Origin of the sequence: Nocardia sienata NBRC 100364 (assembly GCF_001613205.1) — a bacterium.
Taxonomy (GTDB): Bacteria; Actinomycetota; Actinomycetes; order Mycobacteriales; family Mycobacteriaceae; genus Nocardia; species Nocardia sienata.
Map to the genome: position 1 here is coordinate 1 of NZ_BDBX01000057.1, position 48,834 is coordinate 48,834.

General features: G+C 68.2%; 46 protein-coding genes. 24 read left to right on the forward strand and 22 right to left on the reverse strand.

The features are described 5' to 3' along the window. On the forward strand, nucleotides 1-305 hold a 305-nt coding region (locus NS4_RS26860; RefSeq protein ID WP_218020418.1), incomplete at its 5' end, for a hypothetical protein. A gap of 273 nt (nucleotides 306-578) precedes the next feature. Here the strand turns inward: NS4_RS26860 and NS4_RS26865 are convergent. From NS4_RS26865 to NS4_RS26875, 3 genes are read right to left on the reverse strand one after another with little or no spacing between them, the layout of a single operon-like run. Then, a complete protein-coding gene (locus NS4_RS26865) occupies nucleotides 579-932 on the reverse strand; it encodes an SCO6045 C-terminal-like domain-containing protein (protein WP_084487764.1) in 354 nt (117 codons plus the stop codon). Then, nucleotides 929-1,789 (reverse strand): MbnB/TglH/ChrH family RiPP precursor modification enzyme, encoded by an 861-nt coding sequence (locus NS4_RS26870; protein WP_063062285.1) that lies wholly within the window; start codon nucleotides 1,787-1,789, stop codon nucleotides 929-931. The genes NS4_RS26865 and NS4_RS26870 overlap by 4 nt, the downstream gene beginning before the upstream one ends. A 3-nt stretch (nucleotides 1,790-1,792) precedes the next feature. Then, complete coding sequence (locus tag NS4_RS26875; protein ID WP_063062286.1) at nucleotides 1,793-2,707, reverse strand: TIGR04222 domain-containing membrane protein; 915 nt, start codon at nucleotides 2,705-2,707, stop codon at nucleotides 1,793-1,795. Nucleotides 2,708-3,129: 422 nt separating this feature from the next. Here NS4_RS26875 and NS4_RS26880 point away from each other — a divergent pair, with 422 nt between their 5' ends. Then, entirely contained in the window at nucleotides 3,130-3,816 is a 687-nt protein-coding gene (locus NS4_RS26880; RefSeq protein WP_245665761.1) for a glycoside hydrolase family 25 protein, read from the forward strand. Nucleotides 3,817-3,836: 20 nt separating this feature from the next. Here NS4_RS26880 and NS4_RS26885 read toward each other — a convergent pair whose 3' ends face one another. After that, on the reverse strand, nucleotides 3,837-5,876 hold the full coding sequence (locus NS4_RS26885) for a PhoX family protein (protein WP_084487773.1): 2,040 nt from the start codon (nucleotides 5,874-5,876) through the stop codon (nucleotides 3,837-3,839). Between the two features lie 130 nt (nucleotides 5,877-6,006). Then, nucleotides 6,007-8,901 (reverse strand): leucine--tRNA ligase, encoded by a 2,895-nt coding sequence (gene leuS / locus NS4_RS26890; protein ID WP_063062288.1) that lies wholly within the window; start codon nucleotides 8,899-8,901, stop codon nucleotides 6,007-6,009. Between the two features lie 413 nt (nucleotides 8,902-9,314). Here leuS and NS4_RS26895 point away from each other — a divergent pair, with 413 nt between their 5' ends. After that, complete coding sequence (locus NS4_RS26895; protein ID WP_063062289.1) at nucleotides 9,315-9,740, forward strand: SdpI family protein; 426 nt, start codon at nucleotides 9,315-9,317, stop codon at nucleotides 9,738-9,740. 5 nt (nucleotides 9,741-9,745) lie between these two features. On the opposite strand, the gene ggh is transcribed toward NS4_RS26895, so the two are convergent. Next, a complete protein-coding gene (gene ggh, locus NS4_RS26900; protein WP_063062290.1) occupies nucleotides 9,746-11,083 on the reverse strand; it encodes a glucosylglycerate hydrolase in 1,338 nt (445 codons plus the stop codon). A 236-nt stretch (nucleotides 11,084-11,319) separates the two neighbouring features. On the opposite strand from ggh, the gene NS4_RS26905 reads away from it, so the two are divergent. After that, a complete protein-coding gene (locus NS4_RS26905; protein ID WP_063062291.1) occupies nucleotides 11,320-12,021 on the forward strand; it encodes an SDR family oxidoreductase in 702 nt (233 codons plus the stop codon). 195 nt (nucleotides 12,022-12,216) lie between these two features. Here the strand turns inward: NS4_RS26905 and NS4_RS26910 are convergent, their stop codons facing one another. Further along, nucleotides 12,217-12,513: a hypothetical protein gene (locus NS4_RS26910; RefSeq protein WP_063062292.1), complete on the reverse strand. Its 297-nt coding sequence runs from the start codon at nucleotides 12,511-12,513 to the stop codon at nucleotides 12,217-12,219. Between the two features lie 379 nt (nucleotides 12,514-12,892). Here NS4_RS26910 and NS4_RS26915 point away from each other — a divergent pair, with 379 nt between their 5' ends. Beyond that, entirely contained in the window at nucleotides 12,893-13,540 is a 648-nt protein-coding gene (locus NS4_RS26915; protein WP_063062293.1) for a DUF8020 domain-containing protein, read from the forward strand. A 110-nt stretch (nucleotides 13,541-13,650) separates the two neighbouring features. On the opposite strand, the gene NS4_RS26920 is transcribed toward NS4_RS26915, so the two are convergent. After that, on the reverse strand, nucleotides 13,651-14,445 hold the full coding sequence (locus NS4_RS26920) for an LLM class F420-dependent oxidoreductase (protein WP_063062294.1): 795 nt from the start codon (nucleotides 14,443-14,445) through the stop codon (nucleotides 13,651-13,653). Between the two features lie 261 nt (nucleotides 14,446-14,706). Between NS4_RS26920 and NS4_RS26925 the strand changes: the two genes are divergently transcribed. After that, nucleotides 14,707-15,534 (forward strand): alpha/beta fold hydrolase, encoded by an 828-nt coding sequence (locus NS4_RS26925; RefSeq protein ID WP_063062295.1) that lies wholly within the window; start codon nucleotides 14,707-14,709, stop codon nucleotides 15,532-15,534. A gap of 219 nt (nucleotides 15,535-15,753) precedes the next feature. On the opposite strand, the gene NS4_RS26930 is transcribed toward NS4_RS26925, so the two are convergent. The 4 genes from NS4_RS26930 to NS4_RS26945 are packed head-to-tail and all read right to left on the reverse strand — an operon-like array spanning nucleotide 15,754 to nucleotide 19,656. After that, nucleotides 15,754-17,190, reverse strand: coding sequence for an MmgE/PrpD family protein (locus NS4_RS26930; protein WP_063062296.1), 1,437 nt, complete (start codon nucleotides 17,188-17,190; stop codon nucleotides 15,754-15,756). Then, nucleotides 17,187-18,026, reverse strand: a complete 840-nt coding sequence (locus tag NS4_RS26935) for a cyclase family protein (RefSeq protein ID WP_084487766.1) — start codon at nucleotides 18,024-18,026, stop codon at nucleotides 17,187-17,189. Before NS4_RS26935 ends, NS4_RS26930 begins: the two co-directional genes overlap by 4 nt. Then, nucleotides 18,023-18,865, reverse strand: a complete 843-nt coding sequence (locus NS4_RS26940; protein WP_063062297.1) for an HpcH/HpaI aldolase/citrate lyase family protein — start codon at nucleotides 18,863-18,865, stop codon at nucleotides 18,023-18,025. Before NS4_RS26940 ends, NS4_RS26935 begins: the two co-directional genes overlap by 4 nt. Next, complete coding sequence (locus tag NS4_RS26945) at nucleotides 18,862-19,656, reverse strand: IclR family transcriptional regulator (RefSeq protein WP_063062298.1); 795 nt, start codon at nucleotides 19,654-19,656, stop codon at nucleotides 18,862-18,864. Before NS4_RS26945 ends, NS4_RS26940 begins: the two co-directional genes overlap by 4 nt. 243 nt (nucleotides 19,657-19,899) lie before the next feature. Here NS4_RS26945 and NS4_RS26950 point away from each other — a divergent pair, with 243 nt between their 5' ends. The 4 genes from NS4_RS26950 to NS4_RS26965 are packed head-to-tail and all read left to right on the forward strand — an operon-like array spanning nucleotide 19,900 to nucleotide 25,322. After that, on the forward strand, nucleotides 19,900-21,267 hold the full coding sequence (locus NS4_RS26950; RefSeq protein WP_063062299.1) for an FAD-dependent oxidoreductase: 1,368 nt from the start codon (nucleotides 19,900-19,902) through the stop codon (nucleotides 21,265-21,267). A 39-nt stretch (nucleotides 21,268-21,306) separates the two neighbouring features. Then, nucleotides 21,307-22,767, forward strand: a complete 1,461-nt coding sequence (locus NS4_RS26955) for a dihydroorotase (protein WP_063062300.1) — start codon at nucleotides 21,307-21,309, stop codon at nucleotides 22,765-22,767. An 11-nt stretch (nucleotides 22,768-22,778) separates the two neighbouring features. Beyond that, nucleotides 22,779-23,987 carry a CaiB/BaiF CoA transferase family protein gene (locus tag NS4_RS26960; protein ID WP_063062322.1) on the forward strand — a complete coding sequence of 403 codons (1,209 nt, stop codon included), beginning with the start codon at nucleotides 22,779-22,781 and terminating at the stop codon, nucleotides 23,985-23,987. 30 nt (nucleotides 23,988-24,017) lie between these two features. Continuing rightward, nucleotides 24,018-25,322, forward strand: a complete 1,305-nt coding sequence (locus tag NS4_RS26965; protein WP_063062301.1) for an MFS transporter — start codon at nucleotides 24,018-24,020, stop codon at nucleotides 25,320-25,322. Between the two features lie 122 nt (nucleotides 25,323-25,444). On the opposite strand, the gene NS4_RS26970 is transcribed toward NS4_RS26965, so the two are convergent. Continuing rightward, nucleotides 25,445-26,326, reverse strand: a complete 882-nt coding sequence (locus NS4_RS26970) for a hypothetical protein (protein WP_157106275.1) — start codon at nucleotides 26,324-26,326, stop codon at nucleotides 25,445-25,447. Nucleotides 26,327-27,137: 811 nt separating this feature from the next. Between NS4_RS26970 and NS4_RS26975 the strand changes: the two genes are divergently transcribed. From NS4_RS26975 to NS4_RS26985, 3 genes are all read left to right on the forward strand, one after another. Further along, complete coding sequence (locus NS4_RS26975) at nucleotides 27,138-28,211, forward strand: ABC transporter ATP-binding protein (RefSeq protein WP_063062303.1); 1,074 nt, start codon at nucleotides 27,138-27,140, stop codon at nucleotides 28,209-28,211. 70 nt (nucleotides 28,212-28,281) lie between these two features. Then, entirely contained in the window at nucleotides 28,282-28,533 is a 252-nt protein-coding gene (locus tag NS4_RS26980; RefSeq protein ID WP_063062323.1) for a type II toxin-antitoxin system Phd/YefM family antitoxin, read from the forward strand. After that, nucleotides 28,530-28,787 carry a Txe/YoeB family addiction module toxin gene (locus tag NS4_RS26985; protein WP_063062304.1) on the forward strand — a complete coding sequence of 86 codons (258 nt, stop codon included), beginning with the start codon at nucleotides 28,530-28,532 and terminating at the stop codon, nucleotides 28,785-28,787. The genes NS4_RS26980 and NS4_RS26985 overlap by 4 nt, the downstream gene beginning before the upstream one ends. On the opposite strand, the gene NS4_RS26990 is transcribed toward NS4_RS26985, so the two are convergent. Continuing rightward, nucleotides 28,778-29,302, reverse strand: a complete 525-nt coding sequence (locus NS4_RS26990) for a winged helix-turn-helix transcriptional regulator (protein ID WP_063062305.1) — start codon at nucleotides 29,300-29,302, stop codon at nucleotides 28,778-28,780. The genes NS4_RS26985 and NS4_RS26990 overlap by 10 nt on opposite strands. Nucleotides 29,303-29,405: 103 nt before the next feature. On the opposite strand from NS4_RS26990, the gene NS4_RS26995 reads away from it, so the two are divergent. Both NS4_RS26995 and NS4_RS27000 read left to right on the forward strand, forming a co-directional pair. After that, a complete protein-coding gene (locus NS4_RS26995) occupies nucleotides 29,406-30,575 on the forward strand; it encodes a thiolase family protein (protein WP_063062306.1) in 1,170 nt (389 codons plus the stop codon). Nucleotides 30,576-30,658: 83 nt separating this feature from the next. Next, nucleotides 30,659-31,642: an o-succinylbenzoate synthase gene (locus tag NS4_RS27000; protein WP_439955812.1), complete on the forward strand. Its 984-nt coding sequence runs from the start codon at nucleotides 30,659-30,661 to the stop codon at nucleotides 31,640-31,642. Here the strand turns inward: NS4_RS27000 and NS4_RS33015 are convergent. Next, entirely contained in the window at nucleotides 31,613-32,062 is a 450-nt protein-coding gene (locus NS4_RS33015) for a maltokinase N-terminal cap-like domain-containing protein (protein ID WP_218020419.1), read from the reverse strand. The genes NS4_RS27000 and NS4_RS33015 overlap by 30 nt on opposite strands. Before the next feature lie 123 nt (nucleotides 32,063-32,185). On the opposite strand from NS4_RS33015, the gene NS4_RS27005 reads away from it, so the two are divergent. Next, entirely contained in the window at nucleotides 32,186-33,421 is a 1,236-nt protein-coding gene (locus tag NS4_RS27005) for an epoxide hydrolase family protein (RefSeq protein WP_084487768.1), read from the forward strand. 89 nt (nucleotides 33,422-33,510) lie between these two features. Here NS4_RS27005 and NS4_RS27010 read toward each other — a convergent pair whose 3' ends face one another. Together NS4_RS27010 and NS4_RS27015 are read right to left on the reverse strand one after the other, a co-directional pair. Beyond that, nucleotides 33,511-34,032 carry a TIGR04338 family metallohydrolase gene (locus NS4_RS27010; protein ID WP_063062308.1) on the reverse strand — a complete coding sequence of 174 codons (522 nt, stop codon included), beginning with the start codon at nucleotides 34,030-34,032 and terminating at the stop codon, nucleotides 33,511-33,513. Between the two features lie 6 nt (nucleotides 34,033-34,038). Continuing rightward, nucleotides 34,039-34,899, reverse strand: a complete 861-nt coding sequence (locus tag NS4_RS27015) for a DUF2786 domain-containing protein (protein WP_063062309.1) — start codon at nucleotides 34,897-34,899, stop codon at nucleotides 34,039-34,041. 503 nt (nucleotides 34,900-35,402) lie between these two features. Between NS4_RS27015 and NS4_RS27020 the strand changes: the two genes are divergently transcribed. From NS4_RS27020 to NS4_RS27045, 6 genes are all read left to right on the forward strand, one after another. Continuing rightward, on the forward strand, nucleotides 35,403-36,686 hold the full coding sequence (locus NS4_RS27020; protein ID WP_063062310.1) for an ABC transporter substrate-binding protein: 1,284 nt from the start codon (nucleotides 35,403-35,405) through the stop codon (nucleotides 36,684-36,686). Nucleotides 36,687-36,730: 44 nt separating this feature from the next. Beyond that, entirely contained in the window at nucleotides 36,731-37,765 is a 1,035-nt protein-coding gene (locus tag NS4_RS27025) for an ABC transporter permease subunit (protein WP_439955813.1), read from the forward strand. Beyond that, complete coding sequence (locus NS4_RS27030) at nucleotides 37,765-38,649, forward strand: carbohydrate ABC transporter permease (protein ID WP_084487769.1); 885 nt, start codon at nucleotides 37,765-37,767, stop codon at nucleotides 38,647-38,649. Before NS4_RS27025 ends, NS4_RS27030 begins: the two co-directional genes overlap by 1 nt. Before the next feature lie 62 nt (nucleotides 38,650-38,711). Continuing rightward, the gene (locus tag NS4_RS27035; protein WP_063062312.1) at nucleotides 38,712-41,060 is read left to right on the forward strand and encodes a transglycosylase domain-containing protein; all 2,349 of its coding nucleotides are present in this window, start codon (nucleotides 38,712-38,714) and stop codon (nucleotides 41,058-41,060) included. Nucleotides 41,061-41,237: 177 nt separating this feature from the next. After that, a complete protein-coding gene (locus tag NS4_RS27040; RefSeq protein WP_063062313.1) occupies nucleotides 41,238-41,699 on the forward strand; it encodes a GyrI-like domain-containing protein in 462 nt (153 codons plus the stop codon). A 9-nt stretch (nucleotides 41,700-41,708) separates the two neighbouring features. Then, entirely contained in the window at nucleotides 41,709-42,134 is a 426-nt protein-coding gene (locus tag NS4_RS27045) for a GyrI-like domain-containing protein (protein ID WP_063062314.1), read from the forward strand. A 92-nt stretch (nucleotides 42,135-42,226) separates the two neighbouring features. On the opposite strand, the gene NS4_RS27050 is transcribed toward NS4_RS27045, so the two are convergent. Next, nucleotides 42,227-43,432, reverse strand: coding sequence for an FAD-dependent oxidoreductase (locus NS4_RS27050; RefSeq protein WP_063062315.1), 1,206 nt, complete (start codon nucleotides 43,430-43,432; stop codon nucleotides 42,227-42,229). 61 nt (nucleotides 43,433-43,493) lie between these two features. Between NS4_RS27050 and NS4_RS27055 the strand changes: the two genes are divergently transcribed. Then, a complete protein-coding gene (locus NS4_RS27055; protein WP_169811820.1) occupies nucleotides 43,494-44,123 on the forward strand; it encodes a TetR/AcrR family transcriptional regulator in 630 nt (209 codons plus the stop codon). Between the two features lie 58 nt (nucleotides 44,124-44,181). Here NS4_RS27055 and NS4_RS27060 read toward each other — a convergent pair whose 3' ends face one another. The 4 genes from NS4_RS27060 to NS4_RS27075 all read right to left on the reverse strand — a co-directional run bounded on the left by NS4_RS27060 (nucleotide 44,182) and on the right by NS4_RS27075 (nucleotide 47,884). Beyond that, complete coding sequence (locus NS4_RS27060) at nucleotides 44,182-45,273, reverse strand: inositol-3-phosphate synthase (protein WP_063062317.1); 1,092 nt, start codon at nucleotides 45,271-45,273, stop codon at nucleotides 44,182-44,184. Continuing rightward, on the reverse strand, nucleotides 45,266-45,826 hold the full coding sequence (locus tag NS4_RS27065; RefSeq protein WP_039827380.1) for a PadR family transcriptional regulator: 561 nt from the start codon (nucleotides 45,824-45,826) through the stop codon (nucleotides 45,266-45,268). The genes NS4_RS27060 and NS4_RS27065 overlap by 8 nt, the downstream gene beginning before the upstream one ends. A 154-nt stretch (nucleotides 45,827-45,980) precedes the next feature. Then, complete coding sequence (locus NS4_RS27070) at nucleotides 45,981-46,772, reverse strand: DUF1707 SHOCT-like domain-containing protein (protein ID WP_063062318.1); 792 nt, start codon at nucleotides 46,770-46,772, stop codon at nucleotides 45,981-45,983. A gap of 11 nt (nucleotides 46,773-46,783) precedes the next feature. After that, the gene (locus tag NS4_RS27075; RefSeq protein WP_157106276.1) at nucleotides 46,784-47,884 is read right to left on the reverse strand and encodes a DUF1707 SHOCT-like domain-containing protein; all 1,101 of its coding nucleotides are present in this window, start codon (nucleotides 47,882-47,884) and stop codon (nucleotides 46,784-46,786) included. Between the two features lie 279 nt (nucleotides 47,885-48,163). Between NS4_RS27075 and NS4_RS27080 the strand changes: the two genes are divergently transcribed. Beyond that, entirely contained in the window at nucleotides 48,164-48,577 is a 414-nt protein-coding gene (locus NS4_RS27080; protein WP_174372459.1) for a DUF5318 domain-containing protein, read from the forward strand. The last annotated feature ends 257 nt before the right edge of the window (nucleotides 48,578-48,834 follow it).

The window sequence follows — 48,834 nt, forward strand, 5'->3', positions numbered from 1 at the left end:
CCCGCACCTTCGGATTCGTGAAGAGAATCGCCGCCGCCACCGTGCTGGCCGGAGCCCTCGCCGCGATCCCCGCCACCGTCGCCCCCCAGATGGCTCTCGCCGACGTCCCCGGCCACAGCAGCCGCGACGACTCCCACCCGGGCAGGGGCAGCTACGGCGACACCCACGACCTCCCCAGCGATCCCGGCAACCGCAGCGAGCCGGTGCACGCGATCCCTGCCCAGCGCAGCTTCACCTACGACAACGACCAGGGCGGCTACCTCGACATCTGCGCCTACAAGCCGTACTACTACGCCTGCCGGTGACCCCGGTGCCGCGCAATCACCACTCGCCGGGCAGGCGCGACGTAGGCCGCCGACTCCGGGAACTACCGGCGGCGGTAGCACGTTCGGCGTCCACTCCACCGGCGCCGTAGTAAGACGCATACGGGTAGGAGCGGTCGACGCGCCGAGGTCGACGCGGCGCGAAAACGGCCACGAGCGCATCCATCACGAGCACCGGCCATGGCATGTGCGAATGTACCGGCCGAATCGGCCCGCAGCACCGGAGCACGGTCGGGGCGGAAGCGATGACCCCGGTCAGCGCGAACGAAGTCGCCGTAGCAACCGGGAGACCGGAGGCGGTACCCCTGGACGCGACGGGGGCCACGGGATACCGCACTCCCGGGCGAACCGCAGGGCGTCGGCCACGGTTTCATCCTTCGGGCGGTCCCGCGCCCATTCGACGAATCGCTCGGTGAAATCCGGACCGGTGGCGTACACCAGTTCGGGATGCCGGGCCGCGACCTCCCGGGCCCGCTTGTGCCGCAATGCGTGTGCCGCCGCGCCCACGGCGGCCGGATCGAAACCCGCCGGGACCGCTTCCCCCGCCACCAGGGCACGCACCAGAGCCGCCTGCCGATCCGCCAATCCGGGCGCCTGCGCGTCGGTCATCGCAACCCCGCCCGGGCGGCCGCGGTGACCGGTGCGCGGGCGGCGGCGTCGGCGATCGCGTCCAACTCGTCGAGCAGTTCGTGCGCAGGCGGATAGTTTCCGTCCCGCTCGAGCATGAGCGGAACCGGGTGGTCGTGTACGAACTCGGCGACCAGCGCGAGCACCTCCGCGGGTACCGGATGCCGATGGGTGTCGTGATAGCGACCGCCGGATTCGTGGCCGCCGGCGATATGGCAGTAGGCGATCCGCTCGGTGGGCAGGCGCCGCAATTCGGTACGTGGATCGTGGCCCCGGTTGCGCGCGTTCGCGTACACATTGGCGATATCCAACAGCAGATACACCCCGGTGCGTTCGACCAGCTCGGTCAGGAAATCCGCTTCGCTGAATTCGTCGTCGGGCCAGTCGAACAGCGCCGCGATGTTCTCCACCGCGAGCGGCACGTCCAAACCGGCCCGGGTCCGGGCGATATTGGCCGACAATACGTCGAGCGCTTCCCGGCTGCGCGGCACCGGCAGCAGATGACCCGCCTCCAGCCCACCCGCCCGCACGAAGGCGATGTGCTCGCTCACCAGCGGCGCCGAGACCGTCCGCGCGCAGGCGGCCAGATGTTCGACGCGCCGCCCGTCCACCGGCTCGGCACCGCCCAGCGACAGCGAGATTCCGTGCGGTACGACGGCGGTGCCCCGGTCGCGCAGCGCCGCCAGTTCCACCGGCACCTCGACCCCACCGCGTGGGCCCGGACGTAGCGATTCCGCGATGACCTCACAGAAATCGAGCCCGTCCAGCCGGTCGATCACACCGCAGATCTCCGGACGCCAGCCGATCCCGAGCGCGGTTTCCGGTAGCGGGCCGGTCACCGATCAGCCACCACAGCCCCCACCGCAACCGCTACCCCCACCGCAACCGCTACCGCCACCGCAACCACCGCCACCACCCGCGTCGCTCCCACCGGAATCACCCCCGGAGACACCGTCGGCGCTGTAACCGGACACGGCGGTGTTCAGCGCCGGATCGAGCAGCACCAACGCCTGCACTCCGAACAGCGCGACCGCCAACCCGGCGGCCCCGGGTCCGTAGGTCTGATACGAAGGCGAGTTCGCCGGGCGCAGATACCGGTTGCCCTCGGCGGCCTCCGCCAGCGCCGCCCGGCCCGCGGGCGTGATCCGGACCGGCGCCGCCACCCGCCACCCGGCGATACCCAGCGCGACCAGCACGAGCAGGAGCAAGAGCACCGGCTTGCCGTTGAACAGACCGGTGACCAGCCGGGCCACCCCGAACAGGCCGACGACCAGAATGGGCAGGGCGGCCTCGCGCAACTGTTTCGTGTACCGGCTGTCGGCCAGATAGCCGCGATCGGCGAGAGTCTTACGCATCCGGTCCAGTTCGGCCCGCAGCCGAAGGGTCACCAGGGTGATGCCCACCCTCGACTCGCCGAGCCGGTCGCGCACCGCGAGGGTGAACGGATCCAGTGCGACCGTCGAGGTGGAGCCGACCGGACTACCACCGGCGTCGATGAGATCGTGACCGCGCAACAGCGCCACCGACGCCATCACCGCCCGCTGATCGCTGGTCAGCAGTCCGAGTTCGGGTGCGGTCAGCTCACCGGGTGGAGCCGGCGCGGGCGCGTGCACGATCCGGTGCCGCAGCCGCCATCCGATCACCACGGCGACGACCGCGATCGGTATGTAGAGCAGTAGGAACGCGGGCCCGGAGACACCCCAGGTCTCTCCCGCGAACAGCTGCGATTGCGCCGCCGACCATCCAATAGCGCGCATGACCCCACCTCCGGCTCCGCACAATAGTGAAACCAGTATCCGGACCGGATCCCGACAACGCCATGATGTTTCGACATGTGTACGTCGCGCCTACGGCGGTTCGGGCCCCGGGTGATCCCGAGCCTTCCTTCCACCGGTCGGTCCGGGCACGGGACGGGCCCCGACATCGATGCCGACCATGCGGAGTAGCCGAAAGGTGTACACGGACCCACACGGCGACCGAAGTCAGTAGGCCCCCAGCGTCACCAGCGGACACGGCGGCGCAATACCGGGGAGTCCCGGTCCGCGTGCCTAGGGTCGGGACCATGAAAACTGCCCGATTGAGATCGACCGTGCGAAAGTCCGGCTCGCGCTTGGGGCCGGGCAGTTCGGTTCGAGTCCGCCGCCGGCCCACCGGCCTCGGCATACTGACGTTCGCGCTGGTGGCGGGTCTCGCACTCGTTTCCGCACCCGCGCACGCCGAACCCACCGGCCCGGACGTCTCGTCCTGGCAGCACAGCGGCGGGCGACCCATCGACTGGTTCTCCGTCCGTGCGTCGGGCCACCGTTTCGCCATGGTCAAGGCCACCGAGGGCCTGGACTACATCAACCCGTACTTCGTCCAGGACAGCCTGCTGATGCGGCTGGCCGGAATGGCACGCGGTACCTATCACTACGCCCGTCCCGAACTCCCGCCCGAACCCCAGGCAGCGCTCTACTCGACGATCGTCCTCGGCCAGAACGGCCCGCTGGACCTGCCGCCGGTACTGGATATCGAGCATTCCGGCGGCCTGGCACCGGACGCCCTGATCGACTGGACCCACCGTTACCTCAACACCGTGCAGGCCCTCACCGGGCGGGTGCCGATCGTCTACACCTACCCGCGGTTCTGGCAGACCGCGATGGCCGACAGCGACCAGTTCCACCGCTACCCGCTGTGGATCGCCGACTATCGTGACCGCGCCGAACCGGAGGTACCCGGGCGCTGGCCCGCGTGGACTTTCTGGCAGCAGACCGACTCCGGCTCGATCCCGGGTATCCACGGCAACACCGATATCAACGTGTACAGCGGCGCACAGGGCGATTTCGCCCGCTTCGCCCGGATGGGCGGGCTCACCGGCAGCGGATAGCCTTGTGCGCCGCGTACCCTTTACACGCCGATCCGGCCGCCCCCGGACTTCCAGACCGCCACCACGGCCGGGCGCGGCTGGCTCGTTCCGCCGTCCGGCCAATGCGAGGCCGGGTTCTCCACCGAGGCATCGTCGGTTTCGCCCGGATGCTGGACACACACCATGACCCGCTCCTCGGTGATCACCGGACCGCAGGTCTCGGCGCCGATCGGCACCGACAGGAACTGTTTGGTCTCGCCACGCCGGTCGCCGTCGAGCACCACCGCGAACAGACCGTCGTTGGCGTCGAGCGCATTGCCGTCGGTGCTGATCCACAGGTTGCCGTACGGATCGAAGGCGAGGTTGTCGGGACAGGAGATGGGGCTGACCTTGCTCTTGTCGTAGCCGGCGAAGTAGGTGTCGGCGGCGGCCGGGTCGCCGCAGACCAGCAGCAGGGACCAGGTGAACGAGGTGCCCGCGTGATCGTCGGTGAGCTCGAGTACCTGGCCGTTCTTGTTCTCGTTGCGCGGGTTGGCCTCGTCGACCCCGGGTTTGCCGTCGGTACCGCGCTTGCTGTTGTTGGTCAGCGCCACATAGACCTTGCCGGTTTTCGGGTTGGCCTCGAAATCCTCCGGGCGGTCCATCTTGGTGGCGCCCACCTTGTCGCCGGCGAGGCGGGTGAACACCGCGACCTCCTCGGCGGTCATCCCGTCCACCAGCGATTCGCCGCGGCCGTCCTCGGCCGTGCGCAGGATCGGGATCCACTGGCCGGTGCCGGTGAAGCCCTGGTCGGAGGGGACGGTACCCGAGCCGTCGATCCGATCCGGGTGGTCACCGGTGAGTTTCGCGACGTAGAGGGTGCCGGCGTCCAGGATGGTCATATTGTGGCGGCGGCTCGCGGCCCCGGTACCGGGCTCGATCTTGCGCGAGGAGACGAACTTGTACATGTAGTCGAACCGCTCGTCGTCACCGGTGTAGGCGACGACGGTGCCGTCGGCGGTGACGTGGATATTGGCCGCCTCGTGCTTGAACCGGCCGAGCGCGGTGTGCTTGACCGGGGTGGAGGCGGGATCCCACGGATCCACCTCGACCACCCAACCGAAGCGGTGGGATTCGTTGGGTTCGGCGGCGAGATCGAAACGCTTGTCGAACTTCTCCCAGAAGTGCGGGGCGTCGGATTCGCCGATGCCGTAGCGCTTGTGCCGCGCCGCCGCCACCGGATCGGCGGAGCTGCCCACGAAGTAGGCGTTGAAGTTCTCCTCACCGGACAGCACGGTGCCCCACGGGGTCACCCCGCCGGAGCAGTTGTTGATCGTACCGAGGACCTTCGTGCCGGTGGGGTCGGCGGAGGTCTTCAGCAGCGGACTGCCGGCCGCGGGGCCGGTCAGCCGGAACTCGGTGGTCGCGGTGATCCGCCGGTTGTACTCACCGAACGCGGGCTGCAACCGGCCGCTCCCGGGAGCGCCGTGTACCTCGACCACGGACAGACCGTGGGCGGCCATCGCGATCTCGACCTGGTCCCGGGTGATCGCCTCGGGCTTGTATCCGGGGAACATGAACTGTTCGGTCGTGTACTCGTGGTTCACCACGAGCAGATACCTGCCCGGCTGTCCCTCGATCGGCAGTAGACCGGCGAAGTCGTTGTTGTAGCCGAACTGCCTGGCCTGCGCGGCCGGGGTCTGGCCGAAGAAATCGAATTCGGGCGCGTCCTCGAACAGTGGATCACCCCAGCGGATGACAACGCCCTGCTCGTAACCCTCCGGGACGACGAGCGCGTCCTCGGTGTTCGGCGCGACCGGCGCGAACCCGGTCCCCGTGCCGCCGGAGTTCGCGGTCGTACCGACCTCGGGCCCGTCACCGCAGGCGGCGAGCGCACTCGCCGCACCGATCGCGACCACCGCGGCCGCACTGCCCTGCAGCAGGCGCCGCCGGGAGATCCCCGCGACGATATCCCCGAAGTAGGTGTTCGACGAGGTGTTGGGCACCTCGTGGAAGCAGGCGTTCCCGCATTTGTACTGACAGGTGACGCGAGCCCGCGATCCCGCGGGTTCGTGGGCGACAAAGAGCGCTAGAGGTTTCACAGTGGACTCCTGTTCCGGGCTGAACGCACGCACGCTAGCCCACCCAGGCGAGTCTCAGGAGACCGTCGGATTAACGACCGGCCAACACGGAGACCCGGGAAAACCCAGGCCACCGTGTCGACCGTCACCGCTACGCGACGATATTGACCAGGCGGCCGGGGACCACGATCAGTTTGCGCGGGGCCTTGCCGTCGAGCAGGGCGGCGATCTTCTCGTCGGCCAGCGCGGCCGCTTCGATCGCGGCCCGGTCGGCCTCCGGATCGACCTGGATCCGGCTGCGGACCTTCCCGTTGACCTGGATCGGATACTCCACGGTCTCCGCGGTCAGCAGCGCCGGGTCGGCCACCGGGAAGGGCCCGTGGGCCAGCGAATGGGTGTGCCCCAGCCGCTCCCACAGTTCCTCGGTCATATGCGGGGCCAGCGGCGCCAGCATGAGCACCACCGGTTCCACCGCCGAGCGCGGCGCGCCGCCGGGGTAGGCCTTGGTCAGGTGATTGGTCAGTTCGATCAATTTGGCGCCCGCGGTGTTGTCACGCATTGCCGCCAGGTCTTCGTCGACTCCGGCGATGGTCCGGTGCAGCAGCCGCAGCGTCTCGTCGGCCGGGTTGTCCTCGGTGACCCGGGTCGCGCCGGTCTCCTCGTCCACCACCAGCCGCCACACCCGCTGCAGGAACCGGTGCGCGCCGATGACGTCCTTGGTCGCCCACGGCCGGGAGGTGTCCAGCGGCCCCATCGACATCTCGTAGAAGCGGAAGGTGTCGGCACCGTACAGATCACAGATCTCGTCGGGGGCGATCGCGTTCTTCAGCGATTTGCCGATCTTGCCGTACTCCTGGTTCACCTCGACCTCGGTGCCCGTGGCGTCGGTCCAGTAGAACCGGCCGTCGCGTTCGGTCACCTCGGCGGCGGGCACGTAGGCACCGCGCGCGTCGGTATAGGCGAAGGCCTGGATGTAGCCCTGGTTGAACAGCCGGCGATACGGTTCGCTGCTGCTCACCTCACCCAGGTCGAACAGGACCTTCTGCCAGAACCGCGCGTACAGCAGATGCAGCACCGCGTGCTCCACCCCGCCCACGTACAGGTCCACCCCACCCGGATCGTCCGCGCCGTGCTCGGCGGGGCGCGGGCCCAGCCAGTAGGTCTCGTTCTCCTTCGCGCAGAACTGCGCGGAGTTGGTCGGGTCGGCGTAGCGCAGCTGATACCAGGAGCTACCCGCCCAGTTGGGCATCACATTGGTGTCCCGGCGGTAGGTGCGCGGGCCGTCGCCCAGATCCAGTTCGACCTCCACCCAGTCGGTGGCCTTGGCCAGCGGCGGGGACGGTTCGGAATCCGCGTCGTCGGGGTCGAAGGTGACGGGCGCGAAATCGTCGAGTTCGGGCAGCCGCACCGGCAGCATCGATTCCGGCAGCGCGTGCGGTGCGCCGGACTCGTCGTAGACGATCGGGAACGGTTCGCCCCAGTACCGCTGCCGCGCGAACAGCCAGTCGCGCAGTTTGTACTGGACGGTGCCCGCACCGTGGCCGTCGGCTTCCAGCCGGGCGATCACGGTCGCTTTGGCATCGGCGATATTCAGGCCGTCCAGGTAATCGGAGTTGATGGCCGGCCCGTCACCCGCGTAGGCCTCGCCGTCGAAATCCGCGGGCGGTCGCACGGTCCGGATGATCGGCAGACCGAAGGCGGTCGCGAAATCCCAGTCGCGCTGATCCTGGCCGGGCACCGCCATGATCGCGCCGGTGCCGTAGCCGCTCAGCACGTAGTCGGCGATGAAGATCGGGATCTGCGCGCTGTTGACCGGGTTGGTGGCGTAGGCGCCCAGGAAGACGCCGGTCTTGTCCTTGTTCTCCTGCCGCTCCAGATCCGATTTCGCGGCAATGGATTTGCGGTAGGCCGCCACGGCTTCGGCCGGCGTGGCACTACCGGCCGTCCAGCGCGGATCGGTGCCGTCGGGCCAGGCGGCGGCGACCAACCGGTCCACCATCTCGTGCTCGGGAGCCAGCACCATATAAGTCGCGCCGAACAGGGTATCGGGGCGCGTGGTGAAGACCTCCACATCGCCTGCCGCGGTAGCGAACTCGACCTGCGCGCCGCGCGAGCGCCCGATCCAGTTGCGCTGCATGGCCTTGACGTTCTCCGGCCAGTCCACCCGGTCCAGATCGTCGATCAACCGGTCGGAGTAGGCGGTGATCCGCATCATCCACTGCCACAGGCGTTTACGGAACACCGGGAAGTTGCCGCGCTCGCTGCGGCCATCGGCGGTGACCTCTTCGTTGGACAGCACCGTGCCCAGCCCCGGACACCAGTTCACCACCGAATCGGTCTGGTAGACCAGCCGGTAGGAGTCGAGCACGGCATTGCGTTCGGCGGCGGGCATACTCGCCCAGTCCTTACCGTCCGGCGCCGGCCGGGCTCCTGTCGCGAACTGCTGTTCCAGCTCCGCGATCGGACGGGCGCGGCCGATCTCCTGGTCGTACCAGGCGTTGTAGATGCGCAGGAAGATCCACTGCGTCCACTTGTAGTACTCGGGGTCGGTGGTCGCGAACGAACGCCGCCGGTCGTGCCCCAGACCCAGCCGGTCCAGCTGCCGCTGCATGGTGGCGATATTGGATTCGGTGGTGTCGCGCGGATGCGCCCCCGTCTGTACCGCGTACTGCTCGGCGGGCAGACCGAACGCGTCGTACCCCAGCGCGTGCAGCACATTGCGGCCCCGCATCCGGTGGTAGCGGGCGAACACGTCGGTGGCGATGTAGCCCAGCGGATGGCCCACGTGCAGTCCCGCACCCGACGGGTAGGGGAACATGTCCTGGACGAACAGCTTGTCGGCCGGAACCTCGCCGGCCAGCGGACCGACCGGGTTCGGGGCGAAGAAGGTGCCGCGCTCGCTCCACCGCTGCTGCCACCGGCGCTCGATCTCCCCGGCGAGCTCGGCGGTGTACCGATGAGCGGGCGTATCACCGGCGCGGCCCTGGGGTGCGCCGTGGTCTACCGAGCTCTGCCCGGCCGTCTCGGTTGCGCGGGAGTCCTGCACGGTCCTGCCTTCTCTAGCTGCTGGTGGGGAGAATTCCGTCTCGACAGCCTAAGACTTATGCCCTGACAAGCCCAAAAAGGTTGGGTGAGGACCCGGCGCGTCTCTGGGGAGTACGGCCGCCCACATCAGCAGAACCACACGCGGGTCCGCCGGATGACCCGGAACCGCTGTGGACCCGAATATGGGATGCCAGGCGGCACCCGTAAGCGTCGAGTTCTGCGAGACACCTCCAAGGGTTGAGGCCCGTCTCGCACCTTGGCCGAAGGTGCTCAGGCGGCCGCGCTCTATGTGCTGCCCGCCGCACATCGCATGCGCCGAAGGCGCGAGTCTCGAGGCCTGAACGGCGAGACACAAGGGGGCCTCAACCCCGCCCCGCCGCAGGCGGGGCCAATTAACACAGCTAGGCTCGCCTGGTGTTCGTTGTCGCAATTCTCCTGTTCGTCCTGGCCGTGCTGGCCCTGACGACGGGTGTGCTCGGCCTCGTCGGCCGTCTGCCCGGCAACCGCTATATCGGCGTCCACACCGAGGCCGCGCTGCGGGACGAGAACGCGTTCCGGACCGCCAACCGGGTGGCCGCGCCCACCCTGATCATCTCGGCCGCGTTGCTGTCCGCGGGCGGTCTCGTGGTCATGGCCGCCGGCGGCTTCACCGGCGTCCTGGTGGCCGTGGGTGTGCTGGTCATCGCGCTGTTCACCCTGGGCGCGGGGGCGACCGCGGGTGCCCGGGCGGCCGAGGCCGCGGCGCCGCCGCCGGAACCCGCCGGGGGTTGCGGCGGATCCTGTGGCGGCTGCTCGCTCAAGGACTTGTGCGAACCGGCGGCCGGCTCCCGGCCGGTCTGAACCGGTCAACCCAGCCAATCCAGTACCGACGCGGCCGTCCACGACTGCTGCATACTGCCCAGCGGTTCCCCGGTGAACGGTTCGTAGTATTCGGCGAAACTGCCGTCGCTGGCCTGACGCAGGGCTTCGGCCCGCAGCATGAAGGCGCGTTCCGCCCAGCCGCGGTGGGCGAACACCCAGGAGAACAACCAGCTCATCACCGGCCACACCGGGCCGCGCCAGTATTCGCGCGGCCGGAAATCCTTCGAGACCGGTGAGGTGGAGGGTGGTAGCGCGTAACGCAGATCCGGGTGTCCGCAGAAGCGCGGGCCCTCGAACAAGCGCAGCAGGTTGCGTTCGGTGGCCCGCGGCAGGCCGCCGCTGATCAGCGGTGCGAACATGGCCAGTGTCTCGGTGGTGATCCAGCGCTGCAGGCGGGTGTCGTAGTCGCGCGCCGCGCCGGTGCGGGCATCGGTGGTGGCGATCACCCCGGCGCGGAACCGGTCGGCCCACCCGAAGAGTTCGCGGATATCCGATTTGGCCTGGTGATACTCCTCACCGATCTGCCCCAGGACCTCGCAGGCCAGGGCGAAGATCGCGGTCACGAACACGTCCTCGACCGCGAAGTCCATCACCGAGCTGAGGGCGTCGTCGTCGTAGCGGGCGCGGCGCATCTGCTCCACCAGCCACAGATACCGGTCGTATTCGCGATCGGTGGGCCGCTGGGTGGGGTCGGCGACGACGAGGACGTCCTCGCGCCGGTAGGGCGGCAGATCACCGGGCACCACATGCTCATAGGCCCGGTCCCAGCGCGGGGAGTTGTCCATCCCCGATTCCCAGCCGTGGTAGAGCGTGATGCGCCCGCTGCCCAGAGGGTCGCGGGCATGGGCCAGCCAGCGATGCCAGCGCACCAGATCGGCCCAGCGCCGGTTGAGGAATTCTTCGGCCACCGCACGTGTGCTGCGGCCGTGCCGACGCGAATGATCCAGGATCCGCTGTACGGCGATGGCGTGGACCGGCGGCTGGGTGATCCCGGAGGTGTCCGGACCGTCGGGCGCGTTGGCGGCCAGCAGCCGGCATTCCCAGCGGGCCGGGCCGGGGAAGTAGCCGTCCACCCCGTTGGCGAAGACGATATGGGGGATCATGCCGTTCTTCCACTGCGCCGAGAGCAGGGTGTCGAGTTCGATCACCGCGCGTTCCACGCTCAGCGGCGCGAGACCCACCGCCACGAACGCCGCGTCCCAGCTCCACATGTGCGGATACAGCCGGGGCGCGGCGCTGGTCATGGTTCCCAAATCGTTGCCACGCAGCAGATAGGCCGCGCGGGCGGCGAGCTGCGTGGGAGTGAAACCTGGGTGTGCCATCTCTACATCTTGCTGGTTCGGTCCGGTCGCGCGCTTGCGCGGTGCGTGTGAACGCAATATCTACCGAGCCACGGTTTCGCTGCGGTGTGCGGCATATTTCGAACGCGCTACACGGACTCGCCGAACCCTCGTGCCGAACCCCGCGCCCGCGGTGCGTTGTGGCACGCTGTCCGGCGGACCGCCCGGCGCGCACGGGACCGGTGGCGCGGCGGGGCGACGATACGAGGAGTGGCGATATGCAGCAGGAAGCCGACCGCGCGCCCGGCGAGAAGCCCACCGCGCTGATCACCGGCGCCGGCCGCGGACTGGGCGCGGCGGTCGCCCGGGAGCTGGCGCCGGACCACCGGCTGCTGCTGGGCGCGCGCACCCCGGCCGGGCTGGAATCGATCCTGGCCGAGCTGCCCGGGGCCACCGGGTGGCCGGTGGAACTCACCGACTACGCGGCGGTGGCGGCCGCGGCGGAGCCGATCGACCGGCTGGACGTACTGGTCCACAACGCGGGTATCGCCGATCTGGGCACCATCGCGCAATCCTCGGTGCGGCAGTGGCGCGAAACGCTCGAGGCCAACCTGATCGCTGTCGCGGAACTGACCCGCCTGCTGCTACCGGCGCTGCGGGCGGCGGGCGGCCATGTGGTGCTGGTCAATTCGGGTGCGGGTCTGCGCGCCAACGCCGGCTGGGCCTCGTATGCGGCCAGCAAGTTCGGTCTGCGGGCGTTCGGCGACGCGCTGCGGCTCGAGGAGCCGGCGCTACGGGTGACCTCGATTCATCCGGGACGTATCGACACCGATATGCAGCGCGCGATCGTAGCGGGAGAGGGCCGGGCCTACGAAGCCGATCAATTCCTGCGCCCGGAGACGGTCGCTCGCGCCATCCGGACCGCGATCGACACCCCGCGCGACGCCCACCCCACCGAAATCGTGTTGCGCCCCAGGTGAACGCGGTCGGAGGGCACGTGCCTCATGCTGTGTGATCCGTAGGGTCGCCTGCGGATCCGACTGCGGGGGGCGAGGGACGGGACTGCGTCGATCGCGATCCTCGACGAGCGGGGCGAGGTCGTCCGGCAACTCCGAGACGCCGGTACCGGCGGGCGCGTATCCGCTCCCGCCGGTACCCGGCCGCGAACGCGGTGGTCAGTGCTCGTCGTAGTGGCCGTCGTGGGGGGCGTGCCGATGCCCGTCGTGGATGTAGTCGACGTGATCACCGTGCGGCACGGCGACATGACCGCAGCCCTCACCGTGGACATGGTCGTGCGAGGCGACCTCGGTGTGCCCCTTGGTTTCACACTCGTCGAAATGTCCCTCGTGGGCTCGGTGCAGGTGCCCGTCGTGGACATAGTCGACGTGATCACCGTGCGGGACCGCGACATGACCGCAGTCCGGCCCGTGTACATGCGTATGGTCGGTATGCTGATCGTGTGCCGTTGTCATCGGTGTTCCCTCTTTTCTCGAAGCGGTTGCTCTGCTCGAAACGGTCACCTGGAACTACGCACACAAATACATTACCAAGTGCGCATCAATGCAGGTAGCTGCGTATGCGCCGAGTCTCGGCGATACGGCGGCCGGCGGGAGCACACCCACACATCCTTGCTATAGCAAACCTTTATAGATACCCGAATCATCCGATCTTCAAACCGGTTTGGGGAATTTTTCGTGCGGTTTTTATGTCTTCCGGGTACCAACCGCGTAACGTCGATGTAGTTCGAAACCGCCGGGCGGCAGCGTTTATGCCCGGTGGCGACAGCTGCGCGACAGTTCTGGCTGGTTTATCCACTGGCAACACCGTGATGAAGATCGGACACGAGACCTCATGATGATCCGCAAGATCGTTGCGGCCCTAGTGCCGCTGCTCGCCACCACCACCGTGGGCGCAGCAGTAGTGCACGCAGAACCCGCGACCCCCGAGATCGGTTACCGCGCCGAGCTCATCGGTAACAGGGTGGTCACCACCCTGACCAACGGCACCTTCGAGGTCGCCGGCGAAACCGTCGAAATCCTGGACAACTCCGGCGCCACCGTAATGTCGTTGCCGCTCGCGGTACGCGAAGGCGCCACCGAGTACCCGCTACCGCACGCCGTCCGTGACGAGGGCCGGGTGCTCGAGCTCACGGCGGTCAAGGATGCGGCGGCGGCCCGCCCCGCGGCGCAGCCGGTGGCCTCCCCGCAGGAGAACTACGCGGCGCAGAACAACTTCGCCTCCCAATTCGGCCTCGCCACCGCCCTCGGCGGTTTCATCGGCACCGCGCTCGGCGCGCTGGTCGGATTGACCGGAATCGTTTCCGGACCCGGCGTGGTCGCCAGCGTGATCGCCGGAGCCGCCATCGGTGGCATCATCGGCACCATCGTCGTGGGCGGACCGACACTGATCATCGCCGGCATCGACTTGGTCAACACCCTGGCCGCCGCCCCCGGCACCACGCAGTGGGCGCCGCGTCAGCAGGTTCAGTCGGCGAACTGAGCCCACCCCGACGGATCGGCGAACACGGGTCGGTGACCCGATCCGCTCGGCACACGAAACCTGTCGGGCCCGGTCTGCGATCGCAGACCGGGCCCGTTCGCTGTCCGGGGTCAGGCGATACCGCTGACCGGTTCCGGATTGACCTCGTCGCGCCAGGCGATGGCCTCGCGGACCTGGGTGAGGTCGTAGTCCGGGCCGGTGATGCCGACCGTGAACAGGGTGGCCCCGGCCTTCAGATAGTCCGGCGCCTTCTCCGTGCCCGGCCAGGCCACCGAGCGCTCGATCGTGCCGAATTCGGTACCCACCCGCGCGCAGTGCTCGTCGAGCACCTGGCTCTTGTGGGTGAACACGTCCAGTTCGCCGAAGCTGTGCCAGATATGGGCGTACTCGGCCACCAGGCGCAGCGTCTTCTTCTCCCCGCCGCCGCCGATGAGCACCGGGATCTCGCGCACCGGCTGCGGGTTGAGCTTCGCCAACCGGCCGGTGATACGGGGCAGGTATTCCTTGAGCAGGTTCAGGCGGCTGCCGGCGGTACCGAAGTCGTACCCGTACTCGTCGTAGTCGCGCTCGAACCAGCCCGACCCGATACCGAGGATGAGCCGGCCGCCACTGATGCGGTCCACGGTGCGGGCCATATCGGCGAGCAGATCCGGATTGCGATAGCCGCCGCCGGTGACCAGCGCACCGATCTCCACCCGTTCGGTCTGTTCGGCGAACGCGCCGAGCATGGTCCAGCATTCGTAATGCGCGCCGTCGGGGTCCCCGTACAGCGGAAAGAAATGGTCCCAGTTGAAGACGATGTCCACACCCGCGTCCTCGGCCCGCAATACGGCGTCGCGGATGAGTCCGTAGTCGGGCGCGTGCTGGGGCTGGAGTTGGACTCCGATCCGAACTGGTCGGCTCATCTTGATTGACTCCTCGTCGTCGGGTGATCTCCCGGACCCGAGGCTACCGGGGCCGGGGAGGCCGGGCCGGGCGGGAACAGCGGGTGCGGGCCGGCCATCGACGCGGGTCGATACCGGCGCCTGTTCCGGTCGCGCATGGATTGCGTAACGGATGAATACAGCCCCTTTTCCGGACCGTTCCATCGGTAGCATTTCGAGCGGCGTTCTCGTTGCCAGGACCCGCTACCGGTTGGCGAATCACGCACCGAAGGAGGCTCCGCCATGCCTGTGTGCACGACACGCGACAAGGTGAACATCTATTACAAGGATTGGGGCAGGGGTCGCCCGGTCGTCTTCATCCACGGCTGGCCGTTGAACGCCGACGCCTGGGAAGACCAGATGAAATTCGTCGTCGACAACGGTTATCGCGGTATCGCCCACGACCGGCGCGGTCACGGCCGCTCGGACCAGCCGTGGAACGGTTACGATTTCGACACCTTCGCCGACGATCTGAACGATCTGCTGACGAGTCTGGATGTCCAGGACGCGACGCTGGTGGCACACAGTATGGGTGGCGGTGAGCTCGCTCGCTATATCGGCCGGCACGGTACCGGGCGGGTGCACTCCGCGGTGCTGCTCTCGGCCATCCCGCCGCTGATGGCCAAGACCGAGAACAACCCCGAAGGTGTGCCGGACGAGGTTTTCGACCAGATCAAATCCGGAATCCTCACCGAGCGTTCGCAATTCTGGAAGGACACATCGGAAGGGTTCTTCAGCGCGAATCGCCCGGGCAACAAAGTGACCCAGGGAAATCGCGACGCATTCTGGTTCATGGGTATGCACGAGAGCATCCAGGCCGGCGTGAAATGTGTCGACGCGTTCGCGTACACCGATTTCACCGAAGATCTGAAGAAGTTCGATATTCCCACGCTGATCGTACACGGAGACGACGACCAGGTGGTGCCGATCGATGCCACCGGACGCAAATCGGCGGAGTTGATCCAGGATTCGACGCTGAAGGTGTACGAGGGCGGCTCGCACGGTATCGCGCTCGTCCCGGGGGACAAGGAAAAGTTCAACGCCGATCTGCTGGAGTTCCTCGACCGCTGACGGCACCCGGCATGAACACCTTGTCGCGCCGGCCGACAGGACGCGATCGACTGTGCTGTCCGGACCGACCGATGCCCAGCGGTGGTATCGGCCGTCACGGAGACGGACTAGCCCCGCGGATCCCCGGGTACCGGGAAAACCACAGGGCTCTTCCGCTGTTGCCGGCCGAGTCCGGCAGCGTCGGGTTCACCACCGCAACCGGACCGGGCGACCGGAGGGTCAGCCCCGGACGAGCGACATGAGACTGTCCAGCGATCCGGCCGACGGCAGGGCGAGCGCGCGCTCGGCGACCGTCCCCGCGTGCACCGCGGAGAGGTGACCTTCCACGTTCAAGTCGAACTTTCGCGTGAGTTCGCCATCGGAGAGTGGGTTGGCCGGGCCGCCGCGATTGTGGTCGACACGCGCTTCGTGCCATTGCCCGTCGCGGGTGCGTACCCGCAGCACGGCCGGGAACTGGTGCGGATAGATCTCGTCGCACCGGGCGTCGGCGTGCGCGACCACGAGCGCGGCCAGGGCCAGCGTGCGGGGATCGCGTGCGGCTTCGTCGGTGAAATCGGCATGGCCCACACCCAGCCCGGATCCGCCGAGCAGCGCCCGTGCCACCGTGAACGGACCGGAGAAGGCCGCGTGGTAGCCGGACTCGGGGGCGGCTTTGGCGGCGGGCGGTTCGGCGATGGTGCGCAGCACCGGCGTCGGCACGCCGAGGTCGATCTCCACGATCGCGTCCGGATCGATGCCGCCCGCTCGCAGCGCGCGGGCGGCATCGATACCGGCGTGGGTGAAGTGGTTGCACGGATAGGGCTTGAAGAAGATCCCGGGCAGTTCCCAGTGTTCGCCCAGCCGATCGACGACCTTGGCCGTATCGGCCCGGTCCCCGCAGAAGGCGTGCAGGAATCCGAACCGGCCCTCGATCACGGTGGGTGGTCCGGTGAGCCCGTGCCGGGCGAATTCCGCCGCGGTGACACCCGAATGCGCGGCCCAGCCGCAGTGCGCACGCTTCACCGTGCCGCCGGTCCGATTGGCCTCCAGGAGTCCGGCGCCGAAGCTGGCGGCGATACCCATCGCGTCCGCGATACCTTCGGCGTCGAGGTCGTAGAGCATGGCCGCCGCGGCGGCAGAGCCGACGGCGCCGCAGATGGATGTCGCATGCTGGCCGCGTTCGAAGAATTCGGAATTACCCAGTTCTTCGTCGTAGCCCCCCATGCCCAGTCGCACCGCGATCTCGATGCCAACCCCCGCCGCGTCCAGGACCTCCGCACCCGAGGCGCCGGTGGCCTCACCGACCGCGAGAGCGGCCGGGACCACAGATGCCGACGGATGCAGTACCGACGGCAGATGGGTGTCGTCGGAGTCCATCGAATGCGCGAGAGTGCCGTTCACCAGCGCGGCGGTGGCGGCGGGGAAACGTTCCCCGGTGCCGATACCGGTGGCCGCGGCGGCGCCGGCCCAGCCGCGCGCCACGGCCGTGACGGCCCGGGCCGACGGCTGTCCCTGGGCGGCCAGGGAGTTGCCGAGTACATCGAGGACGCGGCGGGCCACATCCTTGCGGAGTTCGGCGGTGAGCCCGGCGGCGCGGGTATCCGCGGCGAGCGCGGCGAGCCGGCCGACCACGGTACCGGTGAGGTCGTGGCGGGCGGTGGGGGCGGCGGCGGTCACGAGGCCACCACCGCGACCGGGCGCACCGGCGAACCGGTACCGCCGGTGATGCGCAGCGGCGCCATCACGAAGGTGAACTCGGTCAGACCGCGGGCGCTCGCGTCCTCCAGGTTCAGGTGCTCGATGATGTGGATGCCGTTCTCCACCAGCAATACCCGATGCACCGGGAGCACACTGTGCCCCTTACCGGGCGGAATGTGTTCGAAGGCGGTGGTATCGGCGCCCGCGGCCACGATCCCGGCGGCGGCCAGCCACTGCGCCGCGCCCACATCGGCACCCGGCACCCCGTCCTGCTGACCGAGGTAGCGCTGGGCGTCGTCGAAATGCCGGGCCCAGCCGGTGCGGATGAGTACGACATCCCCGCGTCGCGGCGTCACTCCGGCCGCGTCGGCGGCGTCGCGCAGGTCCTGCTCGGTGACGGCCTGGCCGGCTTCGAGAACTTCCACGCCGCGCACCCGCGGCACGTCCAGCAGCAGTCCGCGCCGGAGCATGAAGGGGATCGTTTCCGCGCCGAGCTGAGTGAACCGCCCGCCACGCTGGGCTTCTTCGGCGTCGATATCGCCGTGCAGTTTGCCGCAGTGGCTGACATGGGACAGGGCGTCCACATGGGTGCCGACGTGCCCACCGGTCACGATGATCTCGTTGGACGCCGATCCGCCGTCCGGGCGGACCATATCGCCGTGCCGGCGGATCAGGGTCATCCGGAACCCCGGATGGTTGGGTGAGCAGGGCATACCCGTCGTATACGGATGCCCGAGCTCGACGACGTCGACATCGCTGTTCACCACGGCGTGCAACAGCGCGTCCGGCGCGGTGGACACGGTGTGTTCGGTCATGCTCTCACTCCTCGTTCTGCGGTGGCCTCTGCCCGGTCGAGCACCACGCGGGCGTTCGCGACGACAGCGGGGTCGATGAATCTGCCGTTCTCGTCGAGAACCGCGGATTCCCCCGCCGCCTGGGACGCGGCCGCGCACTCCACGATTCGCCGGGCTCGGCTCTGTTCCTCCGGGGACGGTGTAAAGGCCTGGTTGACGATGCCGATCTGATCGGGATGGATGACCGAACGCCCGAAAAAGCCCTGGGCGCGGCCGGTGCGCGAGGTCTCCGCCAATCCCGCCGAGTCCTCCACCGCGGTCCAGACACTCTGGACCGGCGAGGACAGGCCGGCCGCGCGCGCCGCGGTGACGATCCAGCCGCGCGCCCACGCCAGGCCGTCGGCCTCGGTGCGCAGATCGGCGGCCAGATCCGCTTCGCCCAGCGCGATACCGGTGACCCGCGGATGACATTTCGCGATAGCGGGCGCCGCGAGCAGACCCGCGGCCGATTCGATGATGGCGTGCACCTGGCAGGTGAGGCGGTCGGTCGTGGCCGCCACCGATTCGGGTGTTTCGGCCTTGGGGAGCCGCACTCCGGCGGGCGGGGTCTGCGCGGCGGCCAGTTCGGCGAGCTCGTTGTCCAGCCAGGACGACCCGATGGCGTTGAGCCGCAACCAGATCCGGCGCTCCGGTGCTGCCGTGCGCAGAGCGGCGAGGGCATTGGCCAGCGCGCGCTCCTTCGCGTGGACCGGTACGGCGTCCTCCAGGTCGATCACCACAGCGTCGGCGGCGCTGTCGATCGCCTTGCCGATCCGGTCGTCGCGGTGCCCGGGCACGTAGAGCCAGCTGCGCGGGGTCATTTCGCCTCCGCCGCAAGTGGTTTCGACGCCCGGTGGCCCAGCGCGCGCGAAACCCGCTGCGCCGCCTCGACCAGTGCGCCCTCGTAGCGATCGCACGCTTCCTCGGTCATCCGGTAGCTCGGGCCGCAGACCGAGACCGACCCGATCACCGACCCGCCGGCCCCGAAGACCGGGGCGGCGATCGACCCCGCGCCCTCCTGGCGCTCCCCGGTCGACCGGCACACTCCCCGTTCCCGCGCCTCCCGCAGCGCCGCGCGCAGCGACGCGGGGTCGACGATCGTGGTGGCGGTCAGCCGGGGCAGCGGTCGCGACAGCAGATCGTCCTGTTCCGCCTCGGAGAGGTGGGCCAGAATGATGCGCCCCGACGAGCCGCTGTGCAGGTCGAACCGGCGACCCAGCTCGACGGTCATCTTGATTTCCTGAGTACTCTCGACCTGATCGAGGTAGACGCGACCTCCCGGTAACCGGCCGGTGACGGTCGCCGTCTCGCCCGTGGCGCGCTGCAGGTCCACCAGGGCCTCGCGGGCCATCCGCCGCAGCGGGGATACGTCCAGTGCGCGGGCGCCGAGCGTCGCCGCCGCGGGTCCGAGCAGGTACCGGCGGGTCGTGGGCTCGTAGAGCAGCAGACCGCATTCGACGAAGGTCGTCAGGATGCGGTGGGCGACCGCCTTCGACATACCGGTCGAGCGGGCGATCTCCGAGACGCCGAGCGCGCTCGACCGGCGGCCGAACTCGAGCAGCACATCGGCGGCTCGGGCGGCAGACGTGGTGCCTCCACTGGAGGACTCCATCGTGGCTCCGTTTCTGCGGGGTTTTCGTTGTTCCGACGGCGACGCTACCGGCGCGACCGACGTACATCTGAACAAAGTTGTACCGCTTAGCGAAACGATTGTCCAGGCGGCTCGACCGGCTCATGCATGAGTTTCGTCCGCGTTAATCGTTTCTACAGGCACTTGTGTCCAGATTGTCGAACGTGCATAGTGCAGGGGACCACATTCTTGCGTTCCGCTAAGCGGAACAGACTAGGAGGAAGCGTGGACGGTCCGGATTTCGATCTCGTCGTCGCCGGTGCGGGCGGCGGGCTCATCGCTGCGCTGCGCGCCGCCGAACTCGGCGCGAATGTGCTCGTGGTCGACGCCGACGAGCACTTCCAGCGCGGGAACAACACCTCGATGTGCACCGCGATGATCCCGGCCGCCGGTACCCGCTGGCAGCAGGCCGCGGGCGTCGCGGACAGCCCGGACCGGTTTCTCGCCGATATCGACCGCAAAACCGGCGGTACGGCCGACCACCGCCTGGCCCGGGCCCTCGCCGAGTCGAGCGCGCGGCTGGTCACCTGGCTGGCCGACGCCCAGGAACTCGACCTCGAACTGGTCACCGACTTCCGCTATCCCGGCCACAGCGCCGACCGCTGCCACACCATCCCCGGCCGCCACGGCTCCAAGCTGCTGCGCCACCTGGTCGAGCGTGCCCGCGCCCATCCGCGGATCGAGTTGATCGCGCCGATGAGCCTGCGCGAGGTGCTCACCACCGACGGCCGGGTCACCGGCGTCGAGATCGCCACCCCGGACGGGAACGCCGAACAGCTGACCGCCCCCGCCGTGCTGCTCGCGACCAACGGCTTCGGCGCCGACAGCGAGCTGGTGCGCCGCTGGATCCCGGAGATCGCCGACGCCCACTATCACGGCGGACAGTTCAGCCGGGGCGACGCGCTGCGGATCGGGCAGGGCCTGGGCGCCGACACCGGTTTCCTCGACGCGTACCAGGGGCACGCGGCGCTCTCCGCGCGCAGCCAGACCCTCATCGGCTGGGCCACCGTCGTCCACGGCGGCGTCATCATGAACAGCGAGGGCCGCCGGTTCGCACCCGAGACCACGGGTTATTCGGAATTCGCGGCCATCCTCGCGGCCCAGCCCGGCGGTGCCGGATGGATCGTCATCGACGAGCACATCGAAGCGCTGTGCTCGGTGTTCGACGATTTCCGCGCGGTCGCCGAGAGCGGTTCGCTGATCCGCGCCGCGACTGCCACCGAACTGGCCGAACGGATCGGCGTACCGGCCGCCGCGCTGGACGACGAACTCGGGGCCGCCCACCGTGCCGCGGCGGGTACGGAACCGGACCGGCAGGGTCGCACCGACGACCGCCACCCCCTCACCGCGCCCTATGTCGCCATCGCCGTGACCCCCGCCCTGTTCCATACCCAGGGCGGTCTGGTCGTGGACGAACACGCGCGGGTACTGGCCGGCGGTGTGCCGGTGCCCGGCCTCTACGCCTCGGGCGGCGCGGCCATCGGCATCTCGGGTCACGGCGCCGGGGGCTACCTCGCCGGAAACGGCCTCATCACCGCGCTCGGCCTGGCGTTCCTCGCCGCCGAGCACGTGAGCAGCCCGGTCGCCGCCTGACCCCAGATTTCATCTATCGGATATTCGCCAGGAGAAGAAATGACCTCGTACCTGATCAAGAACGGCACCGTGGTGCGCACCGACAACTCGGCCCCCGAGGAGGGCGAGGCCGCGGACATCCTGATCGTCGACGGCAAGATCGCCGCCATCGGCGCGAACCTGGAATCCGCCGATGCCGAGGTCGTCGACGCGTCCGGCAAGCTGATCTTCCCCGGCGTGGTGGACGCCCACCAGCACTGGGGCATCTACAACCCCCTGGCCGAGGACACGCAGACCGAATCCCGTGCGAGCGCCCAGGGCGGTGTCACCACCGCGCTGACCTATATGCGGACCGGGCAGTACTACCTGAACAAGGGCGGCGCCTACGCCGACTTCTTCCCGGAGGTGCTGGACGCCTCGGCCGGTCGCAGCTACATCGACTACGCGTTCCACCTGGCGCCCATGTCCAAGGAACATATCGGCGAGATCCCCTCGCTGGCCGCCGATCAGGGCGTGACCTCGTTCAAGATCTTCATGTTCTACGGCAGCCACGGCCTGCACGGGCGGTCCGCCTCGCAGAGCGATTTCCTGATGATCCCCTCCGACGAGCGCTACGACATCGCGCATTTCGAGTTCGTGATGCGCGGCGTGCAGAAGGCGCGGGAGCAGTTCCCCGAACTCGCCGAGCACATCTCGCTGTCGCTGCACTGTGAGACCGCCGAGATCATGAGCGCCTACACCAAGATCGTCGAGCAGGAGGGCGAGCTCAGCGGTCTCGCCGCCTACAGCGCCTCGCGCCCGCAGCATTCCGAGGGCCTGGCCGTGACCATCGCGTCCTTCCTGGCCGACGAGACCGGACTGCCGAATATCAACCTGCTGCATCTGAGCTCGGCCAAGGCGCTGAAGGCCGCCATGAAGATGGCCGAGGCGTTCCCGCACGTGAACTTCCGCCGCGAGGTCACCATCGGTCATCTACTCACCGATATCGACAACGCGAACGGCTTGGGCGCCAAGGTGAATCCGCCGATCCGCCCGCGCGAGGACGTCGAAGCGCTGTGGGAGCACCTGCTCGCCGGCAATATCGACTGGGTCGTCTCCGACCACGCCTGCTGCAAGGACGAGGTGAAGTTCGGCGAGGACCGCGAGGATGTGTTCGCCGCCAAGTCCGGTTTCGGCGGCACCGAGTACCTGCTGCCCGGGCTGCTCACCGAGGGCCGCAAGCGGGGTCTGTCGCTGCGCCGGATCGCCCAGCTCACCGCCTCGAACCCGGCCGACCGCTACGGCCTGCCCGGCAAGGGCCGGCTCGCCGAGGGCGTCGACGCCGATATCGCGATCGTCGACCCGAACCGCGCCTGGACCGTGCGCGCCGCGGATTCGGAATCCACCCAGGAGTACACGCCGTTCGAGGGATTCGAGCTGACCGCGGCGGTCACCGACACCTTCGTGCGCGGTAACCGGGTGCTGGCCGACGGCGTGGTCACCGGCGAGCCCGCGGGCCGCTACATCTCGCGCCCGTACTGAGGAGCCCGGTGTTGAACGACGAGTCGCAGCCGACCGGTCCGCTGCGCGGGATCAAGGTGCTGGATGCCTCCACCATCCTGGCCGGACCACTGACCGCCCAGATCCTGGGTGATTTCGGCGCCGAGGTCATCAAGATCGAGCACCCGCAGAAACCGGACGGGATGCGCGGCCACGGCCTCGACAAGGACGGGATCCCCCTGTGGTGGAAGATGGTCGCCCGCAACAAGCAGACGGTCACGCTGAACCTGAGCACTCCCGACGGTCAGCAGATCTTCCGCGACCTGGCCGCCGAAGCGGATGTGGTGATCGAGAACTTCCGGCCGGGCACCTTCGAACGCTGGGGCCTGTCCTACGCGGAACTCTCCTCCCGTAACCCAGGCCTGATCATGCTGCGCGTCACCGGTTTCGGACAGCACGGCCCCTACGCGAAACGTCCGGCGTTCGGCACGCTGGTCGAATCCATGAGCGGGTTCGCCCATCTCACCGGTCAGCCCGACGGGCCGCCCACCCTGCCGGCCTTCGGGCTCGCCGATTCCATCGCCGGTGTCGCCGGTTCCTCGGCGATCTCGATGGCGCTGTTCGAACGCGAACGCAACGGCGGCACCGGCCAGGAGGTCGACCTCGACCTGCTCACCCCGATCATGACCGCGGTCGGGCCCGGGGTGATCTACGCCGATCAACTCGGGATCGACCAGGAGCGGACCGGTAACCGGTCGCAGAACAACGCGCCCCGGAACCTGTACCGCACCAAGGACGACCACTGGGTCGCGATCTCCACCAGCGCCCAGGCCATCGCCGAACGGGTGATGCGGCTGGTGGGGCATCCCGAGGTGATCGACGAGGAATGGTTCGCGACCGGGCGCACCCGCGCCCAGCACGCCGACCTGCTCGACACATACGTCGGCGGCTGGATCGCCGAACGAACCCGTGACGAGGTCACGAGTGTTTTCGAAGAAGCCGGCGCGGCTGTCGCGCCGGTCTACCGTCCGAGCGACCTGCTCACCGATCCGCAGGTCGTCGCCACCGACATGGTCACCACCGTGGAGGACAGCGAGCTCGGCCCCATGCGCATGCAGAACGTGATGTGGCGCATGACTCGATCGCCCGGGGCGATCCGGCACACCGGACGACCCGCCGGTGCCGACACCGACAAGGTCCTCACCCATCTCGGGCGCAGTCCCGAGGACATCGACGACCTGCGGGCACGCGGGGTCATCTGACCCGCGGCAGCTTTATCCGAGGAGTTCGCAATGAAATCGCGTTGGTGGACAATCGCCATCATCTTGGGCCTGGTGGTGGTGAACTATGTCGATCGCAGCGCCATCTCGTTCGCAGCAAGCCATCTGCGGGACGAGTTCGGTATCACGACCGGCCAGTACGGCGTCATCAGTTCCGCATTCTCGATCGGCTATATGCTTTTCGCCCTGCTGTCGGGGCCGCTGGTCGACCGCTACGGTTCGCGCCGCGTCCTCATCGTGGGGATGTTCATCTGGGCCGCGGCCACCGCACTGACCCCGTTCGCGGGCGGGTTCATCGGTTTGATCCTGCTGCGGATCCTGCTCGGAGCCGGTGAAGCGCCCTGCTTCCCGGCGGCGACGCGGATCGCCAGCCGGTGGTTGCCGGCGCACGAACGCGGGAAGGCGCTCGCCCTCATCGGCGGCGTCGCGGTGTCGGGCAGCCTGCTGATCGGCGGACCGATCCTCACCCAGCTGATCGCGCTGGTCAGCTGGAAGGGCATGTTCTTCGTGCTCGCGGTCGCCGGCCTGGTCTGGGTGGTCGTGGCCTATCCGTTCCTGAAGAACTCCCCGAGCGAAGCGTCCTTCGTCTCGAAGGAGGAGCTGGCCTACATCAAAGCGGGCCAGACCGACGGTGAGGACAGCGGGCACGAGGAGAAGGTCGACTGGGGCGAGATCCTGCGCAACCGCAACCTGTGGCTCGTCGGACTCGGCTACTTCGCCTGGGGATTCATGTTCTGGGCCTTCATGTACTGGCTCCCCCAGTACCTGGAACACGAATTCGGGCTCTCCATCAAGGAGGTCGGCGGCTTCTCGGTGGCACCGTGGGCGGCCGGTGTGGTCGGCGCGCTCGCCGGCGGCATCCTGGTGGACCGCGTGTACAAACGCACCGAGAGCATCCGGTCGCGATTCCTCATCATCGGCGTGGCGCTCCTGCTCGCCGGTGCCTCGATCGCCCCGATCCTGTTCTTCCCCGGCAACCTCACCGTCGCCCTGATCTGCATCTCCGCGGGTGTCGGCTTCGGTTTCATCACCGGTGGCATCTGGTGGGTGGCCTCGATCGACGCCGCCCCGACCCAGCCCGGTACCGCGGCCGGTTTCGCCGACGCCTGCTTCGCCCTCTCCGGGATCGTGGCTCCGTCGGTGATGGGTTTCATCGTCTCCGAAACCGGGACCTACGACGGCGGCTTCATCGTCATGACGGTCCTGTGCCTCATCGGTTCGGCGGCGATGCTGTTCTTCACCAAGGAACCGGAGCGGCCGGCGAGCACGCAGGTGCGGCCCGGCGAGCCGGAAGGTGAGCTCACCACCACGAGCTGAGGTCCCGTCGGAGTCGTCCGGCGGCGCCCCAACGCACCGCGTAACCCGATGAGGGGTTACGCGGTGTGGTTCGTGTGGTGACGCACAGGGACCGGCCGCCGACAGCGAGTAATGGCCGAGGGCTACTTCGACGACGTGCCATCCGGGTCCGACTTCGTGGCCACCATCTCGTACCAGTCGGTGAAGCGTTCACCGGCATCCATCATGTCGTCCCTGGCCGCAACGACATCGATATCACGAAAACCCGCGGCTTCCAGGGCCCGGACATTGGCGGCTCGTTCCGTGGCGGGCGCGACATTGTCCAATCCCGTTCCGATGACCAATCGGCCGTCGTTCTTCAGAACCCGGTGGATCTCGGCCGCGCCGCCCTCCGCCAGCGCGTTCATCAACGGCACACGCTCGAGGTTGACCTCGTCGAATACCGAGTCGGGAAAGACCGACAGATCACGGAGATCCACGAGCACATCCGGCTTGGTATCCGGATTGACATTGGCGAAGACCTCTCCCGGCTCGGCAGGCCGGTACTTGTGACCGCCCCCCACCACGAGCCGGGCACCACCGTCGGCGGTACGAGCCTGATCCAGCAGCGCCTTCAGGTCGGTCGCCGGTTTGCCGCGAAGCGGGCGTCCGGTGAAGTCGGCACGCTCGGTACCCAGGGGCCGGTTGCCCGGACCGTAGCGGTTCTCATGGATGTCGTCGATCTGACGCCTATCTCTGGAACGCACGTCACGGATATCGGCACCCTGATATTCGGGTGGCAGTCCCGCGCGTGTTCGAACCTCCCGAACCAAGGCGTCTTCGGACGATGCGAGCCCGCCGGCGGTCCTGCCGATGTCGGCCGCGCCGGCAGTATCCGCCGCAGACTCGTGTTTCGTGACCGCCACGATCGGATGAACGGCTTCCTTGCGGTAATGACCGTTGGCTATCAATTCCGTCGCGTTCTTGAAGCTTCGATTCAGCGCTTCGACCGCTTGAAGAACCGCCCTACCGATCCTGTTGCTCATGCAGAGCCCCATCACAGTGAAAGGCAGGGGTCGCGCATCCAGAATGAACCACGACCTGCCACCGTGTCCGCTGGTACTCGCACCGTACCCACCATCACCCACTCACTACAACAGCGGTATCGGCGGCCGAAGCGGTTTTCCCACCACGTGACCGCGCCGCGCCGCAATCGGCATGAGGCGTAATTGCGGAGAGCATCTCGAAAAGAATTGCGCGGCCGCATCGCTTGGCAGGACCCGACAGCTCGGCTCTCGGCGCGGGACCCTCGGCCGAATATCCCGCAGCACATGCGTGCCCTCCTGGCAGGCGGGACTGCCGGCTCCCCGGTTCCCATGCCGACGACAATTATTGCTCGGCACGCTGTCATCGTGGAATCCGGCCGACACCCGCTGTCGCATCGGCTCGGCGTGAAGATCCGGCCGGACGGTGCCGACCGGATTTCTCCCTTCACCCGACGGCGAGGGCCGCGGTGATCTTGCGGGTCATCTCGACCAGCGTCCGACTCGGCGCGCCCTTGCCGGCCGGCCGGCCGCGTCGACGGCGACCAGCACCGTGTTGCGGAAGTTGTCGGCCTCGCCCGACCGGGCCCGTCGACGGCTGTCCATTCCCAGCCCGCCGGCCCCGGACCGACGCGTCGCCGGGCGTAGACGGGGTGGACAGTCGATGCGTTCACTGGCACGATACGCACCGAAAACGTACAGACCATGCGGAGCTCGAGAACACCAGCGGTAGCCTCTGACGCCATGACCACGCACATGTTGCGAATTCGCTCCACTTCGCGTGTTCCAACCGGTGAAGGGAAGTGAACAAGCCGTGGCCACGGTGACCTTCGATCACGCCACCCGGCAGTATCCGGGAGCCAAGACACCCGCTGTCGATCAGTTGCAGCTCGAGATCGCCGATGGTGAGTTCCTGGTGCTGGTCGGCCCGTCCGGATGTGGGAAATCGACTTCGCTGCGCATGCTCGCCGGACTCGAGGAAGTATCGGGCGGCCGCATCCTGATCGGTGACCGCGATGTCACCCATTCCGACCCCAAGGATCGCGATATCGCGATGGTCTTCCAGAACTATGCGCTGTACCCGCATATGACGGTGGCCGAGAACATGGGTTTCGCACTCAAACTGGCCAAGGTCGGCAAGGACGAGCAGCAGCGCCGGGTGCGCGAGGCGGCCCGGCTGCTCGATCTGGAACCGCTGCTCGACCGCCTGCCCAAGGCGCTGTCGGGTGGTCAGCGGCAGCGGGTGGCCATGGGCCGGGCCATCGTGCGCGACCCGCAGGTCTTCCTGATGGACGAACCGCTGTCCAATCTGGACGCGAAACTGCGGGTGCAGACCCGCACCCAGATCGCGCAGCTGCAGCGCCGGCTGGCGACGACGACCGTCTATGTCACCCACGACCAGGTCGAGGCCATGACCATGGGCGACCGGGTCGCGGTGATGCGTGACGGGTTGCTGCAGCAGTGCGCCGCCCCGCGCGACCTCTACCGGGATCCGGCGAATGTGTTCGTCGCCGGGTTCATGGGGTCACCGGCGATGAACCTGTTCACGCTCCCGATCACAGACGGTGCGGTGCGCATCGGTGGCTTCGCGCTGCCGCTGCCGCGATCGGTGGCCGATGCCGCGGGCGCGACGGTGACGGTGGGTATCCGTCCCGAGCATCTGGAAACCGGGGAGTCCGGGATCGAGATCGAGGTGGACGTGGTCGAGGAGCTCGGCTCCGATGCCTTCATCTACGGCCGCCCCACCGAGGACACCCAGGGCGCGGACACGATCGTGGCACGTACCGATTGGCGCAATCCGCCGGCGAAGGGCAGCCGGGTCCGGTTGGCCACGGCCCCCGAGCACGTCTACTTCTTCGCGCCCGACGACGGCCGCCGCCTCGGCTGACCCTACTGCCGACCTTGCACTAGCGGGAGATTTGCACGTACAATTTTACGTACGTCAGAGGGAGATCAGTATGCGCACCATGTCGTACTCGGAGTCACGCAAAAACTATGCCGAGGTCCTCAACAGTGTGGTAAACGACCGCGAGGAAGTCGTGATCACGCGCGCGGGGCACGAGCCCGTGGTCATGGTGTCCTTGGACGACTACGAATCGTTGCGCGAGACCGCTTACCTGCTGCGCAGCCCGGCCAATGCACGCAGGCTCCTCTCGGCTATCGAACGCCTGGAAGAGGGCGAGGGCACGGTCCGAGACCTCGTCGAATGAAGATCATCTGGGACGAGAATGCGTGGGAAGACTACCTGTGGTGGCAAGCCCAGGATCGGAAACTTCTGAAGCGCATCAATCAACTCATCGCCGACATCGCACGCAACGGGAATGAGGGAATCGGCAAACCGGAACCCTTGAAGCACGGTTTCCGCGGCTACTGGTCACGGCGTATCAACGACGAACACCGACTGGTGTACAAGGTTGTCGACGAAGACATCCGCATCGCGGCCTGCCGTTATCACTATGGGTGATCGGTTGCCGTCGAGCCGGCGGCATGCCGCCGGCTCGCCCGCCACTGCTCGTTGAGCCGGACGCCGAGATCGTCCACGCCGATCTCGCGTCCGGATTCGCTGCGCACCTGCACCCGGACCGGGTCCCCGGTGGCCGCCTCGACCAGGTCCAGCGGAGGTGGCCCGGGTTGCAGGTGGGTATTGCCCCACTGCATGAGCGCCAGCACCACGGGTAGTAGATCGCGGCCTTTCGCGGTCAGTACATATTCGTTCCGGGTGCGTTTTCCCTCTTCCCGATACGGCTGTCTGGTGAACAGTCCGGCCTGCGTGAGCTTGCGCAACTGACCGGCCACGGCGGCGTCGGTGATCCCCACCCGGGCCGCGAAACCGTCGAACCGGGTGGTGCCGTAGTAAGCCTCCCGCAGGATCAGGATGGCCGAGCGGGTGCCCACCACCTCGAGTGCCATCGCTATCGAGCAGTGGTCGGGTTTCCACGAGTCGAGATCGGCCAGGGGGCCTTCCATCACCGCTGCCATCCGCCCATCATATCGACCCTGACTTGCTTCCATTAATGCCAGCACCTAGTCTGGCTATAGATAACTTTAGCCAGGGTTCGCCCCGGCGGCGGAAGGAATCGATATGCGAGACGCGGTCATCGTCGATGCGGTACGGACCCCCATCGGACGCGGTAAGCCCAACGGCGCCCTGCACGGCATCCACCCGGTGGACCTCATGGCCCACAGCCTCAGTGCGTTGATCACCCGCACCGGGGTGGACCCGGCCCTCATCGACGACGTGATCGGCGGTGTGGTGAGCCAGGTCGGCGAACAGGGCGTGAACATGACCCGGCGGGCGGCGCTGGCGGCCGGTTTCCCCGAATCGGTCCCGGCCACCACGGTCGACCGCCAGTGCGGCAGCAGCCAGCAGGCCGTCCACTTCGCCGCACAGGGCGTGCTCGCCGGCGCCTACGACATGGTGGTGGCCACCGGAGTCGAATCCATGAGCCGGGTCCCGATGGGCGCGAGCGCCCGGGGCGCCGACGACATCTCCGGGGTGGGTTTCACCCGGCGGTATCCCGATGGTCTGGTCCCGCAGGGCATCAGCGCCGAACTCATCGCCGCGAAATGGGGGCTGAGCCGGGCGCAGCTCGACGAATTCGCGCTGAACAGCCACGAAAAGGCGGCACGGGCCACCAAGAACGGGCAATTCGCCGCCGAACTCGCCCCGCTGGCGGGCCTCGACACCGATGAGGGCATCCGCACCGGCTCCACCCTCGACACCCTGGCCGGGCTGAAGCCCGCCTACTACGACCCGGCCATGGACGCACGGTTCCCGCAGATCGGCTGGAACATCACCGCGGCGTCGGCGAGCCAGATCAGCGACGGCAGTGCCGCCGTACTCATCACCACCAGCGAACGGGCCCGCGCCCTCGGCCTGCGCCCGCTGGCCCGGCTGCACAGCTTCGCGGTGGCCGGAGACGATCCGCTGCTCATGCTGACCGCGGTCATCCCGGCCACCCGCAAGGTCCTGGATCGAGCCGGGCTCACCCTCGCCGATATCGACCTCATCGAGATCAACGAAGCGTTCGCCTCCGTGGTGGCGGCCTGGGAACACGACACCGGCGCCGATCCGGAGCGGGTCAATGTGAACGGCGGCGCGATCGCCCTCGGCCATCCGCTCGGCGCCTCCGGGGCCCGGCTGATGACCACCCTCGTCCACGCCTTGCAGGACCGCGGCGCCCGCTACGGCCTGCAGACCATGTGCGAGGCGGGCGGCCTGGCCAACGCCACGATTCTCGAACGCCTCTGATCGCGGGCCTACGAATTCGAACGTGGCCGCGCCACCTCGTCCGCGCACACGCTGCCCACCGCAACGCCGCTAGTGTGGTTCCGGTGAGCGAACTGCCCCGGATCGACGAGGTGCGCGTCTACGCGATCCCGCTGCGGTCGAAGTTCCGCGGGATCACCGTGCGCGAAGGGGTACTGCTGCGCGGGCCACGCGGCTGGGGCGAATTCTGCCCGTTCGCCGAATACGCCGACCACGAGGCCGCGCACTGGCTGGACACCGCCCTCGAGCAGATCACCGTCGGCTGGCCCGAACCGGTGCGGGACCGTATTCCGGTCAACTGCACGGTGCCCGCCGTCGGACCGGACCGGGCATACGAGATCGTCGCCGGGTCCGGTTGCCGCACGGCGAAGGTGAAGATCGCCGACCATCCCGGATCGCTGCCGGAGGATCTCGCCCGGGTGGAAGCCGTACGGTCGGCGCTGGGCCCGGACGGCGCGATCCGCGTCGATGCCAACGCCGTCTGGGATGTCACCACCGCCGTGCGGCACATCCGCGAGATCAACCGGGCCGCGGGCGGTCTGGAATACGTCGAGCAGCCTTGCCGCACGGTCGAAGAGCTCGCCGACGTGCGCCGCCGGGTCGAGGTCCCCATCGCCGCCGACGAATCCATCCGCCGCGCCGAGGACCCGCTGCGGGTCGCGGTGGCGGGCGCCGCGGATATCGCCGTCCTCAAATGCACTCCACTCGGCGGCGTGCGGCGGGCCCTGCGGGTCGCCGAGGCCGCCGGGCTACCGTGCGTGATCTCTTCCGCCCTGGAGACCAGCGTCGGTCTGGCCGCGCAGCTGGCTCTGGCCGGCGCTCTCCCGGAACTCGATCACGCGTGCGGCCTCGGCACGGTGAACCTGTTCGAAGGCGATATCGTCACCGAATCCCTGCGTCCGGTGGACGGTTTCCTACCGGTCCCGCGCAGCGCCCCCGAACCGGATGCCGACCTGCTGGAGAAGTACCGCCACCCGGATCCGGAACGCACCGAATGGTGGACCGCCCGCCTGCGACGGTTACTGGAGTCGCGGTACACGCGAGTGTGAGCTCCACCGGGCGCCGCCGTAGAGTCCCGCGGCCCGGTCCACCGCAGGTTCGATCGAGCCCACCGGCTCCACCGGATCCGGGGTGCCGTCGTAGCTCCAGCGGGTGCCCAGCACCCCGTGCTCCGCGGTACCGAGCAGCGCAGCCGCATCCGCGGCCGCAGGTATCCGCCGGCGACGCCGTCTGACGCAACACAATCTCCGGTCGACCGCACTCGGCGAACGCCACGCAGGTCGTTCCGAGTAAGGCGTGCCGTTCGCGCACCGCACGGTGTTCGTGACCGCCGGTTCGCGCTTTCGGTCACCAGGCCGAGTTCCTACCGCTGAGCGCACTGTTTTCGGTCCGCGCACGGCGAGGTCGGCCTCGTCGTGCGGTAGGGCGTCGGAGGCGGGCGCGCCGGTAGGACCGTCTTCCGACCGCATCGGCCCGGTCCTGATCGACCGGCTGTTTCCTCGCTTGTCGCAGCGTCCCAGCACACTCGTTCCTCGCAATTGTTGGTTTCACCAACGTTTGCTATCGTTGGCGTCACCAACAAAAGGAGCCCCATGGACGGTCTCATTCGATGCGCCCGCCTGGCCGTGATCGCCCTTACCTTCACCGTGGCCGGGTGTACGACCCTCACTCCACCTACCGACCACCGCCCCACCCCCGCTCAGGAGACCACCGTGAACCCGACCGCCATCACCGCCTTCCGGATCGACATCCCGCAGGCCGACCTCGACGACCTGGCCGACCGGCTGGCCCGCACCCGCTGGCCCAACGAGATCACCGACGCCGGTACCGATTACGGCTTCCCGCTGGCCCGGCTGCGGGAACTGGCCGAATACTGGCGCACCGGCTACGACTGGCGCGCACACGAAGCCGCGCTCAACGAACTCCCGCACTTCACCACCGAAATCGACGGACAGAACATCCACTTCGTCCATGTGCGGTCGGCGAAACCGGAGGCGCTACCGCTGATCCTGACCCACGGTTGGCCCGGTTCCTTCCTGGAATTCCTCGACGTGATCGAACCGCTTTCCCGCGATTTCCATCTCGTGATCCCCTCCATCCCGGGTTTCGGTTTCTCCGGCCCCACCCACGAGCGCGGCTGGGACACCACCCGGGTCGCGGGCGCCTGGGCCGAACTGATGCACCGTCTCGGATACGAGCGCTACGGCGCGCAGGGCGGCGATTTCGGTTCCGGTATCTCCCAGGCGCTCGGCGCGCTGGCACCCGAACACGTCGTCGGGGTGCACGTCAACTACCTGCCGACCCGGCCGGACCCCGCCGCCGGCCTCGAACTGTCCGAAACGGATCGGGCCCGGCTCGACAAGGTGACGTACCTGATGGCGAACCGGCCCCCGTACCAGGCGCTGCAGGCCACCGCCCCGCAGACCATCGGCTACGCGCTGACCGACTCACCGGTCGGCCAGCTGGCCTGGATCGCCGAGCGCTTCGCCCAGTGGACCGACCCCCGCACACCCGTCAGCGATGAGCGGATGCTCACCGATATCTCGCTGTACTGGCTGACCGCCACCGCGGCATCCTCGGCACGGCTGACCCGCGAAACCACCCGGGGGTCGACACCGTGCCCGGTGCCGCTCGGGGTGGCGGTGTTCGCCCACGACATCACCCAGTCGGTGCGACCACTGGCCGAACGCCTCTACGACATCAGGCACTGGTCGGAGTTCGACCGCGGCGGCCACTTCGCCGCCATGGAGGTCCCCGAACTGCTCGCCGAGGACATCCGGGCCTTCTTCCTCACCACCCTGCGGGCCGGACCGGCCGCGGAACGCTGAACCACCGGCGGCGAACAACCGCCGGCCCGCACCGGAACCCGCAACCGACAGCACGTTCGTGGCCCCGCACCCGCCGCCGTGCGGCCGGCTCAGCCCAAGCGCACACCCATATCGTGGAAGGTCAGGCGCAACAGCAGCCCCGCCTCCGGCCCGATCACCCCGTCGGCCAATTCCACATATCGCGAACAGAATTCGGGCCCGTGCGCGGCGACCGTGTCCGGCCGCGGTTCCAGGTGGTGTGCCAATTCGTGCAGAACGACCAGTTCCCGCAGCGCCCACGCGGTCCGACCACGCGCCGAGGTCCGCGCGTGCAGGGGCACCGCCAGCACCGCGTTCCCGGATTCGTAATGAGCGGCCACATGTCCGGCGCGAGCGCGCACCCGGATCGGCACACCCGCCCGCTCCCACGTAGCCGCGACCCAGCCGAGAGCGAGTACTCGATCGCAGTACTGCTGCACCGAATCCACCGAGGCGAATTTCCGCTCCACCGGCAAGGTCAGCCGCGACCCGTGCACTTCGACCGTGCGCTGCCCGAATTCCGCCGCCCGATCGAAGACCGAACGCACCAGCTGTTCGGCGTCGTACACCCTGGCACGCTGCGTATCCCGCACGGCCGCCTACCCGGATAGCTGCCCGCGCGCCCCGTCCAGCTCCCGCGCCGGCCCGAGCCGGGCCTCCCGCCCGGCCCGGTCCCCCGCGCGCCGGGCGTCCGGGGCGTAGCCGGTGGAGGTGCGCGGTCCGCGCCAGGTGCCGCGGGCCTCCGAGTTACGGGTGTAGAAATCGGAGAGCTCGATCTCCTTGCCGCGCAATGCCAGCGCGGTTTCGGCGGCCCGTTCCGCATCGCACGGCGCGGCGGTCCGGTCGTCGCGGCCGGTCGCGGACCGTTCGACCTCCGCTCTGGCCGCGGCGAGCCGGATGCCGATGCGCTCGGCGAACGCCAGCTGGAAATTCAGCCTGGCCGTCACCCCGGCCACCGGCACCCGCACCACCCGGCGCACCCGCCGCCCGGCCCGGCGCTCGGTGACGACCTTCTCCATGGTCGCGGCCCGGTGCTCGCCGGATTTGATGTACCGGTCCGACGCCCGCACCATCTGCACCAGCAGGCTGGAGTAGAGCGCTTCGCAGACGGCGATATCGGCCGCGAACCCGTAGGCGTAGACCTGGGTCGAGGTGCGGGCCACGTCACAGCGCACATCGTTGGCGGCGGCAATGGCCACGAACAGCTGGACGTAGGTGCGCAGACCCTTGCGGCCGGGCTCACCGATCGGGATCATCCGTTGGATCAGCGCGGTGGGCTGTTCCCGGCCACGGGTGTGTGCCCGCGCCACCGCAAGGTCGATCGAGGACCGGGTCGCCAGCCGCTGCGCCGCGGCCAGGAACGCCTCCGCCTCGTGCTCGTTGTCGGTGGATTCGGCTTTGCGCAGCAGTCCACCGATCCTGGTGAGCAGGCGATCGGAGACTGCGGTGGCGGAGGACATCGGGCATCAGCCTAATCGGCGCGGCCGGGCAGAGCCCGCCTCCGGCCCGCACACGACCACAGCAAAGGCGGAGGAAGGCCGATCCGGCGCGGGCGAAACCCGGCGCACGGCCGAGCAATGGCACAGGTACGCCACTCGACGCACCCGTCCATATTCCGCCCGCGACCGAAGCGAGGGCGGGTACGCCCGCCCCGGCGCAGCCGGCCGAGGCCATCGGTCCGCCCGCGGCCGGGGCGATGGCGGAGATACGCCCAACCCGGCGGAGCCGAGCCGATCCAGCCGTCCCGGGCCCGGCCGGAGCCGGTGCGGAGGTCGGCCTACCAGTCGTTATATCCGCGACGCCGACGACCGGCCGACCTTCCGGCCCGTCCCGGCGGAGTGGCGGACGACCGCGAGCCCTCGAGCTTCCGCTCACTTCGATACGGGAGTATCCGACACCGAGCGTGCACACCATGTATGTTGCGTTGTGCTGCCGCTCACTGTGTCGACCCTGGAGTTCCGCGATGGCTTTCAAAAAGGCGCCGTCTCTACGTGCCGCGCTCGTCCTATGGCCGATCGCGCTGCTGACCGTGACCTTTGCCACCGCCTGCAACACCAGCGACACCGATGAACAGCTCGGTATGAACCAGGACGGCCGCGGCCCGATCACCTACGTCGAAGGTAAGGACACCACCGAGACCGGTGCCGTCAAGCAGGTCATCGACCGCTGGAACGCCACCCATCCCGACGAGCAGGTCACCTACAAGGAACAGTCCAACGACGCCTCGGCCCAGTACGACGATCTGGTCGAGCACATGCGCGCGAAGTCGACCGACTACGACGTGGTCGCCCTCGATGTGCCGTGGACCGCGGAGTTCGCGGCCAAGGGCTGGATCCAGCCGCTGGAGGACCAGTTCGCCATCGACACCTCGCCGCTGCTGTCGCCGCCGGTGGCCAGCGCCACCTACAGCGGCACCCTGTACGCCGCACCCCGCAACACCAACGGTGGCCTGCTGTTCTACCGCAAAGACCTGGTGCCCAACCCTCCGCTCACCTGGGCCGAGATGCGCGCCAGCTGCCCGCTGGCGCGGGACAACCAGATCGGCTGCTACGCGGGCCAGTTCGCGCCCTACGAGGGCCTGACGGTGAACGCCGCCGAGGTGATCAACGCGTTCGGCGGGACCTTCGTCGGCACCGACGGCCGTACCCCGACGGTCAACAGCCCGCAGTCGCGGGCCGGGCTCGAGCAGCTGGTGGACGCCTACCGCGTCGGCGATATCCCCCGCGAGGCCATCACCTTCCAGGAACCGACGAGCGGCGCCGCCTTCACCCAGGGCAAACTCATGTTCCTGCGCAGCTGGCCCTCCACCTACGGTGACGCCTCCTCGGAGGCCTCGGCGGTCAAGGACAAGTTCGGGGTCGCGCCGCTGCCCGGGGACACCGGGATCGGCGCCTCGACCCTCGGCGGCTACAACGCCGCGATCAGCGCGTATTCCGAGAACAAGGCGACGGCACTGGATTTCCTGAAGTTCCTGATCAGCGAGGAAGCCCAGCACATCATCGCCTCCGGCGCGCTGCCGTCGGTCCGGGCCTCGATCTACGACGATCCGGCGCTCATCGCCAAGATGCCCTACCTGCCCGCCTTGAAGGATTCCATCGCCAGCGCGGTGCCCCGCCCGGTCACCCCGTTCTATCCGGCGGTGTCCAAAGCCATTCAGGACAACGCATATGCTGCCCTGACCGGAACCAAGTCCGTGAACGACGCGATCATCGGCATGCAGAAGGGCATCGAGACGGCCGGATCGTAGAAATTGTTCAACCGGACCCGGCGAGCCCGTAGGAGAGAGTAACGGTGTCGGATCCTTCCGGAACGGTCGCGCAGGCGGCGGTCCGTACAGAAAAGCCCGCGAACACGAATAATGGTCGCGGGACGACCAGCAGGTTTCGCGACGAAATCCGTATGTCGGGCCGGGCGTGGCTCTTCGTCGCCCCGGTCCTGATAGCGCTCACCGTGGTGATCGGTTATCCGGTGCTGCGAGCGCTGTGGATGTCGTTCACCTACGACGATCGGCTCGACGAGACGACCGGCCGCTTCGTCGACAGCGGCGAGAGCACCTTCTACAACTACCTGCACTGGATTCTCGGCCGATGCCAGGTCATCACCGGCGGCGTCACCGAATGCCCCACCGGTAATCTGGGCGCCGAGTTCTGGGGGGCGGTCGGCGTCACGCTGTTCTTCGCGGTTGTCACGGTGACGCTGGAAGTGGCGATCGGACTCGGTATGGCCATCGTGATGGGCAAGACCTTCAAGGGCCGGGCGCTGCTGCGCGCGGCGGTGCTGATCCCGTGGGCGATCCCGACCGCGGTGACGGCCCGGCTCTGGGAATTCATGTTCCAGTACGACGGTGTGGTCAACACCCTGTTCGGCACCGAGATCCTGTGGACCTCCGACGCGTGGCCGGCCCGTTTCGCGGTGATCGCCGCCGATGTGTGGAAGACGGCGCCGTTCGTGGCGCTGCTGCTGCTGGCCGGTCTGCAGATCATCCCCGACGACGTCTACGAGGCGGCCCGGGTGGACGGCGCCTCGGCGTGGCAGCGGTTCACCCAGATCACCATGCCGCTGCTCAAACCGGCGCTGCTGGTCGCGGTGCTCTTCCGCACCATGGACGCGTTGCGCATGTACGACCTGCCCGCCATCATGACCAACAATCTCCCGGCCACCCGGACACTGTCGGTCCTGGTCGTCGAGCAGACCCGGCAGGGACCCAACAGTGCGGCCGCACTGTCGACGATCACCTTCTTGTTGATCTTCGCCGCGGCCTTCGTCCTGGTGAAGGTATTGGGCGCGAACGCGGTGCGGACGCAGGAAGAACAGCGGAAGGCGTGATGGCCGCGGTGACAACTCAGCAAATCGGTACCGCGCGACCCGCGTCGTCGTGGCGGCGCAGGCTCGGCTCGGCCCGCATCTACGTGGGCGCTGCGATCGTGCTCGTATGGGGACTGGGCCCGTTCTACTGGATGGCGGTGACCGCCTTCCGCGATCCCGACCACACCTTCGATCCCACCCCATGGCCCACGCACATCACCCTGGACAACTTCCGGGACGCGTTCGACACCAGCCGCGGCAACAATTTCGCCCACGCGCTGCTCAACAGCGTGATCATCGGCGCGGCCAGTACCGCGATCGCGCTGGTCATCGGGATCATGGCGGCCTATGCGCTGGCCCGGCTCACCTTCAAGGGCCGCTACCTGGTGTCCGGCCTGATCCTGAGCGCGTCGATGTTCCCGGTGGTCGTCCTGGTGACCCCGCTGTTCCAGCTGTTCACCGAGATCGGCTGGATCGGCAGGTACCAGGCGTTGATCCTGCCGAACATCTCCTTCGTGCTCCCGCTGACGGTGTACATCCTGGCCTCGTTCTTCGCCGAACTGCCGTGGGAACTTGAGGAGGCGGCCCGGATCGACGGCGCCACCAAGGTGCAGGCGTTCCGGCTGGTTATGCTGCCGCTGGCCGCGCCGGCCGTGTTCACCACCGCGATCCTGGCGTTCATCGCGGCGGTCAACGAATACCTGCTCGCCCGGGTGCTCTCCGGTAGCGAAACGGAGCCGGTGACCGTGGCCATCGCGCGGTTCTCCGGGAACAACCCGCTGGTCCCACCGTACGGCGCGATCATGGCGGCGGGCACGCTGGTGACCGTACCGCTGGTGATCCTGGTACTGGTGTTCCAGCGGCGGATCATTTCCGGGCTCACGGCAGGCGGGGTCAAAAGCTGATCTCTGGGTATCCTGGGATCTGGCGGTGGTGCGCCTGAGTTTTTCCGACGCTCCGAGAGGAGATGATCGTGAGCTCGTTCCGTTCTCGACGTGGCCGCAATACTCCCCAGCCACCGCAGTATCCCTCGATAGCAGGTTGGAAAGAGCTCGACGATCCCGGGCGGCGACCCCGCCCGCCCCGGCCACCCACCTATACCCGCCCACACCGGACCCGCGGCCAGCGCATCCGGCAGTTGCTGCTCTGGCTTTTCACCATCCTCGTCGCCATCCCGACCCTGCTGATCGCGCTGGTGTACTGGAGTGCGGAGATACCGGCTGCCGGGACGGTGCCGATCGATCAGACGGCCACCATCACGGCCTCCGACGGTTCCACCGTGCTGGCGAAGGTCGTGCCACCCGAGGGCAACCGCACTCCCGTACCCCTGTCGGACGTGCCCGAGCACGTCCGTGAGGCGGTCCTGTCCGCGGAGGACCGCGACTTCTACAGCAACCCGGGTTTCTCGGCGGCGGGTCTGCTACGCGCAGTCCGCGACAATGTACTGGGCCGGGCGAACGCCGGCGGCGGTTCCACCATCACCCAGCAGTACGTGAAGAACGCTTTCCTCGGTTCCGAGCGCACGGTCAGCCGCAAGATGCACGAGCTGATCATCTCCTCGAAGATGGCCAAGGAATGGAGCAAGGACGATATCCTCGGCGCCTACCTGAACACCATCTACTTCGGTCGCGGCGCCTACGGTATCGCCGCCGCCGCCCAGGCCTACTTCGGTAAACCGGTTTCCGAGCTGACCGTCGCCGAAGGCGCGGTCCTGGCCGCGCTCATTCGCTCACCCTCCGGGCTGGACCCGCAGACCCGGCTTCCCCAGCTGCTACAACGCTGGAACTACGTGCTCAACGGAATGGTCGAAATGGACGCGCTCGCTCCCGGTGAACGCGACGCGATCGTCTTCCCCCCGACAATTCCCCCGCCGGCCCCCGCGGACGTCAACACCACCCGCGGCCCGGAAGGTCATATCAAGACCCAGGTGCTGCGCGAACTGGCCGACGCGGGGATCTCCGATCAGGAGCTGAACACCGGCGCCCTACAGATCACCACGACCATCGACGCGAAGGCCCAGCAGGCCGCGACCGCCGCCGCGACCGGCGCTCTCGACGGCCAGCCGCCGCAGCTGCGGACCGCGGTGACCTCCATAGATCCGCGATCCGGCGCGGTCCGCGCGTACTACGGTGGCGCCGACGGTATCGGATACGACTTCGCCCAGGCCCCGGTGCAGACGGGATCGGCGTTCAAAACCTTCGCGGTACTCGCGGCGCTCCAGCAGGGCATCCCGCTGTCGCGGGCGTTCGACAGCGCACCCGTGGACGTCAACGGGGTGCTGGTGCGCAATGTCGAGAACGAATCCTGCGGTGTCTGCAGTGTGAGCGAGGCCTTCAAACGCTCGCTCAACACCAGCTTCTACCGGCTCACTCTCGCCATGAACAACGGCCCCGAGGCGATCGCCGACGCCGCCCACCAGGCCGGCATCCCGAAGGACATCCCGGGCGTCCCTGGACAGTCGCTCACCGAGATGGGTGCGCCGCCCATGCCCTCCATCGTGCTGGGTACCTACCTGGTGCGACCCTTCGATATGGCCTCGGCCTACGCCACCATCGCCGGTGGGGGCCGCTACCACCAGCCGTATTTCGTACAGCGCGTGGTCCGCGGCGACGGCCGCGTCCTGCTGGACCGCGGCGGCGATCCGGGGCAGCGCACCGGCGCCCAGCCACCCCCGTCGGAACAGCGGATACCGCAGACCATCGCCGCGCAGACCGCCACGGCGATGTTGCCCATCGCCTCGTATTCCAACGGCCACGCGCTCAACGGCCGCCCGTCCGCCGCCAAGACGGGAACTACCCAGCTGGGCGATACCGGCCAGAACAAGGACGCCTGGATGGTCGGGTTCACACCGTCGCTGTCCACCGCGGTCTGGGTCGGCACCGAGTCGAATCTTCCCCTCGTCACCGCCGGCGGCGGCCGGATATACGGTTCCGGGCTCCCCTCCGATATCTGGAAACAGACCATGGACGGGGCCCTGGCCGATACGCCGGTCGAGCAGATCGGGGCACCGGCCCCGAACCCTTCGCCGGTCGTCCCGGCCGCACCACAGGCGCCCTCACACAACCCCTACGACATCCTCAACCCGCCGTCCCCGCAGCAGCCGGAGCCGCAGCAGCAGCCGACTCGGCAGCAGCCCTTCATCGTCATCCCACCGGCCTCCGAACCGTATGCCCCCGAACCCGAATACGAGCCCGACCCCCAGGCGCCCGCGTCTCCCCCCGCCGAAGCGCCCGAGCCCGCAGCACCGGCAGTACCTCCGCCGCCCGCGCCGCGCGTCGTCGAAATCCTGCCCGGGGTAACGATCCCCGTACCGTGACCGACGGATTCCGGTCGTGATCCCACCGAAGGAACGGTCGGCATGGCAGCATCGTTGGCCAGAGTGAGATGTCGCCCATCCGACCGACCGGCACGGGCCGACGCCCGGGCCGGGACGGGCGTGCGGAAGGATATGCGCTGGAGCGACGACGTATGACGAGACATAGGGGCTACGCCGGTGGAATTCAATGTCGTTGACCGCCCGGAAACGCTGGTGGCGGGAATGGTGCTACGCAGCCCGGCACTCGCAGTGGAGGGACCGCGCCGCACCAGAGTCGAAGAAGCCTGGAAACGTACGCTGGCCCGATCCTTACCCGGCCACCCCGCCAGCGCCTTCGTCGATCACGCCCCGGAGATCAATTCCTACCTCACCCATATCATCGGCTATCGCTGTCACAGCCTCGACGATCTATTACCCGGCGATGTCCTCGCCCGTATCCCCGCCGGCCGCTACGCCCGGTTCATCCTCAGTGGCGACGACCTCGCCGAGACGATCGTGACCCTGTGGCGTGCGATCTGGGACGCGGAGGCCGCCGGTCGGCTGGTCCGCTCCTATACCGGTGACTACGAGCGCTACCCCGACGAGCACACGGTGGAAGTGTTCGTGGCAATGGCAGCAGACGATGCGGCGAGCAGGTAGGAAGCAGCTGTGGACTTCGAAATTGTCGAACTCGGCGAAAGCCTGGTGGCCGGGCTCACCATCCCGCTGGCCGGCCGGGAAGTGACCGCCCGCGACCTCGACCTGGTGAACTTCACCTGGGACCGTTATCTCGGCCGCGAGAAGAACGTCCCCCGGGTCGCCGCCTATATCGGCCAAGAGGATCACGCGGTAGCGGTACTCGGCTACGAGATCAAGGAGATGACCGACCTTGATCCGGGCGATGTACTCACCCGGGTCCCCACCGGTCGCTACGCGAGATTCGTGGTCACCGAGAAGCCCTACGACCTACTCCGCACGGCCTGGGCACGGGTCCGGGAAGCGGAGAAGGCGGGCACGATAACCCGCTCCCACACCGCCGAACTGGAACGCTATACCGGCCCGACCTCGGTAGAGGTCTACGTGTCGCTGGACTGAAACAGGCTCGGGGCCGAAGTCCGAGCGGGCCCGCCTGCGCGCTCGGATTCCCTGTGAGGGCGGCCGGGCAGGCAGCATGCCGGCGGTCGCGGTCACCGGCGGCCGGAACGCAGATGTTCGGGGCGCACGCCCAGACCGATGAACCGTCCGGCCACGTGCCGGAGCGCCGGAATCCGAGAGAAGAGCCGGAGCATCGACGGCGGCCGCAGTGCCTGCCCGGCCGTCTCGCGATAGAGGCCGCCGATCAGACGGGTCTGGAACAACTGGGTGACCCGAGCGGGCCACCCACGGCGGCGGCGCACTCGGGCGAGATCGGCGGCGGTCGGAGTCCGAACCGCGAGGACCGGGGCGAGAATATTCGCTGTGGCTACAGCGTCCTGTACAGCGAGGTTGATTCCGACCCCGCCGGCCGGTGACATCGCGTGTGCGGCATCGCCGATACAGAGCAACCCCGGCCTGTGCCACCGGTGCAATCTGTCGACGGTGACGGTGAGCTGGTGAACTTCGCTCCAGTCGGTGATCGCATCGAGTCGGCCTGCGTAGCCGGGCTGCAGGCCGGCGATCCGCGACCGCAACGCGTCCAGGCCCTGCGCGCGCAGTACCTGGTCCGTTCCGCGTGGGAAAGCATAGGCCAACTGCCAATATTCGCCGCGATCAATGGATATCAGTGATCCGCGCCCGCCGGTGAACAGCGGCACCTCCTCCCGACTCTCCCTGGGAATCCGTAGCCAGAAGACATCGACCGGCGACGCCGACGCCGACTTCGGCAACCCGGCACAACGGCGGGTGACCGAATGGCGCCCGTCGGCGCCGATGACCAGATCCGCATGGATCTCAACCGTCTCGGCACCCTGGCGGGCGAGAACACCGACCACGGTCTCGTCGCGGACGAGCAGGTCGATCACCTCGGTCTCGCGCCGCAGCGTGAAGCCTTCGAGATCATGGGCCTTATCGGCGAGAAACGACAAGAAGTCCCACTGCGGAACGAAGGCGATGAACCGGCAGTGCACAGGCAGGCGACCGAAGTCGGCGACCGTGACACAGCTGTCGCCGAAAGCGATGTCGACCGTATGCATCCGGTTGTGCGGGAGGCGGAGGAAATCATCGAGCCATCCCAGCTCGCGCAGGATCTCCAACGTCGAAGGATGAATAGTGTCGCCGCGGAAATCACGGTGGAAGTCGGTGTGTTTCTCGACGACGACGACCTCGACCCCCGAACGAGCGAGCAGGACGCCGGCCATCATGCCGGCCGGGCCGCCGCCGACAATGCACACCCGCCGCCGCTGACTCTGGGCCATACTGGGTTTCCTCTCTGCTGGGTATGGCCAATGCTCTGCGCCGACAGGCATACTGGCAATCGTGGTGAATAATCCGCGCGGTCGGCCCGTCGGCGGATCGGATGCCCAGCAGAGGCTTATCGCCGCAGCTGAAGAGCTGTTCATTCGGAACGGATTCAAAGGGACTACGGTCCGCGGCATCGCCGAACGCGCAGGAGTCGACCACGCGTTGGTGAATTACTACTTCGGCGGCAAAGAGGGTCTCTTCACCGCCGTCATGAACTTGCTCGCCAGCCCGGGCGAACTCGTCGAGCACGCGACCCGCGCCGGGCCCCAGCACCTCGCCCCACGACTGTTGAACGCCCTGCTCACCACATGGGACTCACCTTCGGTCCAGGAGCACTCGCGGCGGCTGCTGTCCACGATGCAGACGGACTCCGCGACACAGGAGGCCTTCCGCGGCTACCTCGAGCACCAGGTCATCGCCCAGATCGCCGACACACTGACCGGTCGCGACGCCACGGCGCGAGCCAGTGCCGCGGCGGCGGTGATCGCCGGTCTCTTCCTCACCCGTTACGTCGCACGCATCGAACCGATCGCCGGTATGACGCGATCGGAAGTCGTGGGATATCTGGAGCCCGCTCTCCACGCCTGCCTCGCGCCGCGCCACCGGCGACCGGCCGCACCGCCACGACCACCGATCGCCCCCTGAAACAGACGCGGCCGTCGCGGACACTCGGTTCGCGACGGCCGCCTGCCCCTGCTCTCGACTACGCGTCGATGATGAAGGCTTCCAGCTGGGCGCGGGCGATATCATCGGCCAGCTGCTTGGGCGGGGACTTCATCAGATACGCCGACGCCGGGATCACCGGGCCGCCGATACCGCGGTCCTTGGCGATCTTCGCGGCGCGGACCGCGTCGATGATGATGCCGGCCGAGTTGGGCGAATCCCACACCTCGAGCTTGTACTCCAGGTTCAGCGGCACATCGCCGAAGGCGCGGCCTTCGAGGCGGACGTAGGCCCATTTGCGGTCGTCGAGCCAGCCGACATGGTCGGAGGGGCCGATGTGCACATCATTGGCGCCCATTTCCTTCTGCAGGTTGCTGGTGACGGCCTGGGTCTTGGAGATCTTCTTCGACTCCAGCCGCTCGCGCTCGAGCATGTTCTTGAAGTCCATATTGCCGCCGACGTTCAACTGCATGGTGCGGTCGAGCTGGACACCGCGGTCCTCGAACAGTTTCGCCATCACGCGGTGGGTGATGGTGGCGCCGACCTGGCTCTTGATGTCGTCACCGACGATCGGCACGCCCGCGGCGCGGAACTTCTCGGCCCATTCCGGATCCGAGGCGATGAACACCGGCAGCGCGTTGACGAACGCCACACCGGCGTCGATCGCGCACTGGGCGTAGAACTTGTCGGCTTCCTCGGACCCCACCGGCAGGTACGAAACCAGGACGTCCGCCTCGGCGTCTTTCAGCGCCTTGACCACGTCGACCGGTTCGGCCTCGGCGAGTTCGATGGTTTCGGCGTAGTACTTGCCGATGCCGTCGAGGGTGGGGCCGCGCTGAACCGTGACGCCCAGCGGCGGCACGTCGGAGATCTTGATGGTGTTGTTCTCGCTGGCGAAGATCGCCTCGGACAGGTCGAAGCCGACCTTTTTGGCGTCCACGTCGAAGGCGGCCACGAACTGCACGTCCCGCACGTGGTATTCGCCGAACCGCACATGCATCAGTCCGGGCACCGTCGTGGAATCGTCGGCATCCCGGTAGTACTGAACGCCCTGGACGAGCGAAGAGGCGCAGTTGCCCACACCTACGATGGCGACGCGAACACTGGACTTGTTGGTGTCTCCACTACTCATGGCCGGTATTTCCCTCTTTCTGTGGTGCCGCCTTCGTCGATTGCTCCGCCGCAATCAACTCGTTGAGCCAGCGCACTTCGCGCTCGCTTGATTCGAGTCCGAGTTGATGGAGTTGGCGGGTGTAACGATCCAGCGATCCGCTCGCCCTCTTGATCGCTTCCCGCAGCCCCTCTCGGCGCTCCTCGACCTGACGCCGCCTGCCCTCCAGGATCCGCATCCGCGCTTCGGCGGGGGTGCGGCTGAAGAAGGCGAGGTGAACGCCGAAGCCGTCATCGGTGTAGTTCTGCGGACCCGTATCGGCCAGGAGGTCGTTGAAACGCTCCCGGCCCGCCGGGGTCAGCTGGTAGACCCGCCGGGCCCGGCGGGTCGTGGACAGTCCCTCGGGTACTTCCTCCGCGATCAGTCCATCCGCCCGCATGCGCTTCAAGGTCGGATACAGCGACCCGTAGGAAAAAGCCCGAAACGCCCCGAGCAGACCGGTGAGCCGCTTCTTCAGCTCGTAGCCGTGCATGGGCGATTCCAGGAGCAGCCCGAGGATTGCCAGTTCGAGCAACGGGCTTCACCCCCTGACTTCCGTACAGACCTAACCAATGGATGCGATTACCCACTATATCGGAGCGATATAACAACGCATAGTTCTGTGCCGACAGGAACACATATGCGCAGGTGGACGCCGCCCCGGACGAGCGGGGAACGGACTCGACAGGTCAGTCGGCCGGATGGACTTCCTGTGGTGTCCCGTCGAGGGAGAGTTGCACCGTTGCGGTGCGGTCGCTTCCGTCGCCCACGTAGATATCGAGTACCGGAGCGGCGGCCTCGGGTGCGATGAGCTCGTAGCCGATACCGATATGACTGATATGTCCGTCGACCAGCTTCACCGTGGCCGGCGCACCGGCCAGTACCGCGGCCACGGCGGGCAGATCGATATCCGCGAGATCGACCGGACGACCCTCCGAATAGCTCGACACACCCGAAGTCGAGGCGGTGAAATCCGCGCCGTCGAACTCGTAGACCTGCTCCTCGCCCCGCTCCAGCCGCTGGACCAGAATCCGGTCGGAGAAGACCGTCGCCGCGTCGATGATCGTGTCACCGAACTCCCGGCGATAGCTGTCGACGAAAAGAGCCAGGCCACTACCGGTGGCGAGATCCGCGGCGGCCTCCCCGGCGGCGGTGCCACCCGCGCCGGCGGAGTCGTCGGGCAGGGCCAGGCCCACCACCGCGCCGAGTCCCGCGGCCGCCACCAGCAGGGCGACAGGTACCCACCAGGGTCGCGCCGGCCGATCGCGGTTCAGGATCGCGGCACCGGCTAGTTCGCCGGGGATCTGCAGATCCGCGATGAGCGTGTCCAGGTCGGCGGTGTACTTCGCCCGCATCGCCGACCAGGTGCGCGCGGTGTGCTCCGCGTCGGAGAGCTGGCCGTCCGCCGACGCGGCGTCCAGCAGCGCGCATACCTCCACCCGGTCGCTGTCACGCGCCCGGACCTGTTCTCTTCTCACCACGATCGCTTCCTCTAACCGTCGAAAGGCCACACCTTCAGCACCTCACCGGCGGGGCTGAGGACGAACCAACCGGATTCGTCGAAGGTGTTGCCCACATGGATACTCACCGCCGGCCGGCCGGCCAACGGGTCGAACGACGGGACATCCACCTCGATCATCGAGACCGCTCCGTCGGGTACCCGGGTGGTGGCCGCGGCCGTACCGGCGGCCGCACCGATGGCAGCGGTGTCCACCGCCGACAGATCGACGGAAGGGGTATCGACCGGGCGGGTGGTCGGATCGCTGTCCTGGTGGAAACCGCCGCGATAGGTATAGGTCACCTTCCGGTTCGGCTGCCCCGGCAGCGCGCGGGTCACCCGGGCGTGAGCCGGGTAGAGCGTGATCTCGTCGGCGACCGTATCGCCGAACTCGACCCGATAGCGATCGATGAAGTGGGCGAGACCGGCCTCGGTCACCAGATTCGGAGTGGGGATCACCAGCGGTTCGACATCGTTCAGGGCGGCATACGGCACCGGCGGGGCAGCCTCGGGTGCGGCGGCACCGGGCGGTACGGCAGGCACCGGGCCGGCCTCGCGATGGACGAGGGCGAAGGTACCGAACGCGATCGCGATCGCGGCGGCACCGATCACCGCGAAGTACCGCCCCTGCCCGCCGGACCGGGCCGGCGGCGGCGCGACAGGGGCCGGTCGCGCGCCCTGGAGGTCGGCGGTGAGCTCGGCGAGATCGCCGAGGGTGACCGCATCGGTGAGCAGTTCGGCGCGGGCGCGGTACTCGTCCTCGACGAGTTGCCCCTCGCCGAAGGCGCGGCCCAGTACCGCACCGGCTGCCTCGCGGTCGGCGGTGCGGGCGCGGGTGCCGGGCGGGTAACCCGATGCCGGGGCGGACCCGGCGGCGCCACGTTCGGCGCGCACCCTCCGCGCTTGCGACGTCTGCAGGTCCGCGACCAGTCCGGACAGCTCACCGAGCGTTTTCGCGGCCCGGGCCTGCGCGATGCGATCATGGTATTCGTCGGCACCGAGTTGCCCCTCGGCGTATGCGCCGTCGAGCACGGTCGCGGTTTCGGCACGGTCGATATCACGCGCGCGCAGATGACCGGAAAACACCGTGGACACCCCCGAATCGTACGGGGGGGAGCGGCTCCGGCGGGGGTTCACGGCCACCTTCGTACAGCGGAAACCGGCCGGAATCGACGGGGCAGATGGCACACATGCGCCAATGCGCTCGGCCCGCAGCGGCCGGGGGCGGGCCCCGAACCCCGCCGCATCCACGCACTCGGAGGAATCCGCGCAGCACCGGACCCGCCCGCCGCCACCGGAACCGGACCCCGCGGCGGAGCCAGGAATCCAATGCGGCCGTGGGCGGCGCCATTACATCACCGCTACTCTGGGAGCGTGCGAATACAGCGGCAAGTGGTCGACTATGCGCTCCGGCGCAAGTCGCTGCTGGCTGACGTCTATGCGGGCCGTGTCGATGTCGCCGAGGTATGTGACGCCAATCCCTACCTGCTGCGTGCGGCCAAATTTCACGGTCGGGGGAGCGAGGTCACATGCCCTATCTGCCGGAAGGAACAACTCACCCTCGTATCCTGGGTCTACGGCGACGGCCTGGGGCCGGTCGCGGGTTCCGCGCGCAGCCCGGAAGAGCTGGTACGCCTGGCCGAGACCCGAGAGGAATTCTCGGTTCACGTGGTCGAGGTGTGCCGGACATGCAGCTGGAATCACCTGGTGCAGTCCTATGTGCTCGGGAAGACGCCGCAGGGCCGGCGTTCCGGTTCCCGGGTGAACCGACGCACCGCCGCGGAATGAGACCGTCCGGCCCCACGATGGTGCACGTGCCGAGCCCCCAGGGGCGCCGCGGAGCGAGCCCATCCGACCGATACGAGCTTTGGAGACCTTGTCAGTGACTTCGCCCTACGACCCCCCACCCGGCGATGACCCGCGCGGTGGTCGCACCCAGCGCGGACCGCTCCCGGGTCGAGAGCCGCAGCAGCGACCGGGTGCGCCCGATCGTGGCCCTGCACCGAACGCGAACGCCCCGCGCCCCGGACCGGGCGGACGACCCG

Excerpts from the sequence above, each read along its gene's own strand:
- NS4_RS33015 (WP_218020419.1), bottom strand. The coding sequence starts at position 32,062 with ATGCGGTCGGAAGACGGTCCTACCGGCGCGCCCGCCTCCGACGCCCTA.
- NS4_RS27060 (WP_063062317.1), bottom strand. The coding sequence starts at position 45,273 with ATGAGTAGTGGAGACACCAACAAGTCCAGTGTTCGCGTCGCCATCGTA.
- NS4_RS27015 (WP_063062309.1), bottom strand. The coding sequence starts at position 34,899 with ATGTCCTCCGCCACCGCAGTCTCCGATCGCCTGCTCACCAGGATCGGT.
- NS4_RS27030 (WP_084487769.1), top strand. The coding sequence starts at position 37,765 with ATGGCCGCGGTGACAACTCAGCAAATCGGTACCGCGCGACCCGCGTCG.
- NS4_RS27020 (WP_063062310.1), top strand. The coding sequence starts at position 35,403 with ATGGCTTTCAAAAAGGCGCCGTCTCTACGTGCCGCGCTCGTCCTATGG.
- NS4_RS26965 (WP_063062301.1), top strand. The coding sequence starts at position 24,018 with ATGAAATCGCGTTGGTGGACAATCGCCATCATCTTGGGCCTGGTGGTG.
- NS4_RS26985 (WP_063062304.1), top strand. The coding sequence starts at position 28,530 with ATGAAGATCATCTGGGACGAGAATGCGTGGGAAGACTACCTGTGGTGG.
- NS4_RS26910 (WP_063062292.1), bottom strand. The coding sequence starts at position 12,513 with ATGACAACGGCACACGATCAGCATACCGACCATACGCATGTACACGGG.
- NS4_RS27035 (WP_063062312.1), top strand. The coding sequence starts at position 38,712 with ATGATCGTGAGCTCGTTCCGTTCTCGACGTGGCCGCAATACTCCCCAG.
- NS4_RS27005 (WP_084487768.1), top strand. The coding sequence starts at position 32,186 with ATGGACGGTCTCATTCGATGCGCCCGCCTGGCCGTGATCGCCCTTACC.
- NS4_RS26875 (WP_063062286.1), bottom strand. The coding sequence starts at position 2,707 with ATGCGCGCTATTGGATGGTCGGCGGCGCAATCGCAGCTGTTCGCGGGA.
- NS4_RS26970 (WP_157106275.1), bottom strand. The coding sequence starts at position 26,326 with ATGAGCAACAGGATCGGTAGGGCGGTTCTTCAAGCGGTCGAAGCGCTG.
- NS4_RS26915 (WP_063062293.1), top strand. The coding sequence starts at position 12,893 with ATGATGATCCGCAAGATCGTTGCGGCCCTAGTGCCGCTGCTCGCCACC.
- ggh (WP_063062290.1), bottom strand. The coding sequence starts at position 11,083 with ATGGCACACCCAGGTTTCACTCCCACGCAGCTCGCCGCCCGCGCGGCC.
- NS4_RS26935 (WP_084487766.1), bottom strand. The coding sequence starts at position 18,026 with ATGACCGAACACACCGTGTCCACCGCGCCGGACGCGCTGTTGCACGCC.
- NS4_RS26865 (WP_084487764.1), bottom strand. The coding sequence starts at position 932 with ATGACCGACGCGCAGGCGCCCGGATTGGCGGATCGGCAGGCGGCTCTG.
- NS4_RS26980 (WP_063062323.1), top strand. The coding sequence starts at position 28,282 with ATGCGCACCATGTCGTACTCGGAGTCACGCAAAAACTATGCCGAGGTC.
- NS4_RS26945 (WP_063062298.1), bottom strand. The coding sequence starts at position 19,656 with ATGGAGTCCTCCAGTGGAGGCACCACGTCTGCCGCCCGAGCCGCCGAT.
- NS4_RS26990 (WP_063062305.1), bottom strand. The coding sequence starts at position 29,302 with ATGGCAGCGGTGATGGAAGGCCCCCTGGCCGATCTCGACTCGTGGAAA.
- NS4_RS27050 (WP_063062315.1), bottom strand. The coding sequence starts at position 43,432 with ATGGCCCAGAGTCAGCGGCGGCGGGTGTGCATTGTCGGCGGCGGCCCG.
- NS4_RS26995 (WP_063062306.1), top strand. The coding sequence starts at position 29,406 with ATGCGAGACGCGGTCATCGTCGATGCGGTACGGACCCCCATCGGACGC.
- NS4_RS26920 (WP_063062294.1), bottom strand. The coding sequence starts at position 14,445 with ATGAGCCGACCAGTTCGGATCGGAGTCCAACTCCAGCCCCAGCACGCG.
- NS4_RS26940 (WP_063062297.1), bottom strand. The coding sequence starts at position 18,865 with ATGACCCCGCGCAGCTGGCTCTACGTGCCCGGGCACCGCGACGACCGG.
- NS4_RS26955 (WP_063062300.1), top strand. The coding sequence starts at position 21,307 with ATGACCTCGTACCTGATCAAGAACGGCACCGTGGTGCGCACCGACAAC.
- NS4_RS26905 (WP_063062291.1), top strand. The coding sequence starts at position 11,320 with ATGCAGCAGGAAGCCGACCGCGCGCCCGGCGAGAAGCCCACCGCGCTG.
- NS4_RS26925 (WP_063062295.1), top strand. The coding sequence starts at position 14,707 with ATGCCTGTGTGCACGACACGCGACAAGGTGAACATCTATTACAAGGAT.